This is a genomic window from Paenibacillus sp. GQ49 (assembly GCF_059759055.1).
Genome location: NZ_JCAXEL010000024.1, coordinates 57,672 through 111,553, shown reverse-complemented (window position 1 = coordinate 111,553; position 53,882 = coordinate 57,672). Strand labels below are relative to the sequence as shown.

General features: G+C 47.3%; 46 protein-coding genes and 1 riboswitch (1 of these 47 only partly in view). Of the genes, 14 read left to right on the top strand and 32 right to left on the bottom strand.

The genetic code is table 11. The features are described 5' to 3' along the window. Window positions 1-707 precede the first annotated feature (707 nt). Window positions 708-2,084, bottom strand: coding sequence for an NCS2 family permease (locus AC6CIF_RS28050; RefSeq protein ID WP_076320372.1), 1,377 nt, complete (start codon window positions 2,082-2,084; stop codon window positions 708-710). A gap of 171 nt (window positions 2,085-2,255) precedes the next feature. Beyond that, window positions 2,256-2,355, bottom strand: a riboswitch (purine riboswitch). Between the two features lie 403 nt (window positions 2,356-2,758). Further along, window positions 2,759-3,010 (bottom strand): hypothetical protein, encoded by a 252-nt coding sequence (locus AC6CIF_RS28045; RefSeq protein ID WP_101315082.1) that lies wholly within the window; start codon window positions 3,008-3,010, stop codon window positions 2,759-2,761. A gap of 238 nt (window positions 3,011-3,248) precedes the next feature. Here AC6CIF_RS28045 and AC6CIF_RS28040 point away from each other — a divergent pair, with 238 nt between their 5' ends. Beyond that, on the top strand, window positions 3,249-4,505 hold the full coding sequence (locus tag AC6CIF_RS28040; RefSeq protein ID WP_076217189.1) for a stalk domain-containing protein: 1,257 nt from the start codon (window positions 3,249-3,251) through the stop codon (window positions 4,503-4,505). Window positions 4,506-4,607: 102 nt separating this feature from the next. Here AC6CIF_RS28040 and guaA read toward each other — a convergent pair whose 3' ends face one another. The 5 genes from guaA to AC6CIF_RS28015 form a co-directional block, all read right to left on the bottom strand. Further along, on the bottom strand, window positions 4,608-6,146 hold the full coding sequence (gene guaA / locus AC6CIF_RS28035; RefSeq protein ID WP_091039079.1) for a glutamine-hydrolyzing GMP synthase: 1,539 nt from the start codon (window positions 6,144-6,146) through the stop codon (window positions 4,608-4,610). Between the two features lie 380 nt (window positions 6,147-6,526). After that, window positions 6,527-8,815: a transglutaminase-like domain-containing protein gene (locus tag AC6CIF_RS28030; protein ID WP_498202370.1), complete on the bottom strand. Its 2,289-nt coding sequence runs from the start codon at window positions 8,813-8,815 to the stop codon at window positions 6,527-6,529. Further along, window positions 8,802-10,067 carry a DUF58 domain-containing protein gene (locus tag AC6CIF_RS28025; protein WP_498202369.1) on the bottom strand — a complete coding sequence of 422 codons (1,266 nt, stop codon included), beginning with the start codon at window positions 10,065-10,067 and terminating at the stop codon, window positions 8,802-8,804. The genes AC6CIF_RS28030 and AC6CIF_RS28025 overlap by 14 nt, the downstream gene beginning before the upstream one ends. Further along, on the bottom strand, window positions 10,064-11,053 hold the full coding sequence (locus tag AC6CIF_RS28020; protein ID WP_498202368.1) for an AAA family ATPase: 990 nt from the start codon (window positions 11,051-11,053) through the stop codon (window positions 10,064-10,066). The genes AC6CIF_RS28025 and AC6CIF_RS28020 overlap by 4 nt, the downstream gene beginning before the upstream one ends. A 102-nt stretch (window positions 11,054-11,155) precedes the next feature. After that, entirely contained in the window at window positions 11,156-12,457 is a 1,302-nt protein-coding gene (locus tag AC6CIF_RS28015) for a polysaccharide deacetylase family protein (protein ID WP_498202366.1), read from the bottom strand. Between the two features lie 240 nt (window positions 12,458-12,697). Here AC6CIF_RS28015 and AC6CIF_RS28010 point away from each other — a divergent pair, with 240 nt between their 5' ends. The 6 genes from AC6CIF_RS28010 to AC6CIF_RS27985 all read left to right on the top strand — a co-directional run bounded on the left by AC6CIF_RS28010 (window position 12,698) and on the right by AC6CIF_RS27985 (window position 18,823). Further along, window positions 12,698-13,345 (top strand): DedA family protein, encoded by a 648-nt coding sequence (locus tag AC6CIF_RS28010; RefSeq protein WP_498202365.1) that lies wholly within the window; start codon window positions 12,698-12,700, stop codon window positions 13,343-13,345. 129 nt (window positions 13,346-13,474) lie between these two features. Beyond that, window positions 13,475-14,989 (top strand): spore germination protein, encoded by a 1,515-nt coding sequence (locus tag AC6CIF_RS28005; protein ID WP_498202364.1) that lies wholly within the window; start codon window positions 13,475-13,477, stop codon window positions 14,987-14,989. 20 nt (window positions 14,990-15,009) lie between these two features. Next, the gene (locus tag AC6CIF_RS28000; protein ID WP_498202363.1) at window positions 15,010-16,212 is read left to right on the top strand and encodes a Ger(x)C family spore germination protein; all 1,203 of its coding nucleotides are present in this window, start codon (window positions 15,010-15,012) and stop codon (window positions 16,210-16,212) included. Between the two features lie 6 nt (window positions 16,213-16,218). After that, on the top strand, window positions 16,219-16,455 hold the full coding sequence (locus AC6CIF_RS27995) for a hypothetical protein (protein WP_017690729.1): 237 nt from the start codon (window positions 16,219-16,221) through the stop codon (window positions 16,453-16,455). Window positions 16,456-16,473: 18 nt separating this feature from the next. After that, window positions 16,474-17,598 (top strand): GerAB/ArcD/ProY family transporter, encoded by a 1,125-nt coding sequence (locus AC6CIF_RS27990; RefSeq protein WP_498202362.1) that lies wholly within the window; start codon window positions 16,474-16,476, stop codon window positions 17,596-17,598. A 97-nt stretch (window positions 17,599-17,695) separates the two neighbouring features. Beyond that, window positions 17,696-18,823, top strand: coding sequence for a GerAB/ArcD/ProY family transporter (locus AC6CIF_RS27985; protein WP_498202360.1), 1,128 nt, complete (start codon window positions 17,696-17,698; stop codon window positions 18,821-18,823). Between the two features lie 91 nt (window positions 18,824-18,914). On the opposite strand, the gene bcp is transcribed toward AC6CIF_RS27985, so the two are convergent. From bcp to AC6CIF_RS27965, 4 genes are read right to left on the bottom strand one after another with little or no spacing between them, the layout of a single operon-like run. Continuing rightward, window positions 18,915-19,379: a thioredoxin-dependent thiol peroxidase gene (gene bcp / locus AC6CIF_RS27980; RefSeq protein ID WP_498202359.1), complete on the bottom strand. Its 465-nt coding sequence runs from the start codon at window positions 19,377-19,379 to the stop codon at window positions 18,915-18,917. A gap of 45 nt (window positions 19,380-19,424) precedes the next feature. Then, complete coding sequence (locus AC6CIF_RS27975; protein ID WP_036614076.1) at window positions 19,425-20,210, bottom strand: ABC transporter permease; 786 nt, start codon at window positions 20,208-20,210, stop codon at window positions 19,425-19,427. Window positions 20,211-20,215: 5 nt separating this feature from the next. Then, on the bottom strand, window positions 20,216-21,010 hold the full coding sequence (locus tag AC6CIF_RS27970) for an ABC transporter permease (protein ID WP_036614077.1): 795 nt from the start codon (window positions 21,008-21,010) through the stop codon (window positions 20,216-20,218). Between the two features lies 1 nt (window position 21,011). Further along, the gene (locus tag AC6CIF_RS27965; protein ID WP_498202358.1) at window positions 21,012-22,058 is read right to left on the bottom strand and encodes an ABC transporter ATP-binding protein; all 1,047 of its coding nucleotides are present in this window, start codon (window positions 22,056-22,058) and stop codon (window positions 21,012-21,014) included. 215 nt (window positions 22,059-22,273) lie between these two features. Between AC6CIF_RS27965 and AC6CIF_RS27960 the strand changes: the two genes are divergently transcribed. Further along, complete coding sequence (locus AC6CIF_RS27960) at window positions 22,274-23,317, top strand: LCP family protein (protein WP_076217174.1); 1,044 nt, start codon at window positions 22,274-22,276, stop codon at window positions 23,315-23,317. A 131-nt stretch (window positions 23,318-23,448) separates the two neighbouring features. Then, entirely contained in the window at window positions 23,449-24,768 is a 1,320-nt protein-coding gene (locus AC6CIF_RS27955) for a glutamate-1-semialdehyde 2,1-aminomutase (protein ID WP_498202357.1), read from the top strand. A gap of 134 nt (window positions 24,769-24,902) precedes the next feature. Here the strand turns inward: AC6CIF_RS27955 and AC6CIF_RS27950 are convergent, their stop codons facing one another. Then, a complete protein-coding gene (locus tag AC6CIF_RS27950) occupies window positions 24,903-26,297 on the bottom strand; it encodes an aminotransferase-like domain-containing protein (protein WP_498202356.1) in 1,395 nt (464 codons plus the stop codon). 156 nt (window positions 26,298-26,453) lie between these two features. Here AC6CIF_RS27950 and AC6CIF_RS27945 point away from each other — a divergent pair, with 156 nt between their 5' ends. The 4 genes from AC6CIF_RS27945 (at window position 26,454) to AC6CIF_RS27930 (ending at window position 31,267) form a co-directional block, all read left to right on the top strand. After that, a complete protein-coding gene (locus AC6CIF_RS27945; RefSeq protein ID WP_498202355.1) occupies window positions 26,454-27,389 on the top strand; it encodes a DMT family transporter in 936 nt (311 codons plus the stop codon). 167 nt (window positions 27,390-27,556) lie between these two features. Then, window positions 27,557-28,663, top strand: coding sequence for a GerAB/ArcD/ProY family transporter (locus AC6CIF_RS27940; RefSeq protein WP_498202354.1), 1,107 nt, complete (start codon window positions 27,557-27,559; stop codon window positions 28,661-28,663). Further along, complete coding sequence (locus AC6CIF_RS27935) at window positions 28,644-30,113, top strand: spore germination protein (RefSeq protein WP_498202353.1); 1,470 nt, start codon at window positions 28,644-28,646, stop codon at window positions 30,111-30,113. The genes AC6CIF_RS27940 and AC6CIF_RS27935 overlap by 20 nt, the downstream gene beginning before the upstream one ends. Then, window positions 30,110-31,267 (top strand): Ger(x)C family spore germination protein, encoded by a 1,158-nt coding sequence (locus AC6CIF_RS27930; protein WP_498202352.1) that lies wholly within the window; start codon window positions 30,110-30,112, stop codon window positions 31,265-31,267. Before AC6CIF_RS27935 ends, AC6CIF_RS27930 begins: the two co-directional genes overlap by 4 nt. 86 nt (window positions 31,268-31,353) lie before the next feature. Here AC6CIF_RS27930 and AC6CIF_RS27925 read toward each other — a convergent pair whose 3' ends face one another. The 14 genes from AC6CIF_RS27925 to AC6CIF_RS27860 all read right to left on the bottom strand — a co-directional run bounded on the left by AC6CIF_RS27925 (window position 31,354) and on the right by AC6CIF_RS27860 (window position 47,427). Then, window positions 31,354-31,770 carry a sensory rhodopsin transducer gene (locus tag AC6CIF_RS27925; protein ID WP_498202350.1) on the bottom strand — a complete coding sequence of 139 codons (417 nt, stop codon included), beginning with the start codon at window positions 31,768-31,770 and terminating at the stop codon, window positions 31,354-31,356. 482 nt (window positions 31,771-32,252) lie between these two features. Continuing rightward, on the bottom strand, window positions 32,253-33,461 hold the full coding sequence (locus AC6CIF_RS27920; RefSeq protein ID WP_498202374.1) for a rhamnogalacturonan acetylesterase: 1,209 nt from the start codon (window positions 33,459-33,461) through the stop codon (window positions 32,253-32,255). A 105-nt stretch (window positions 33,462-33,566) separates the two neighbouring features. Beyond that, window positions 33,567-34,406 (bottom strand): carbohydrate ABC transporter permease, encoded by an 840-nt coding sequence (locus tag AC6CIF_RS27915; RefSeq protein ID WP_076216735.1) that lies wholly within the window; start codon window positions 34,404-34,406, stop codon window positions 33,567-33,569. Window positions 34,407-34,408: 2 nt separating this feature from the next. After that, window positions 34,409-35,311 carry a carbohydrate ABC transporter permease gene (locus tag AC6CIF_RS27910; RefSeq protein WP_047841423.1) on the bottom strand — a complete coding sequence of 301 codons (903 nt, stop codon included), beginning with the start codon at window positions 35,309-35,311 and terminating at the stop codon, window positions 34,409-34,411. Window positions 35,312-35,450: 139 nt separating this feature from the next. Then, the gene (locus AC6CIF_RS27905; protein ID WP_498202349.1) at window positions 35,451-36,734 is read right to left on the bottom strand and encodes an ABC transporter substrate-binding protein; all 1,284 of its coding nucleotides are present in this window, start codon (window positions 36,732-36,734) and stop codon (window positions 35,451-35,453) included. Window positions 36,735-36,954: 220 nt separating this feature from the next. Further along, window positions 36,955-38,508, bottom strand: coding sequence for a response regulator transcription factor (locus AC6CIF_RS27900; RefSeq protein ID WP_076216733.1), 1,554 nt, complete (start codon window positions 38,506-38,508; stop codon window positions 36,955-36,957). Next, window positions 38,483-40,270 (bottom strand): sensor histidine kinase, encoded by a 1,788-nt coding sequence (locus AC6CIF_RS27895; RefSeq protein ID WP_498202348.1) that lies wholly within the window; start codon window positions 40,268-40,270, stop codon window positions 38,483-38,485. The genes AC6CIF_RS27900 and AC6CIF_RS27895 overlap by 26 nt, the downstream gene beginning before the upstream one ends. Before the next feature lie 250 nt (window positions 40,271-40,520). Beyond that, the gene (locus tag AC6CIF_RS27890; protein WP_498202347.1) at window positions 40,521-41,843 is read right to left on the bottom strand and encodes an SGNH/GDSL hydrolase family protein; all 1,323 of its coding nucleotides are present in this window, start codon (window positions 41,841-41,843) and stop codon (window positions 40,521-40,523) included. Window positions 41,844-42,230: 387 nt separating this feature from the next. Further along, window positions 42,231-42,521, bottom strand: a complete 291-nt coding sequence (locus tag AC6CIF_RS27885; protein WP_498202346.1) for a hypothetical protein — start codon at window positions 42,519-42,521, stop codon at window positions 42,231-42,233. Window positions 42,522-42,687: 166 nt separating this feature from the next. Beyond that, window positions 42,688-43,551: an inositol monophosphatase family protein gene (locus AC6CIF_RS27880; protein WP_197997992.1), complete on the bottom strand. Its 864-nt coding sequence runs from the start codon at window positions 43,549-43,551 to the stop codon at window positions 42,688-42,690. Window positions 43,552-43,658: 107 nt separating this feature from the next. After that, window positions 43,659-44,660 carry a UV DNA damage repair endonuclease UvsE gene (gene uvsE / locus AC6CIF_RS27875; RefSeq protein WP_074093415.1) on the bottom strand — a complete coding sequence of 334 codons (1,002 nt, stop codon included), beginning with the start codon at window positions 44,658-44,660 and terminating at the stop codon, window positions 43,659-43,661. A 155-nt stretch (window positions 44,661-44,815) separates the two neighbouring features. Beyond that, window positions 44,816-45,139 carry a hypothetical protein gene (locus AC6CIF_RS27870; protein ID WP_062837611.1) on the bottom strand — a complete coding sequence of 108 codons (324 nt, stop codon included), beginning with the start codon at window positions 45,137-45,139 and terminating at the stop codon, window positions 44,816-44,818. 30 nt (window positions 45,140-45,169) lie between these two features. Beyond that, a complete protein-coding gene (locus tag AC6CIF_RS27865; protein ID WP_498202345.1) occupies window positions 45,170-46,270 on the bottom strand; it encodes a D-alanine--D-alanine ligase in 1,101 nt (366 codons plus the stop codon). A gap of 137 nt (window positions 46,271-46,407) precedes the next feature. Beyond that, window positions 46,408-47,427: an amidase domain-containing protein gene (locus AC6CIF_RS27860; protein ID WP_498202344.1), complete on the bottom strand. Its 1,020-nt coding sequence runs from the start codon at window positions 47,425-47,427 to the stop codon at window positions 46,408-46,410. Window positions 47,428-47,789: 362 nt separating this feature from the next. Here AC6CIF_RS27860 and acnA point away from each other — a divergent pair, with 362 nt between their 5' ends. Further along, complete coding sequence (acnA, locus tag AC6CIF_RS27855; RefSeq protein ID WP_076216727.1) at window positions 47,790-50,504, top strand: aconitate hydratase AcnA; 2,715 nt, start codon at window positions 47,790-47,792, stop codon at window positions 50,502-50,504. Window positions 50,505-50,611: 107 nt separating this feature from the next. Here the strand turns inward: acnA and AC6CIF_RS27850 are convergent, their stop codons facing one another. The 6 genes from AC6CIF_RS27850 to AC6CIF_RS27825 all read right to left on the bottom strand — a co-directional run. Next, on the bottom strand, window positions 50,612-50,926 hold the full coding sequence (locus AC6CIF_RS27850) for a hypothetical protein (RefSeq protein WP_221818691.1): 315 nt from the start codon (window positions 50,924-50,926) through the stop codon (window positions 50,612-50,614). 35 nt (window positions 50,927-50,961) lie between these two features. Then, a complete protein-coding gene (locus AC6CIF_RS27845; RefSeq protein WP_221818690.1) occupies window positions 50,962-51,360 on the bottom strand; it encodes a hypothetical protein in 399 nt (132 codons plus the stop codon). Window positions 51,361-51,578: 218 nt separating this feature from the next. After that, window positions 51,579-51,788 (bottom strand): hypothetical protein, encoded by a 210-nt coding sequence (locus AC6CIF_RS27840; RefSeq protein ID WP_498202343.1) that lies wholly within the window; start codon window positions 51,786-51,788, stop codon window positions 51,579-51,581. Window positions 51,789-51,801: 13 nt separating this feature from the next. Next, window positions 51,802-52,362: a VanZ family protein gene (locus tag AC6CIF_RS27835; protein ID WP_498202342.1), complete on the bottom strand. Its 561-nt coding sequence runs from the start codon at window positions 52,360-52,362 to the stop codon at window positions 51,802-51,804. A 28-nt stretch (window positions 52,363-52,390) separates the two neighbouring features. After that, window positions 52,391-53,254, bottom strand: a complete 864-nt coding sequence (locus AC6CIF_RS27830) for a M15 family metallopeptidase (RefSeq protein WP_498202341.1) — start codon at window positions 53,252-53,254, stop codon at window positions 52,391-52,393. Window positions 53,255-53,353: 99 nt separating this feature from the next. Then, window positions 53,354-53,882, bottom strand: partial view of a HAMP domain-containing sensor histidine kinase gene (locus AC6CIF_RS27825; protein ID WP_307540032.1) — the final stretch only. It continues 560 nt past the right edge of the window; only the last 529 of its 1,089 coding nucleotides appear in the window; its start codon lies beyond the right edge, outside the window; its stop codon occupies window positions 53,354-53,356.

Below are 53,882 nucleotides of genomic sequence, written 5' to 3'. Positions count from 1 at the left end.
TTGATCCAAGCCAAGGCTTATCTCAAACTTTCGCGTTCATTCTGCAAGCAGAATGTTTACTCACTCGTTGTTCAGTTTTCAAAGATCAAACTTATTTCGTTACCGAATGCCGTTCTCTTCAGCAACTCTTATATGATATCATGTCCGAACCAACTTTGCAAGCTCTTTTTTTCAAGTTTCTTTCGAAGCTTATTTCATTCGCTTGCCGCACCGTGTATCTCGTGTTTTTTTGGCCGGAAATAGAATATACCATGTACAGTTATGGAACGCAAGTCTTTTTTCGATAAATATTAAATTCTTATAAAATGAGTACCCTGTAGACCTTTTAACAAGTATCTCCTTATAACCGACTAAATGATACATCTGCGCACTAACTTTAATGATCGGAGTAATTAACTCACATACGCAAAAAGGTTTTTCATATGATTCCTAATCCAATTTATAGAGAAATCAAGTTGTATACAGTACAGACTCATCGCGTTATAGAACTTATTAACCGATGATTTCATTGGATAAACAACCAACAGATCATAGATCATTATATTCATTCCTTCTATATAGAAGGAAAACATTTTTGAGATTCATTTTGCTCAAGAAAGGAAAACAAAAAAAGCGAAAGCTCCGGGTTTAAATCCCGTGGCTTCCGCTTCTTTCATATATAAGGTATCAAACTTATCTCCGTATTCTTCATTAAACCAAATGTACGCTTACTCCCCGCCAATAAATACGTATCGGCAAACTACAATGAGCGCCAAGATCCACATAAGCCAATGAATTTTCACTTTACGCTCTGTAACCAAGTTACTGAACACCGCCAGAATCACATAAGATACGATACCTGCGGAGATCCCGTTTGCGATTCCACCTGTGAAAGGCATCAATACAATGGTAAGGAATGCAGGGAAAGCTTGCAGGAAATCATCCCACTCAATGCTGCGCACTTGACTCATCATAAGCACACCCACGATGATCAATGCCGGAGCCGTCGCAGCGGATGGAACAACCAGCGCAAGCGGTGCGATAAACAGGGCCAAAATGAACAACAAACCTGTCGTTACCGAAGTCAGTCCTGTACGTCCACCTGCCTCAACACCTGAAGCACTTTCAACGTATGCCGTAATGGTACTTGTACCTAGTGCAGCACCTGCGCTGACACCAACTGCATCGACGAGCATCGCTTTACCGATCGTTTTCTCGCCTTTTTTCTTATCCTTCATAATCCCCATACGCGTTGCAGTACCTACCATCGTACCAAACGTGTCGAACAATTCAACGAAGGTAAAGATGAAGATGATCTCGAACAATCCGAGACTGATGGCACCTTTCAAATCCAGCTGTCCAACCGCCAGATCACTGAAATTAGGCAACCAGCTTGCGCCTGAAAGACCACTCAGATTCGTAACGCCCATCGGAATACCAATCAGCGTTGTTGCTACGATCCCGATCAGCAGAGCGCCTTTGACGCGCATAACCATCAGTATAGCAATAAGGAGCAAACCAATCAGGGCCAGCAATGCATCGTGATGTGTTATAAAGTTACCCAATGACAGATTAAAACTGCTACCTGGAATCGGCTGACTCAGATCTGCGTCTGGTGCAACATTAACTGTTACAGCCACGAGATTAGCAAGTTTGAAACCAATAATGGTAATAAAGAGACCGATACCCACCGTAATGGCCATTTTGATTGACTGCGGAACTGCAACAAGCAGCATTTGACGAATCTTCGTCACGGTCAAAATAATGAACACGATACCGGAAAGGAATACCGCTCCGAGAGCTGCTTGCCAAGTAATCGCTCCATTCGAACTTAGAACGACAGTCATGAAGTACGCATTCAGCCCCATACCTGGTGCAAGTGCGATCGGAATATTCACGAACAATCCCATAATAATAGTCATTAATCCGGCGCCGACGGCTGTTGCAAAAAATACTGCATTATCCGACATCCCCGCACCGGCTTGTCCCAAGAACAACGTATTTACAAAAAGAATGTAAGCCATTGTCATAAACGTAGTGAGACCCGCAACAATCTCCGTTCTAACGTTTGTTCCGTTTTCTTTTAATTTAAAGAAACGATCCATAATTACTAACTCCCCCTTAGAGATGTTGAAGCCATATTGAAAAACGACAAATGACCCTGATGAAGATTCTTCACCCAGGGTTCAGCTGACAAGGAGTGGCATGATGCCTTTACTAAGAACAAAAAAAATTCTAATGTGCGTGATGTCCCCGCAATCATGTAGAATTCATGTGCTTAGCCTTCTCCTCTTCGTAGCCAGATCATTAGGGTGATCTCGTAGAGACTCCCGGGCCAATCCCCAGGATTATACGAATAAGTATGCGCTATTTGTTTGTTTCCCATCACTATTTTAGGAGGGCAGTATGTTTTTGTCAATGAGAAAAACGAATATTAATATCACCCTTATATAATATCGTTCGTATTATTTAACAGATTGAACCAGTTCAGCGGTTTACAACCCAATTGAATACGCTTTTTTCAGTGAAATCGCAATGGAATATGTCCATTCTGTCAGACTGAAAGTTCCGCAGGATAACATAAAAAAGCTAGCCTGATCAAAGGGCGAGTAGCACTCTAATCAGGCTAGCTTATGTTTCTGATGCGTTTTAGCAATCAGATGAATGATGATCTAGGAATAACGATGTCTCGTATTCCGAAGGCATATACTCATTAGGTATATGGAGCAATTTGCGACATGTTCCGGAGCATTTTTTTGCCGTATCAGTCCTATGTTAATTATATCTCTGTCTGAGGAGCATCCTGTATCTCTTGTTGTTCCTGATTTGTGTTTGTTGTTGAGTCAGAGGATAACTCCTGGTTGCTGGTCTGATCGGAAGAAGCATCCGCTGCCTCTAAATTCACAAATGGAAAGTCCCCCGAACCGGAAGCCAGATCTTGCATACCTGAACCGCATCCTGCCAGCATCACCATCAGAAACGCACTTCCAATGCCCATCTTCCATTTGCTCATATAGTCGGTTTTACGCATACATTCAATTCTCCCTTCAGTAGCCATATAGCTCTTAGTATGTACTTATTGTACTGGCCCGACCTGAAAAGATCATGAAGTGAACTTTAAAATGGAATGAAATTCGAAATTCCAAGCAAGTATCAGGTAGAGACTCATTATTTGGATCTAATGAAACTGACTACCTCTACAAACTTAACTATTATTATAAAATTACCGATATAAAACATGAAAAATCACGTATTATGGAGGTTATGAGATGTATTTTGGAAAAAAATTAATTATGGGAATGTTGTCTTTCCTATTGATAGCGGGATGTCTGGCTGGCGCTGTCGTAGCAAAGGATTCAAAAGTCAATGGGTTTTCAATTGATGTAACAAGCGATTCAACCCTAATACCTGGTCAGGGTATATCGGTGAACGTCGGAATTCTCAACACTGGCGCCCCTCATGAAAATGGAGACGTCCAATCAGCGACTATCGTTTTAAGCTATGATGAGAATATCTTTACAACGGATGAAGATGAAGTACTACGGTTTGACGAAACACTTGGAAAATACATATGGAGAGACGATGCCTTTATCATTCCTACCGACTATTTTGAATCCAAGGATTACACGATCCAAAATCCAGAACCCGCAGATCTTGACCCTAATGACGGTAAACAAGAAATTATTATTTCGATTTCAGCCAAAAATGGTAAATCAATTAGTTCTTCCTCCGGCGAAGCATTTATATCTTTTCATCTAAAAACTAAAGAAGACAGTTTGAATAAACAAACGTCTATTGAAGTTTTACCGGCTATGACTCTCTTGGTAAATCACACTGGAGAATCAATTCAGAATTATAACACAACACCAGCAAATATTTTCGTTTCTATGCCAAAGAACATTTTCGTTGTTGCGGGGACAATGCGACCTGAATTTCTACCCTTCATTTTCAGTTTAAATGATGGCAACGAACTGAATGCACTTGCATACTTTGAAAATGGGGATGCTGTCTATGTAACGGATATGGTCACATGGCATTCAACAAACACAGAAGTATTAAAGCCCCATGGAAACGGTAATGTACAAGCTGTAGGCTTAGGAACTGCCTCAATAAAGGTCTCATTCGGTTCTATAACTGGTGAGAAAATGATTAAAGTTGTAACACCTGCCACTGCCGCCATATTGAATGCAGAGCCTGAGCCATATGCTACCGTAGTTAGATCAGACTCCAAGCCAATAGAAGTTCAAGTTATTATAAATGGCAAACTAATCTCAGATTCAGGCCGCATCGTTAATGGGTCCGTATACATTCCTTTACGTGCTATCAGCGAATCCTTCGGTGTTGTCGTAGGCTATGATTCCTCCAAGAAGTTACCAGTGCTCTATGGCAGTCCCCTGACACAGTCCAGAAATATCTCAGGAATTTCATATGTTAAAGCAAAGGATATCCCGTCTCTACTTGGCGCAAACATTAAATGGAGCAACGCAACTAAGAAATTATATATAGAGTATCCTTCCAAACCTTAATAATCAACAATAGCTTGAGCACAAAAAATACTCTTCTCTATTTGCTTAAATTCACAGATAGAGAAGAGTATTTTAATTATACATTCAAGTTTATACTGCGTTCTATTCCCACTCGATCGTTGCAGGTGGTTTGGATGTTACGTCATACACGATACGGTTTACGTTATCAACTTCGTTAACGATCCGTACGGAGATTTTCTCCAGCACATCCCAAGGGATACGTGCCCAGTCAGCTGTCATACCGTCGATGGACGTTACGGCACGAATACCTACAGTGTAGGAATACGTACGCGCATCACCCATAACACCAACACTCTTCATGTTCGGCAGGGCTGTGAAGTACTGCCAGATTTCGCGGTCGAGACCGGCTTTGGCAATCTCTTCACGCAGAATGTAGTCTGAATCACGAACAATTTTAAGTTTCTCTTCGGTAACCTCACCAAGAACACGGATCGCAAGACCTGGGCCAGGGAACGGTTGACGGTGTACAATTTCGTCCGGCAAGCCACACTCGGTACCTACTTTACGTACTTCATCCTTGAACAAAGTGCTCAGTGGCTCGATCAGTTTGAAGTTCATGTCTTCAGGCAGACCGCCCACGTTGTGGTGGGATTTGATGGTCTGTGCAGTCGCTGTACCACTTTCTACGATGTCCGTATACAGTGTACCTTGCGCCAGGAATGCAAAATCATCGAACTGCTTGGACTCTTCATCAAATACGTAAATAAACTCGTTACCGATGATTTTACGTTTTTGTTCTGGATCATCCACGCCAGCCAGCTTGGACATAAAGCGCTCCTGAGCATCAATTTTGACAACTTTCATGTCGAATTTGCCGACAAATGTCTCCATTACACTTTCTGCTTCGCCTTTACGCAACAGACCGTGGTCGATAAACATACATGTCAGTTGATCACCAATTGCTTTGTGAAGCAATGCAGCTACAACGGAAGAATCTACACCGCCGCTAAGTGCACACAGTACTTTACTGTCGCCCACTTTTTCACGAATGTCTTTGATGGTGTCATCAATGAATGTCTCCATCGTCCAGTTGCCTTCGCAACCACAGATTTCGAACAGGAAGTTACGAATCATGTCGTTACCGCGAACAGAGTGACGTACCTCAGGGTGGAACTGAACAGCATACAATTTGCGCTCATCGTTACTCATGGCAGCGATTGGCGCACTTTCCGTGCCTGCATCCAGTTTGAAACCTGGAGGAAGTGTAACCACGTGGTCACCGTGACTCATCCATACCGTATGTTCGCCTTCAATGCCTTTTGCCAGTGTAGATCCAGCGGCAAACTCAAGATCCGCTTTACCATACTCACGCTTCTCGGAACGTTCTACTTTACCTTCGAGCTGTTGGGCCATAAGCTGCATTCCGTAGCAGATACCGAAGATTGGCAAGCCCAGGTCATAGACACCCGGGTCCACGTGTGGAGCATTCTCAGCGTATACGCTGGAAGGCCCACCTGAAAATACGATTCCTTTTGGTGCCATTTCTGCGATCTTTTCCGCCGGTGTGTTATACGGCAAAAGCTCGCTGTATACGCCAAGATCCCGGATTCTTCTGGCGATTAACTGGTTGTATTGGCCCCCAAAGTCAAGGACAACCACAATCTCATTCTGCTTATTCATAACCGTGCCTCCCTCAATTCAATGAAACTAATTATACGCAACGACAAAACATACCGTCAAGGAAAGGCGAAACTCCTTTTTTCGACATATCAAAACAGGATTACCAATTGCCTCTAAATATGAATTTTCGAATAGAAAAGCTTGGCAGCAAGATGCTGGTTCAAGTGTATGATCGTGGAAAGACGCCTCGTTCGCAACGCAGCGCGAAAGGCGTCTTATGTATGGCATGCAGCGATGAACCAAACGCTGCATTTAAATAACAATGCGCCAGCCAATGGCGATCTTCATCTGCCCACAAGTGGCCAAGCTCTATTGGAAAGCGATAGCGATTGTATAGCAGCAGCTTCGCATCTTTGGTGTAACGTTGTAACATCCTTGTGTTACAACGCCTGCAACCGCCGGGCCAGACGAAGTGCCCGGCGCAGGAAGTCCAGACTGTCCGCGCGCAGCGGACGGTCTGGCCCGTACAGCAGCCGTTCCCAGTCGGCTGCAAACCGCGCGATGTCCGCGCCGTCCGCGCCTGCGGCCAAAGCCGGTGACGCTGCATATTCACGCAGCGTCATACCCGGCGGCCGCGGGCCGTACCGGCGCGCGAGCGCGGCCCAGACCGGAGCGGCGGCGCCCAGCAGCCGCTCGCGGTCCGGGAAGCTGCTGCGTGGCCACGCCAGCAGCAGCCTTATCCGCAGCGCGGGGCGTAGCCGCCGCATGCGGGCCAGAGCAGCGGCGCCCAGCAGGGCCGCTGCCACAAGGGCTGCCGCGAGCCATGGCTCCGCGGCAATGGCCCGTGCGCGGGCGAGCAACCATGCGCCCGCGTAACCCAATCCGCCGTTCGTATTCGGCGGAGTCTCCGCAACAGGCTGCGCCCCGGCGAGCGCTGCGACACCTTCGCCCACGCCTTGCGCCATGGTGAAGCCTGGTGTGGCCTCTATCGGCATCCAGCCTGCACCCGGAAAATACACCTCTACCCAGGAATGTGCATCTCCCTGTGAAATCACATACTGACTGGGCACATCCGGGTCAGCAACTCCGGGACCAAAGCCTTTAACCCAGCGTGCGGGGATACCTTCCGAACGAAGTAACACAATCATAGCTGTGGAGAAATGATTGCAATACCCCTGCCGGGTGACGAATAAAAAATCGTCCACAAAATCGGTTCCACGCGGTGGCATACGGGTATCCAACGTATACTCGGCATGAGCAGCCAGATAAGTCTTTACAGCTTGCACAGCGTCATACCGGGTCTCACTGCCTTGAATGATTTCCTTGGCAAGCGTCTGCACTCGATCAGGGAGTGGTGTAGGTAATTGCAGATAGTCCCTCCGAATGGATGCCGGATCTTTCCCTTTATTCGTTTCCTCAAGAAGACGTAACTGTTCAGGGGATGCGACAGGAACCATGACGTCTGCCGAATAATTTTTAACCATCTTATCGTCCCCTGAGCTCGCGAGCCACAATGTTGCCGAATCGCGATTAGACAGCAAAGAAAACATGTTTTCCTGATTATCCTTGTTCTTATCCTGGAACGATACGTTGACCGGTATGCCCCCGGTAAAGAGTGGATTTGGTCCTTTCCACTCTCGCTGCATCGTAACGGTTTGGCGAATGCGACTCCAATAGGTTGGATTCTCCCAACCATCAGCACGCAGCATTCCGGATGGACTTGCCGTTTCGAAGCTTTGACCCGGGTCACTCCAAGTACTACCGTTATAATATGAACGGGTCTCCCCTCGCCAATACGTTACTTTCGGACTCTTCGCTATAAAAAAGATGGAATTCCCCTGCACCAACGGTGCTCCCATAGGCGCATCCGCTGTGCTATATCCCGTGACTGCCGTTGCAGCAGGGATACTACTGTGCTGTGTATAACCTGCCCAGCGAGCTAGGCGTTCACCCATCTGCTCCAAAGATATGCGTTCCGGTTGAGGAATGGAAGCAAACTGGCCAGGTAACGCGGAGAGAAGCACCATACCTGCGGAAGCAACGATAGTTACGGCACTCCAACGGCCATAGGGGCTGCCACGATAACTTGGAGTAGTGACTCCTCCATTGAGACGTAGTAGCTGAAGCAGAGCCTGAATAAGAAAAGTCCATAGGACAGAACGTATTACGGAAGCATACACATCCAGCCCCGCAAAGGATTCAAGCAAAAGCAAATAGAGCAGCGTTGCACTGCCAAACAGCATAACGCTTCGACGTAACAATACAAGGGATTGCACAGAAGCCATGAGCATGCTCCAGCCGCACATCATGAACAACCCTCTCGTTTCTGTACTAATCGAGTGAAATCGCCAGTTATTTATAAAAGTGTCCATATCCGCTGAAAATATTCCCGGATAAGCGACTGCCCAACGGACAGGATCATCTCCTCCGTACATCAGACATAAAGCAGCGAGTGCAATGAATAATCGGATCAGTACTCCAGTGATCCATCCTGTACGAATCAATCCCACGAGCAGCAATGCTCCCGTTAATCCCGCCATTACGGACAAGAACCTTTCACTGCCCTGCTGATCTGATGATGTTACCGGATATATCCACTCCAGAGACAGTATAAGTAAAATGGCCGAAATAAAAATTTTATACAGGACAGGTACGATAACATATCCCTCATCCTTTATGTCTGTCACAGAATGCTGGTTCACAGCTTTATTACCATTACGCTCCCACATCCGTTACCTCCACCTTTCCCAATGAAGATAACGCAACGTCTGTAACCGCGTGGATCAGCACCCCGCTGTGACGAAGCCGCTCCAAACTTAAGCTGTCATATCCCACTCCATTCATCCATCTATCCGTTGATTCCAAATGGTTCTGGTTCGCTTCAGTTAATTGCACCTCTACACGATAACCCGACCCGATTGCAGTGGTGATCCATTCGGCCAGAACCGGATCCATCTTACCTGTGAGAACCACAATTCGCGACCCGCTTGCCAGTCCATTCAACATCTCCGTTCGGAGGGAAACAGACACTGATTGAGCTTTGGATATTCGTGCCCCCGCTAGCTTGTCCAGTCCATGATTCTCATCATCTGCATGGAAAGGCCCATGTTGCCATTGATACTGTGCATCATAGCTCTTATCGCCACCTTCCATCCACAGATGATAAGGAATGTCATCCCGCTCAGCGGTATGAATCCAGCGGGCAGCTGCAAGAACCACTCGTTCAAAAGCCGGTGCATCCAAGTTCTCCCGCTGTTTCACGTCATACCCCGACGCGCCTTCATACACAAGGATGCCGAGCGAAGCCAGATCCGCAGTATCGGGCAGAAAGGTCTGAAGTTTTCCCGTTTTGGCTGTACTTTTCCAATGGACACGTCCCAGTGGGTCACCCTGCTGATATTCACGGAACTCAGGACTACGGTTACCCTGGCTATTTCTTCGCTCTGACAGAGTCCCTTCGATCATCGCTGTGAATTCTGCCGAATCCCCCTTCCCCCAAGCCGTTGCTTGAGGAACAACAATCAGGGGTGTACCTCCTGCGGTCTCTGCGGAGAGGGTATTCCAGCCAAACATATCCCCCCAATACAATCTGCCCGTATCCCATCTGTAAACTCCTCTGCGTAACCCAGAACATTCATATTGATAGGAAAATTGTCGCCGTGTTCCCGGGAAAATCAATTTGCGATGAACACCTGCAGGTGTGTTCTCACACAGAACGATCCATAACAATGGAATACGGCAATTGAATTCCAGCTCCACCAGAGCCCGTACTTGCTCGCCTGCCTCAATCCGATTCGCGTGTATTTTCCGACGGATATGAATACGCCGGGGTCCGAACCAATGGAGAAGCAGACCTCCTGTGAACATCAAGAAAGCTATAACAGATAGAAACAACGCCGCTTTGCCCCCATGCCACTGATACAAGGAAGCAAAAGCCACCACCAAGACAGCACTCACAATCCGTTGTCCCAGCGCAGTCATTGCCTCCGTCCCCTTCCCTGTGATGCCATCTGTACAGGTACCGGGACCGATGACAATGCTTCTTCAATGACTTGTACTTGCCCCCAAACCTCCGCTCTGTTCTGTGCCTTCAATTGAATACGGTGGGAAAGGACAGGCACAGCTACCTCTTTCACATCATCCGGAATGACATAACTGCGTCCTTGAAGATAGGCATATGACTGCGCCGCAGCCATCCAGGCCAGTGTTCCACGCGGACTGATGCCCAATCTGACCGCCGGAAGGCTGCGAGAGGCTACAGCAACGGCCACCAGATACTGTTTGACGACCGGATCAACATGTACCTGTTTGACTTCACGCTGCATCGCTACGACCTCTTCAGCAAGCAGGACAGGGCGAAGTTCATCAATCGCTTCTCTACCTTGCATCCGGGTTAACAATTCCAATTCCTGTTCCGGATCGGGATACCCCAGTCCAATTCTCATGATAAATCGATCCAGCTGTGCTTCAGGCAGACGATACGTACCCTCGAACTGTAACGGATTCTGTGTCGCCAGCAGAAAGAACGGACGTGGCAAGGCATAGGTTGTGCCATCAACCGTAATACGCCGTTCCTCCATTGCCTCCAGCAGGGCAGACTGAGTGCGTGGTGAAGCGCGATTTATTTCATCAGCCAGGACAACGTTGGACATGACGGGTCCGGGCCGAAACTTGAATTCAGCTTTATGTGGATGATAGATTGACGTCCCCGTAACATCTGCCGGCATGACATCGGACGTGAATTGAATCCGGCCCATGGAGCAGTCCAGTGCAGAAGCAACGGCACGAACCAGCATCGTTTTCCCGGTACCCGGCACATCTTCCAGAAGTACATGACCTCCACTGAGCATTGCAGTGAGGACATAACGAATCTCTTGTTTTTTGCCAATAATCACACTCTCAACACGCTTCATGACCCTGTTTAACAATTCAACAGCATGTTCATGTTCCATTCTTATATAAGACATTTCTCTAATCTCCTTCCGTTCATCCACATTCCTGAACCATAGTAATCTATGATTCAGTGTTGCCCGGAAGTAGAGAGAATAGTCCTGCAGGAATGACTTTCTTTAGATCATTTTATACTTAAATATGCTGTTCATTGCCGAAATGGATCTGGAAGTGCCTGCCTTTACCGTCCACTCTGCTTCATTACTGGTTAAGGAATTCACCCTCAACCCCATCTGCTCCAGTAACTCACGTAACGGAACCCAGATGGTTCCACCCTGACTCTGTACTGCTCCCGTTTCAATTGTCCCTGTTGTTGTCAGTGTTCCGCTCACGCTGTCTGCATGAATCGTTCTTTCCTTCCATACTGCTATGGCTGTCCTTGTTTCAGAGTCCCAGCGAGTGCTGCCCCCGAATTTTTTCATGAACGTACGCAAAGGCACCATGATTCGCTGCCCCTCCATGCGGAACTCGCCCGGTTGCAAGGTGGCTGCGGCCAATCCCACCTCTACCTTCAGCTTCTTGCTTGCAAGCCATAATGTTGCGTTCGCTTCTACATGCTCTGCGATCCAGGCCTTTCCCGGCGCCTTGCGGGCCTTATACTTACCATCTGGATGAACACGGAATTGAACTGGTTGATCTGTACTCTTTATGGTGTCAAAACGATATCCATGATCACGATAATATTTGATAATACCCGGAAGTGCTTTTACCGTTTCAGCATGTGCACCACCGTCATGCATCAGGACAATGACCGAACGTGCTCCCGCAGGTACTTTGGTCGAATTGCGGAGGATCTCTTTGGCCGGAACACCTTTACGTTTGGAATCCCCACTATCGACGTTCCAGTCCATGACGGTGTATCCACCCAAATGCAGCAAATCAAAATAACTCTGGTCAAAATGCCCGTAGGTACCGCCTGGTGCTCGCACCAGATTCGGACGGAAACCGGTTATACGCTCCAGCACTTCCTCTGTCTGCTTGATCTGTTTCCAGAACACTTTAAAATCACTGTACAGCTGTTCGTATTGATGATTAAATGTATGATTGCCCAAAGCATGTCCATCCTCCACAAGCCCCCGGATTAACTCCGGATAACGCTCTGCCTGCTCACCCAGCACAAAAAATGTAGCCAAAACCTTCTCCTTGCGCAAAATATTCAACACTTCACGGGTATGGTTACCCGGTCCGTCGTCAAAACTCAGATAGACTACCTTGTCTTGGGTTTTCTTTTCTGCCGAGATCGGATCATCTGAGCCGGAAGCAGAAGACGCGTAAGCTACGCCTGCATAGGCAGCGAATGCACATAACAAGATCGCCACTCGTACGAGAATGACAGACCATTGTTTAGATAAAAACATATGTATGGATGTTACGGGGACTTCCCCTTTTTCCCTGATTCTGAATTCCGGTCTCTGTACCATTTACGAATCGACCTCCACCGTCTCTAGTAATTTGCTGATAGACTTCAGCAGATTTGTTAGAATTATATGGAGACTACATGAAAAAAAGACGTGATTTTGTTTAATATTTTTTCACAATTTGCTATCTAGCCTGATTGATTCTTCGCTTCAGATTAGGTAGCATAATGAACAGGCAGAACACATTAAAACACCTTGGAGAGTATTCATGCTCCCACCCCGTATTCAGGAGAGTGAAATCTATTGGAATTGCTTGAGAAGATCCAACATCTGTTTGGGTCCTACGGATACAGCGTATTGTTTTTTGGCTTGTTGCTTGAATTCATCGCACTTCCCTTTCCTGGTGAAACAACGATGGCTTACGCAGGGTTTCTCTCCTACAAGGGGCATCTCGACTTCGGAATCCTCACCATACTGGCTTTTCTGGGAACAACGATTGGCATGACAATCACTTATTTTATTGGAGCCAAAGCAGGACTGCCCTTTATAACACGATACGGAAAATGGTTTCTGCTGAAGCAGGACAAGCTCGATAAAACGCAAAAGTGGTTCGCCAAGTATGGTAATGCCTTAATCTTCATCGGTTATTTCATTCCGGGTGTAAGGCATTTCACCGGATATTTTGCGGGCATAGCCGCTGTTCCCTTTCGCAAATTCGCTCTCTACGCCTATTCAGGTGCACTGTTCTGGGTTGTACTGTTTCTGGGCATTGGCAAAATATTTGGCCCCCAGTGGAATGCCGTATTCCATCTGGCTCATCAATATGCAGCATATATTGTGGGAGGAATCGGCCTATTGCTCATCGCAGCCGTGCTCTATCGTTACCGCAAAGCATGGACAGCAAGATCCGCCGTATCCAAGCCAGCCCCTGTTCGACAAAGACAAAAGTAAATTCAGACAAACGTCCATCTAAAATAAGCAAGGAGTTGCGATTAATCGCGGCTCCTTTTTTTTGTGATAATCCGAATTCATCCAGGTCATACTAACTTGAAAATATAGGGTGTATAGGGAGGTGAAGGCATGCGTGAATCGTCGCTGGAAAGCCAAGATCAGAGGCAAATCTCTCCGGATCTAAGCGAAAATATGGAATACTGCAAGCAAGTGATGGGGAACAGCAACGACTTGATGATGCGCCCTCTCCAGTGTCTACATAAATGGCCTGCCGTCATGTTATACATCGATGGATTGGTGGATGTTCAGATTCTGAATCACTCCATCATGGAATCATTATTGCAAAAGCGTGATCTCCCTGAATTCTCTGCAGACGATGAACATCTCAGCTACCTCCAGAATGATATCTTGATCGCCAGTGATGTATTGATGGTCGATGATATGGATGAAGTAATGAATGCACTTCTTTCGGGATCAGCTATCTTACTGCTTGAAGGATCTGAACGAGGATTGAAGATTGGTGCAGCAGGCTGGGAAGATCGATCCGTTGGAGAACCTGTCTCCCAAACCGTCGTTCGGGGACCTATGGAAGGCTTCAACGAAAACCTGCGTACCAACACATCATTGATCCGCAAACGAATCCGTAATCCTCATCTTTGGATCGAAGAAAGAGAAATAGGTCGGGTTACCAAAACCCGAGTTGCTGTGCTCTATCTGGAACATATCGTGGATCAGGAGATTGTAAAAGAACTGCGCCGAAGACTCGATGAGATCGATATCGACAGTATCCTTGAGAGTGGATATATCGAGGAACTTGTACAAGACGAAACCAGAACGTTATTCCCCACGGTTTACAATAGTGAACGTCCAGATACGGTTTGTGCTGCTTTGCTGGAGGGTAGAGTAGCCATCATCGTGGACGGTACGCCTTTTGTACTGCTGGTTCCCGCCTTATTCGTGCATTTCTTCCAATCGCCGGAGGATTACTATCAACGGGCCGACATCAGCACATTGATTCGCTTGATTCGTTATCTGTCCTTTTTTATCGCTTTACTAGCTCCATCCTTCTATATTGCCATTACCACCTTTCACCAGGAAATGTTGCCCACCAATATGCTCATTAGTCTGGCGGCTCAACGTGAGGGCGTTCCCTTTCCCGCATTCATTGAAGCCATACTGATGGAACTGACCTATGAAATTTTGCGAGAAGCAGGTATACGTATTCCGAAAACGGTCGGTCAGGCCGTTTCCATTGTCGGAACACTGGTGATTGGCCAAGCAGCCGTAGATGCAGGAGTTGTCTCCGCCGCAATGGTTATTATCGTTTCCATAACCGCCATATCCAGTTATGTCATTCCAGAGAATGGACTTTCTATCTCTGTCCGAATTTTGCGATTTGTATTGATGATACTCGCGGCAGCTTTTGGTTTCTACGGTATTCTAATTGTTCTGCTCATTACGGTTACACACCTGTGCAGCTTGCGTTCTTTTGGCGTACCGTATATGTCCCCTTTTGCACCTCTAATTCAGAAAGATCTGAAAGACACGCTGTTTCGTGTACCCTGGTCCCATATGAAAACACGTCCATTCTCTACGGGTACCCCGAACAAAATCCGACAAACCAGCAAAAAAATGAAGCGTTAATTCGGTAAGGAGAAGAACGTATGAACAAGTGCTTCCGATTAATTGTATGCATTGTATTCCTGCTCCCTCTCCTTACCGGATGCTGGGATCGCCAGGAACTGAATGAACTTGGCATTATGCTGGGTCTTGGTGTAGACAAGGATGGCGATTTGATTAAAGTGAGTGCTCAGGTCGTCGTGCCGAATGAAGTATCCTCCAAATCAGGGGGAGGGAATGGCACTCCTGTCACGCTGTACGAAGCGTCCGCGCCCACACTGTTTGAAGCAATTCAAAAGCTGACCGAGACAAGCCCACGCCGCATATTCATGGCACATATCCGTGTACTGGTGTTTGGTGAAGAATATGCTCGTAAAGAGGGCATCTACGATGTCATGGAAGCGTTACTGCGAGAACCTACTGCTAGACCCGATTATTACGTCATGGTTGCACGAAATACCACAGCTTCCAAAGTACTGGACGTACTTACTCCATTGGAAAACATTCCTGCGGAGAAGTTATTTAATTCTTTGGACGTGTCTGCCAAGACCTGGTCTCCCACAACAACCGTTACCGGAGACCAATTAATTGAATATATGCTGACGCCTGGAATACAGCCTGTAATCACTGGTGTAGAGATCGTTGGCAATTTAGCGAGAAGCGGAAGCAAAGATAATATTGCGACAATCAAGTCTCCCGCCCGACTGAATTCTACGGGATTAAGCATCTTCAAAAAGGACAAACTGATCGGCTGGTTAACGGAAGATGAATCGAAAGGATACAACTACATCCGCGACAATGTGGTGTCTACCATCAGTCACATGCCTTGCCGAAAGGGAGGAAATGTGACGTTCAAAGCTCTCCGTACCAAAACCCAACGAAAAGCAAAGGTCATTAACGACCAGCCTGTGATCCACATCAAACTCAAAAATGTGTCTTCCATTGGTGCAGTAGAGTGCGGAATCAAAATTGGTTCAATGAAAACGCTCAAAGAGTTGGAAAAGGACAGTGAGGAGCGACTGATAGACCTGATGGAAAAATCCGTGAATTCCGTTCGACGAAAATTCCATACCGACATTTTCGGATTCGGTCAGGAAGTATATCATGCCGATCCTAAATTTTTCAAAAAGATTGAAAAGGATTGGGATCAATATTTTGAGAATCTGGATGTTACGTATGAAGCCAATGTACAGATCAAACGTGTAGGTACACTGGACGATTCATTCAAGGAGGATTTGAAGGAGTGAGACCGGATGTTGATTACAATTACTGTCATTGTCATAGGAGGCCTCGTAGGCTTGGTTGATCTTCCAGGTCTTATCCGCCGCAAGGAATGGAGGGAAACAGCTGTGTACAGCGGAATGCTCGTCATAGCCACAGGGTTCAGTGTGATTGCAGCCAACCTGTGGGATTTCCCCAGTCCGCTCTATATCATCATGTGGATCTATGAACCTGTTAATCAATTCCTGGCACATCTGACAGGAACCTAGAAAAAGGAGAGGACCATTATGCTGGAACAGGGGCGCCTTGGAACAAGACAATTGACCACTCTCATCTTTATGATGGTGGTCGGGGATATGATGCTGATCTACCCCTCGGTTATCACGTCCTATGCCAGACAAGACTCCTGGATTTGTGCTTTTATAGGCGTTCCTCTGGGGATGGCACTGATGGCCATGATCCTGAAGTTATGTAGTATGCATCCAGAAAAAAATCTGGTGCAGATGGCACGAAGCATTCTAGGGTTCTGGCCAGGTACTTTCTTTTCCTGCTTCTACCTGTTCTTTTTCATTATTGGTGCTTCCACGCATACGAGAGAAGTCGGCGATTTCATGACCACTCAAATCTTCCCGTACACTCCCATTCGCATCATCATTCTGATGTTTGTCATCGTGATCGCCTGGGGAGTGTCTCACGGATTAGAGGCGATGGGACGAAGTAGTGAATTACTGATGCCTGTCGTTATTGTATTTATTGTCGTCCTTGCAGTCTGCCTGCTTCCTCAGATTGATACCAGAAATTTGAAGCCAGTAAGTGATACGAGTGTTGTCTCTATCTCGCAGGGCATCCTGGTAAGCATTATATATCCCATCGGTGAAGTCGTTCCCATCATGATGATACTGCCCTATGTTGCCAAGCAGGCTCATCGAACACGGGACGTAATTATTGCAGCTGGCCTAGGCAGCTTGGTATTGGCAACGCTTGTTACCATATCGTTGCTGGTCTTGGGTGCCTTTCTTACGCAACATAACATATATGCTTCTTTTGTTTTGTCCCAGAAAATTAGTATAGGGGGGTTTTTTGAACGTATTGAAGCGATTATGGCTTCTTCCTGGCTGATCTCTACGTACTTCAAAGCGATGATATACTTATACGCCTTTATTGTTGGTTGTGCAGAACTGTTCAAGCTTAAGCAGTATCAGATGCTGGTACTCCCTGCGTCCATACTTGTGTTCGGATTAGCCAATCTGGTCTCACCCAGCATTACCTTTATCGTGATCACCATTGTTCCATATTGGGTAGACTGGGATACCACACTGGGGATCATTCTGCCGGGCTGTCTTCTGCTGATACAATTGCTCAAGTCTTACAGAAAATCATCGGTTACTCCAAACAATTCCTCACAGGAATGAGTGCTTTTTTGGAGGGAAGGAGCCTGGTGTGGATGGAAAGATGGATTTCATCCATGAATATCATCCATGCTGAATATAGAGAAGGAGAACGGTGTCTATGTTAATTAAGGAGAAAATCACCATTAGGCAATTTGCAGTCCTTACCTTTCTCGTCATGATTGGGGACATGATTCTACTCTATCCCTCCGTGGTTACTGCTTCCGGTAAACAGGATGCATGGATCTGTTCTCTTATCGGTCAACCGATTGGCATACTTATCATGTGGGTGCTATACAAACTTCATCAGACCCACCCTGATCTTTCCCTTATTGAAATCTGCCAAAAAATACTTGGCCGGTGGGCAGGGTCTGTTTTGGCAGCTGCATATCTATTTTATTTCGCCATAGGCGCTGTCATATGTATCCGTGAAGTCGGTGACTTTATGACCACACAGATCTACCTTCAGACCCCCATTCGAGTTATTCTAATTATCCTTATGTGCGCTCTGGTCTGGGGGCTTATGCATGGCTTGCATACAATAGGAGGAAGCAGTGAAATGTTGACTCCGATCGTTGTTGCATTTATGATTCTATTATTTCTGGGACTGATGCCCCAAGTAAACAGTTCAAATCTACAGCCTTATTTGAACACCTCGTGGCTCCATCTGATTCAGTCTATCATTAGAGGGGCATTCACTTCCTTTGGTGAACTAATCGTGATCACCATGGTTCTTCCTTATGTGATGTCAGGGCCTCACATCAAACGAGACATGTTACTCGCTACTTTATGTGGAGGACTGCTGCTAACCACACTGTTGGTCATTTCACTGATGATATTTGGCCCCTTTCTGACCCAACATGAGATCTACATCTCCTATACCCTGTCCCAGAAAATTAATATCGGCAACTTTTTCGAGCGAATTGAGGCGTTCATGGCAACCGCTTGGTTAATTGCTACCTATTTCAAGAGTCTGCTGTATATGTTCTCCTTTGTCGTTGGAACAGCTCAGCTATTTCGGTTAAAGACATATAAACCTCTCATCCTGCCATCAGCGATGTTATTATTCGCGTTAGCTGTACTGATTTCTCCCAATGTCATTTTCTACACCAATACGATTATGCCCGCTTGGGTGGATTGGGATATCACGGTAAGCTTTATTATTCCGCTATTCCTTCTACTCGTGCATCGGCTTCGTTCTGGCAAGAGCAAGAACAATTCAACCAATCAAAAACGATTGCCCACCTAAAAAGGCTGTGTTCACGGTAAATTCCGCGAAGCACAGCCTTTAATGATGAAACGGTTAAGATGTATTTATTCACACATGTCTAATTCATTAATTACAATGTCTTCAAAGCCTCAAGTGCTGCCTCGATATGTCCTTTGACCCGAACTTTGGACCAGTCCTTGATCAATTTCCCCTCTTCATCAATTAGAAAAGTGGAGCGAACCATACCCATGTACTCCTTGCCATACATTTTCTTCAGCTGCCATACACCGTATTGCTCGGCTACAACGTGCTCTTCATCCGATAACAAGGTAAACGGCAGTCCATATTTGGCAATAAACTTGTCATGTTGTTTCATCGGATCGGTGCTGATTCCGAGAATGACCGTGTTCAGCCCTTCAAATTCAGCATGTCGATCCCGGAAATCACAAGCCTGTTGTGTACAGGACGAGGTCATATCTTTGGGATAAAAATAAAGCAGCACCCGCTGTCCGCGGTAATCCGAAAGCTTTACCGATTCTCCCGTACTGGACGGAAGCTCAAAATCCGGTGCCAATTCGCCTACTTTTAACGTCATGTCAGTTCCTCCCTAATCTCCCCCATGAATTACTATAGGGCGTTATTATGAACCTGCTCCGCGATAACGCTTCACGCCAAAATTCCACAAAAGCAAGCCCATGGAGCCAAATACCAATCCCATCACAGGTGTAAGCAGCGCCATGCGATGCATCTCGGACCTTTCCAGGAACAAGGCAGCGGGATAGATCCCCACGAAGGCAAACGGAATGATCCAGGTTAACAGCACCTGAATGGCACGGTTATAGATCGTTACAGGGTAGCGTCCATATCCTTGAATGTTATACATCAACGGCAGGATACCTGTTGGCGCGTCCGAATAAAAGGATAGTGAAGTCAATGTGGTATAGATGCCGGCATAGATCATCACTGAGCTGAGTGCCAAAATAATCAGTGCCGGGATATGCCACCATTCCAGCATCAGACCCATCTCTGCTCCACTGAAGATCATGATGATCAGGCCGATAAACGAGCCCACGAGTGCGGGCGGATCTACATTTTCAAGCAAGATCTGGAACAGGTTATGTGCAGGACGTGTCAGGATCCGATCCATCTCACCTTTGACGATGTACCGCTCACTGAATCCCCACAGATTGATAAAACAACTGAAGATGCCATAGGGCACCATAAAATATCCATAAACAAAGAGCACTTCACTCTCACTCCAGCCCCCAAGGTTATCCGTATGACGGAAGACCACAAAGATAAAGATCAGGTTGGTTGCCTGGAACAGCAGATCCGATAGGATCTCCACCCAGAAATCAGCACGGTACGTGAGTCGTGTTTTCATGTAATTCTTCAAATATTCCCAGATCAGACCCATATAGTACATATCTGTTATCCCCCTTGCACGAACAGACGCTTGCGCGCCTTACGCCAGATCAATACCATCGGAAGCAGCAGTACGGCAAACCAGAACACCTGAATACCGAGCACACTCCAGATGGCGGTACCTTCCACTCTTCCCGTGAACACGGAACCGGGCAGATACGTAATGGCCTGAAAAGGCAATACTTTCATCACCGCGGACATCCAGCCTGGATACAGGCTGATCGGGATGATTAGACCAGAGAACAAATCAACCACGACGCGTTTCATACGCATCATGCCTTCATTGTTTTCCACAAAGAATGCCGCCAGTCCCGTTATCACATTAATCTGGGAATTAATGAGGAAACTGAAGAACAGCATGACGAGAAAGCCAATCCACGCCGATGGCGCCGTAGGCAATTCAACCGGGAACAGCAGAATGGCGATGAGCATCCCCGGAATCATGAGGAGCAGGAAGCGGAAAATACCTTCGCCAAGACCCTGCATCATTTTGACCATAACGTAATTGATCGGCCTGATGAATTGAATCGCAATGGAGCCATCCCGTATATCTGCGGCAATCTCCCGGTCCAGGTTGTTAAAGTAAAAGGCACGTGCCATCCAGGATACAGCGATGTAAGTGGTCATCTGCGCTGCCGTGAAGCCGCCGAGTTCACCACTGCTACCGTAAATGGCTTGCCAGGTAAAGTAATACACGCCGATATTCAGCGTATATATCAAAATGCCGGAGTAATAATTCACCCGATAAGCCAGCATCGTTAGAAAACGGATGCGCATAAAATCAATAAATGCACTATTCATCTCAGGATACACCCACCACTTCTTTCCCTGCTCCCACAATCTCGGGACGCTCGGCGGAACCCGATTGGTAAATACTGCGCACAATCTCATCCGTGTTAATCTCGATAATCTGAATATCGGTAATATCAGCCTGACCAACGACACGTCCGAGTACATCTGAGACATTCAGTTCCAGCGGAATCCATACAGATGCGGACAATTCATTCTCTACCGTCCAACGGACAGGCAACTCAGCAGTCCATTCCTGCATCTGACTGATGTTGTGAGCTGAACCAAACTTGAAGCGGATCTCGCGCTCCTTACCCCACTGGGACTTGAGATGATCCAGACCTCCATCATAGATGATGTTGCCTGCATCAAGCATGATCACCCGGGAACACAGGGCCTCAATGTCCTGCAAATCGTGGGTTGTGAGCAGAATGGTCGTTCCATGCTCCTTGTTCATGTCTTTCAAGAAATCCCGAATTTCAGACTTCACCACAATATCCAAACCAATAGTTGGCTCGTCCAGGAAAACAATACTCGGATTATGCAACAAGGCTGCCACTAATTCGCAGCGCATACGCTGACCAAGACTGAGCTTCCGCACCGGACGACTTAGCAGGTCCTGAAGTTGTAATCGCTCAACCAGTTCATCCAGCCGTTTACGAAAATCGACCTCTCCGACACGATATACTTTGCGCAATAAATGGAAGGATTCGATAACGCCAATATCCCACCACAATTGACTGCGCTGACCAAAAACAACACCAATATTCTGTACAAACTTCTCCCGTTCCTGATACGGAACATATCCACCAACCGATATTTGCCCTGAAGTAGGCACCAAAATGCCGGTCAACATCTTGATCGTTGTTGATTTACCGGCACCGTTCTCCCCAATATATCCGCATATTTCGCCCTGCGGAATCTGAAATGAAATATCATTTACAGCCAATACCTCTTGGTATTGACGTGCAAACAGGTCCTGGAACGCGCCCTTCAGCCCACCTCGGCTTTTCTGGACGCTAAACGACTTGCGCAAATCTTTGACATCAATCGCCAGCATGATTATACCTCACTTGGATTTTGTTGAAATTGCTTGTAGCCCAAAAAGAAATTATAATGGTATCAGTCAAAATTCAGCAAGCTTTAAAAATAGTCTGGAGCCGCGTCTTGTGCCTGATGACGATGGAGACGTGAGCGGAAGGCTTCGGCTAGATTATAACAGAAACAACTTTGGACTTATTTTATATTTTATCTCAATTACAAAGGAGAGCTAGCATGACCAGAAAGACGAAGAGAACCATCTGGATTTCTCTTGCCGCCTTCGTGTTAATTATTGGAGGAGCAGCGACATATTATTTCGGTTCTATTCTCAATCAGTTGGACGGTTTGGCAAAGGACGGTGACGATTCACCATTCGCAGGTATCGAGAATGTGGAGAAAGTAAATACTCCTGACCCACCCAAATGGGAAGGCACAGAAACGGTAAATATTCTCGTTATGGGTGTCGATGCACGTGGATTGAAAAAAGGTGAAGTTCCTCGCTCCGACAGCATGATGGTTGTATCGCTCGACCCTCTTACCAAAAAAATTAATCTGTTCTCCATTCTGCGCGACACTTACGTCAATATTGACGGGTACGGTAAGGAGCGGATCAACACCGCGATCACGCATGGCCCTAACGTAGCGATGCAAGCTGCGGGCGACCTGCTCGGCATTCCTGTACAGTATTATGTGTATACGGATTTCCAGGGATTCATCAAATTGGTGGATGCCGTTGGCGGCGTGGATTTTGATGTGGAGAAGGACATGCACTATACAAGTAAAGCAGACAATAACGAATACGATATTGATCTCAAAAAAGGGTATCAGCATCTGGATGGCGAGACAGCGCTCATGTACGTTCGTTTCCGTCATGATGCGATGTCGGATTTCGCTCGTTCCGAGCGTCAGCGTGAGTTGCTGAAAGCTGTAACAGCGAAAATGCAGTCAACAACTACCATTGCCAAACTGCCTGCCATTCTGGAACAGGTTAATCCTTATGTGGATACAAATCTGACACTCTCCGATATGTGGAAGCTGGGTGGACTCGGATACCAGAGCAGCATGAACGGCAGTGAGCAGATTCCACCAATGAACCTGCTGAAAGAAGAACGTACAGCAGGCGGTGCGCAAGTATTGACGGTTACCAATGAAGAGAAATTGAAGCAGCATATTCAGGATATTATTCACCCGCCTGCTACAACGGATGATAGTACAACCAGCACCGAAGATAAAACAGCCAGTGGTGACGATCAGAAGTCAGAGCAACCGGCTCAGTAATCTAAACATGCAGAGGGCAGCCATTACGCTGCCCTCTCGTTGTGCCCGGCTATACTATTATGAGAAAATCATCATATCTTTCTGTGGTTTGTTTCTTTATCATATTTTGAATGACGAAAGGAAGTTATCTTATGAATACATCACGTTCCCGTTCCGAACTTCTATACGCAGAAGCACTTGAACATATTGTAGGAGGTGTTAACAGCCCTTCACGCTCGTTCAAAGCCGTTGGTGGCGGTGCACCTGTATTTATGAAAAAAGCCAAAGGTGCCCACTTCTGGGATGTCGATGACAACCGTTATATTGATTATCTGGCCGCTTACGGTCCGATTGTTACAGGACATGCCCACCCGCATATTACGCAGGCCATTACGGAAGCAGCAGCAAATGGCGTGCTGTACGGTACCCCAACAGAGCTGGAGATCAAGCTCGCCAAAATGCTGAAGGAAGCCATTCCTTCCATGGATAAAGTGCGTTTTGTAAACTCCGGTACAGAGGCGGTCATGACTACGATTCGGGTAGCTCGTGCCTACACTAAACGCAACAAGATCGTAAAATTCGCCGGATGTTACCACGGTCACTCGGATCTGGTGCTTGTCGCTGCCGGTTCTGGCCCATCTACGCTGGGTATCCCGGATAGTGCAGGCATTCCAACCAGTATTGCGCAAGAGGTCATCACCGTGCCTTACAATGATCTGGACAGCCTCAAAGCTGCACTGGAGCGTTGGGGTGACGATGTTGCTGCGGTTATGGTTGAACCCATCGTAGGTAACTTCGGTATGGTTATGCCGGAACCTGGCTTCCTGGAGGGTCTCTGTGCCATGACACGGGCCAACGGCTCACTGGTTATCTATGACGAGGTTATTACGGCTTTCCGTTTCCATTACGGTTCTACACAGACATATGCCGGACTCGATAATCATGCGGAGATTGAACCCGATCTGACAGCTCTTGGCAAAATTATTGGCGGCGGCCTGCCAATCGGTGCTTACGGCGGCCGCAAACATGTTATGGAGCAGGTTGCCCCACTCGGCCCTGCTTATCAGGCGGGAACGATGGCTGGTAACCCTGCATCCATCTCGGCTGGTATCGCATGTCTGGAGGTCCTGCAAGGTGCGGGTGTGTATGAAGAGATGGAACGTCTTGCTATCGACCTGACAGCAGGTCTGCAAGCTTCTGCTGACCGTCATGGGATTGCACTGACGATCAACCGGATTCGTGGTGCGTTCTCCACCCATTTCTGTAATCATCCGGTGACGAACTACGATCATGCTCAAGACACGGATGGAGAGCTGTTTGCTTCCTTCTTCCGTCATATGCTGGACCGTGGCATTAACCTCGCTCCATCCAAATATGAGGCCTGGTTCCTGACCACGGCTCATACAGACGAGGATGTTCAGGCTACATTGGAAGCTGCAGAAGCTTCCTTCAAGGCGATGGCTCAGGAATAAATCGAATTATTTCTACACTATAGCGTACAAGCTGTATTGTAGATGGTTAAGAACTCATGGAAAAGGCGTCCAACAAGTGATCAACTTGTGTGGACGCCTTTTGTTATTTACCGACAATATTCCGATTCTTTAAATTATTTCTGCCTGATCTGAAGTTTTAAAATTTCTTCCCGGATCTTCTGCATCCCTTCCTCAATTCGCTGCTTCGGCACGTTGGAGATGTTCAAGCGCAGCATCTGATCCTGATGCACCTGATATGTTCCCTCCGGATAATACCGTACTGTCGTATCAACGATGACTCCGTGCTTTTGAAGCCGGGACAGCAGAACACGAAGCGGCATATCACCCGCCAAAGGCAATACGGTATGCTCCCCTCCTGTTCGAGGAGCGTCCATAAATGGAGCAAAGTCTGGATATGTGTCCAGTTGCTCATGCACCGTGTTCATCCGGGCAGCATAGCGGTTACGAATCACTTTCCTGTGATGAGCAAACATTCCGCTGTGGACATAGATCTCAAGAGCAGCTTGAGACAGAACGGAAGTGTCGATATCGAGCATTTTTTTGTAAGCCCCAAAAGATTGAATTAGGGGTGAGGGCAGAACCGCTACACCAATGCGCAGACCTGGAAACAAAATTTTGGAATAACTCTTCAGATAGATGACCCGGCCTTCGGTATCATAGGACCATAACGGGTCCTGTTTCGTATTGTCCTCCAGATCAGCCAGATAATCGTCCTCCACCAAATAGACATCGTACCGCTGTGCAAGCCGGATTAGTCTCTTCTTGTCAGCAACAGTCAACGATGTGCCAATCGGATTGTGAAAGCGCGGCATGACATAGAAAAACTTGATATCTCCTTCAGCAAACTGACGTTCAAGCGATGCCCAGTCCAGCCCATCCAGGGCACGTCTCACACCGGCAATCGGCACATTCAATCCACTCAGTAGCGAGGGCATATTGTGATAGGTCGGTAGTTCAAGCAGTACTTTTCTCTTTCCGTTGGGAAAAGGCATCAATGCCAGTACAGCCAGTGCCTGTTGCACACCTGATGTGATGAAGAACTGCTCCGATCTGGCAAATACCTGATAATCCGCAAACTGCTTCTGCAACAGCATGATAAGCGAAGGTAATCCCTGATCTGTTCCATACATAAATAACTCTGCTTGCTTCTTCTCCATCGCCTGATCCACACAATGACGAAAGTCTGCATAAGGGAACACCCTTGGATCGGGAGCCGCTGAAGCAAAGTCCAACGCTCCCTGCCAGTCCATATCCTGAGCACCTGTCCCGTTCTGTACGGCATAATAACCGGATTGAGGTATGGCATACACCAAATGCCGCTGCTCCAGCCACTCATATGCACGAATTGCTGTGCTTACACTGCATTGATATTGTTCTGCTACAACTCGAACTGCTGGAAGACGGATGCCCTTATCTGCCCACTGGCGACGATCCTGCTGCAGCATCTGTTCCTGGATCCACTGCTTTAATGCTTCGGCAATCAATTCGTATTTTCTCACTGCACCCATCCCCCCACAACTGTACCGTTACAGTTTACCCTTTTATCTATTGTAGCACGATGCACCTGGCAGTATATTGAATAAGGCCAGCACGTGCCTCGGACCTGACATAATTCAGGATAATGGAAGATAAAGCGCTAGGACTACTGTATTGGAGGAGCATTCATGAACACAACACACACTCGGGGATACGCTTATATCGCAGCTGTATTGTACGCAGCTATAATCGGTCTATCTTTTTTATTTGTTAAAATGACCGTCACGGTTGCACATCCCATTGATGTGCTTGCCCACCGATTCGCGCTGTCGCTGATCGTTGTCAGCATTCCTGTCATTTTTGGCTGGATCAAAATCCGACTGAGCCTTCGTGATCTGTGGCGAATCATTCCACTGGGGCTTTTATCTCCCGTCTTATTTTTTGCCTTTCAAGCCTTTGGACTTGTCTCTTCCAACTCATCGGAAGCGGGTATTATTCAGGCCATGGCCCCTGTATTCACACTTGTTCTCGCTTCAGTCTTCCTGAAAGAACGCACATCCACGATGCAGAAGCTGTTCCTGCTTCTATCTGTTGCTGGAGTGGTCTTTATTTTCATGATGCAAGGAAGCGGCATGTCTATAGGTAATCTGAAGGGCATTGCATTATTGCTGCTATCCACAGTCTGTTTTGCAGGGTATGGTGTGCTTGCAAGACCATTAACCCAGAAGTACAAACCAATGGAATTAACCTGGGTCACACTGATGGTTGGCTGTATCGTATTTAACGCCGCTTCCCTGATCCGGCATGCGTCCAGCGGTTCCATGATGGACTACATCAAACCACTTGGAGATACATCCTATCTGGGTGCACTCGCCTATCTAGCGATCCTCTCCACCATGATCTCTACCCTGCTTGCGAGCTATGCCCTGACCCATCTGGAGGCTTCGCAAATGAGTGTATTCAGCAATCTGTCCACGCTCATCTCCATCGTAGGAGGTGCGTGGATATTGCATGAACCAGTGGGAAGCTACCACTATATTGGTGCATTGTTGATTATCGCCGGTGTGCTTGGCACCAATATGAGCGGTCGCAAACAGAGGCTGGTCAGTGAGATCAAAGCGTGAAAGAGATTCTTATCGAAGGGACCCGTGAGGCCAGGAAAGCGGCCCGGGAAACGATGTTAAAGGTAAGAGAAGCCATGAGTATTCGTTATTTCGACTGACGGTATGAAGCGCTCCAATCACGTTAACACTGCTGAGGACAGTCTATTGGGAAAAGGAGACCCCTCAGCATGAAACGAACACAGCCTTCTTTTTTGCAAGCTATGATGTTGATCATGTTGTCCGTTGGCTTGATCAGCCATGTTCTGATTATTCCTGCCCTTTTGGCTGCGGCCAAAAGGGATTCTTGGATTTCCGTCCTGTTATCAGCCGGGCCATTTCTGATATTTGCGCTAATGCTCGCCTATGTCTCTCGGTTCCTCCAGCATCAAACTCTGCATGAATGGTTAACATCTCGTCTCGGCAAGCCTATCGGCCTGTTCTTTCGAGTTGGGAACAGTCTCTTTTTTCTGAGCGTAATCTATTTCACCCTGCACGATACCACGACTTGGGCCAAAACAAACTACCTGACAGAGACACCAGTTTTGGTAACCAGTATTGCCTTAATGTCTCTCTGTGCCTATGGGGCATATAAAGGCATCCGCTCACTCGCATTTACGGCAGGATTGATCCTTCCACTAGTGGTACTGCTGGGCTTCTATGTTGCAATTGTGAACACTCAATACAAGGATTACAGTCGTCTCCTGCCTGTGTTAGAACATGGCTGGCATCCAGTGCTGAATGGCATGATTTACAGTCTTGCAGGCATGTTTGAACTGCTGTTCATCTGGTATATCCAGCCTCATCTCACCAAACGTATACGTGTATGGCAGTATCTGATGCTCGCACTCATTCTTGTGGGACTGACAGTCGGCCCACTCATCGGGGCGATTGTGGAATTTGATCCTTTTGAGGCTGCCAAAATGCGATATCCCGCCTTTGAAGAATGGCGAATTGCCTCTTTGGGAAAGTACATCGCCCAGACCGACTTCTTTTCCATCTACCAGTGGCTCGCAGGCTCGTTCACCCGGATTAGTCTCGCCATGTATATTGTAGTAGAAATATGGAATATTAAGAGCTCTACCAGAAGGCTTATCAGTTGTATCTCGTTAGGTGTCTTCTTTATTCTAACCATGTTGTATCCTCTGGATGATATGACCTTCGAAAAGCTTCTGGTCGAATACATATTCCCGTTCAATCTCGTGTATCTGAGCGGACTTGCGATTATCGCAACGACGGTTGCCTTTATCCATTCACGCCATCAGAGGAGGAAACATCATGGAGCATCAAGCGATTGACACCATGTCCCATGAAACACTGCTTGCCTCTTTGAAAGAGCAGTTCAATCCATGTGCAGATGTCGTTATTCAGACCTTTCCTGTCAAAGATGAATCTGATCAGCCCGTAATTCTGCTTTATTGCGACGGTCTCGTCGACGGTAAACAAATTAACCAATTTATTATCCCCCGTCTGGAACAGCACTCCCTGATCATTGAGGAATCACACCCTAAAGAACTGGGATTAACGTTGAATCCGTTGGATGACCTCACAGATACTAACAAGCTCAATATGTTGATATTTAGTGGACAACTAGTGATCATTTTCGGTAATGGTGTGCAGTCCTGCAGTGTGGATATTGCTGATATCCCTGGACGCAGTCCAGAAGAATCAGCCATTGAAACATCAGTTAAAGGCCCGCGCGACGGATTCACCGAAGAACTCACTACCAACGTGGCCCTTATACGCAAACGAATGAAAACATCTTCGATGTGTTATGAGAAATATGTCAAAGGCGGTCGTACCCAGACAGCCATTGGACTTCTATATGTAAAAGATATTATCAATCCAGATATTCTAAAAGAAGCTCGGCACAATCTGGATCAGATTGAGATTGACGGCATTCTGGGCACCTCAATCATGGAGCGAGCTGTCATGGGAGGGATTCGGAGTATCTTTCCACTTACAGATAATACCGAGCGTCCTGATTTTGTCGTCGATTCCCTGTTAAACGGTCGTTTTGCCGTTTTGATCGAAGGTTCTCCTGTAGCAGTCATTGCGCCAACTACACTTTTCAATCAATTGAAGTCTCCGGAGGACGAAAGTACACCCTTTTTTATCGTTACTTTTGAACGGATATTACGTATTTCAGGGCTGCTGATCGCCTGTTTCTTCCCAGGTTTTTATATTGGCCTGACCAGCTTCAATGTGGAACAGATTCCCCTGCCTCTTCTGGCAACGATTGCTGGCACTCGAATGGGCCTGCCAATGCCTGTTACGCTGGAAGCGTTCCTGATGATTTTTATGTTCGAGCTATTCAACGAAGCAGGGCGTAGGTTACCACGTGCGTTGGGGCAAACGGTAAGCGTTGTCGGCGGGCTTATTATTGGGGATGCTGCCATTAGAGCCGGGATTACGTCCCCTACGATTATTGTCACGGTTGCGATCTCGGTCATCTCCAGCTATATTCTCGTGAATACTGTACTAAGCGGGGCTACTGCACACATTCGGATCGGGATGTTACTCGTCTCTTCCATTCTTGGATTATTTGGGTTTATGATCGGACTATTCGCCCTGTTGGTGCATCTCGTATCGTTGGAGTGTTATGGCGTATCCTATCTGTCACCTGTATCTCCCTACATTCCCGGAGACTTCACTCAGGCCGTATCCATGCCACCTTCCATGAAAAGAACCAAGCGCCCAGAAGCACTTCATACACAGGATTCTACCCGCCGGAGGAAACGTCCGTGAAACGATGGGTATCCATAAGCGGCCTTCTTATAAGCTGCTTGATCCTGCTAACGGGGTGCTGGGATTCCAAAGAGGTGCAAAGTATAAACTTCATTACAGCGATAGGAATCGACTATGTAGACAACCAGTATATTGCTTATGCCCAACTGATTGACTTCTCCAGTATTGCAAAACAGGAAACGCCAACTTCCCGGGAGACTAGGGATATCTGGACTGGACGGGGCGAGGGTAAAACACTGAGTATGGCTATTAACGATTTGTATGAAACGTCACAGCAGCAAACGCTCTGGACTCATGTGAAAGCTATTGTTTTATCCAAAAGAGTCTTGGATGGGCGACTGGAGGATATCTTTAATACACTTCTTCATTCAGGCCAATTGAGATATACACCCTGGATCTACGCTACAGAGCATAACATTCCGGATGTACTCTCTCCCTCTGCATTGTTGAACCAATCCGCCCAGACCATTGAATTATTTGAGCCCATGAGACTATACAAACAGCATTCTGGTTACGAACCTATCCGGCTCCATCAGCTTCTCGATGGATTACGGGAACCAGCTTCCGTCGTTCTTTTACCCTCCGTTTCAACGAGGAACGAGACTTGGTTCAACGGCGATAAAACGCCTCCCCTTGTTAAAATGGATGGATTTTATGTGATATCCAAAGGTACAAGTCAGGGTAGAGTTGCAGGAGCAGACGCAGATGGTACACGATACGTAAATTATGAGCGGGTACATCAGTACCCACTATATGTATATGGGAATGGTGGAAAAACTCCTGATTTAACCTTGTTGCTTCATCATCCCAAGACAAAAATCAAGGCGAGGAAGCAGGGTGATGGCGTCACATTTGATCTGGTTACCTCGGTCAAAAGCACCATCACCGAAGATCATGGGGCTCCTCGGTCTCCAGATGCCATGGAACAAGAAGCCGAGAAACAGATCGAATCCCAAATCCGAGATACGTTTGAAAAAACCAAGTCACGCATGATTGATTCCTATGGTCTTGTGGAACACTTATATCGCCACAACCTTCCCTTATGGAAACAGGAAGTCAACAACCGGGCGGATCCACTCAAACGTTTTAAGCTTGGAAAAGTGGAGGTTCACGTGGATATCCTGAATGCGAGCACGTATAAATACAGCGAATAAATGAAGAAATAAAAGCCCCGTACCTGCATTGAATGCAAGGTTACGGGGCTTCTTACCATCTCCAGCTATGCTGTCGATTGGGGAAGTTATCCTAATGGATACGCCATGACACTCATCAAAGCCAATTCAGGCTGGGTCGTGTCCAAACGACTGTACTGGACGATAACCGGGATATTGCTCGAAACCGTAATCGCATAAGGCACGCCCGGCGGAATAGACTGTTCTCCGGAGCGAAGCGATGCAGTCCGAATATGCTTCGTCCTTCTTGCTGGCACTTCAGCGACCATACCTTCGAGTGGTTCTCTGTCTTCAAAGTAAATCGTGATGTGCAGCTCCGCATCCGTGGCACTGGTGTTCAGTACACAGACGCTCTCATGACTCTCCAATGTGCCCCGGCTCTCCGGGGGAATGTAACCATCCGGAATAACCCAGTAGGTATGACCTGTGGCTGCTGAAACATTCTTACCGGCAGATGTGCCTGATTCTGTCTGGTCAGGTGTCATTGAAATATATCCTCCTTTTTTTGCGATTTGTAATATTAGGTTAAAAATCCGTGGGCTCGCGGGGCAGTCGCTTCGGCGGACGGATCGGGCTGTGGGCCGCTGTTGGCTCGGGATTTCTTCGGCTCATTCGGGGGGGCAACTCTTAAAACCCGTGGGCTCGCGGGGCAGCCGCTTTGGCGGACGGATCGGGCTGTGGGCCGCTGTTGGCTCGGGATTTCTATTCAATTCCCCCTCAGCAGGGGAAATCCCGCTCCAAAGGCGGACGCTTCGCTCCCTCTACCCGATTCCGCCCTCCTCCGCTGCTACGCTCGCCTGTTTTTAAAAGATTATTGCCTTCGCTATTCGCTGGGCAACTTTTGCTGGCTCGTTACTTCGTTTAACTCGCTACGCTTAAATACAGACGCACAGGACTTAAAATCCTGCGGTAAGTTATCTACTAGAACAGTAAAAACAAGTCCTCTACAACTGCTACGATTACTCACCTACCGCAGATACATCTGCAACGGTTGCAATTGCAACTCGCGGATGGCTTCTGCCACCTGCTGGGCAAGGCGGCGGGCGCCTCGTTCCTGAAAATGCGTGTTATCCTCCACGCCTGATGGGAAGTTCACATACTCGCCTGGCAGCACCCACATAAAGTCATCCTTGGTGCCTTCAACGCCCGCCTGCTCGAACAGAAGACGGCTGCGCTCCGCCAGATCGATCAGCGGAACATCTTCCTCTTCCGCCAGCTCACGCACGGCGATGATATAATCGCCGTGGGTATCGGTCAATGTGCCATCATCCGCAAAATAGCGCCGATGCACCGGGGTGATGAGCACCGGACGAGCCTTGGCTTCGCGTGCAGCGTCGATATACTTTTTCAAATATTCCTTATATGTTGTGAATGGGTCCGTCCCACGTTCAGGGTCCGGCTTCTCATCGTTATGTCCAAATTGAATAAACAGAAAATCTTCGGGCTTGATTCGCTCCAGAATGGCGCTGAGTCTGCCCTCATTAATAAAACTGCGGGAACTGCGACCTGACTGGGCATGATTATCCACTGCCACATCATGTTTGAACTGTGCTGGCAATAACTGGCCCCAACCGCAATACGGATATCCGCTTTCCGGCTGATCCGTTACGGTTGAATCCCCGGCAAGGAATACGGTCATGGTCTGATTCGCAAGGGTAATCTCCAACACATTAATTCTTGGTGCAGGACCGGAGAATGACAGACGAAGTCTGCCGCCACGAACAACAACCGAGAATCTAACCTCTGCGCATTGTCCGGGAAGTGTGCGAATCGTTGGCAGTACAAGCCTGCCTTCACCAGCTTTCACGCGGGTCACTGTCTCAGCCAATTCATCCCCTGCAACAAGTAATACTTGGTAGGTTCCGTCGGGAACATCCACGATAAACGATGCTTTGAGCGGAATACAGAAGCCTGAACGCAATCGGGCAGACATGGTTGTCTGCCCCGGATTGTTATGATGTTGTTTCGTAGGATCCGACACATCGTCATCACGAATGCGTTGTTTCTCATACACCAGAGATCCTGCCTCGAATCCGTACCCTCCGCGTTCCTCATATGCGGTTGTTGCAGTTACTTTCAGATAATCCCCTGTCTCATCTGCTCTTCCCGAGTCCGGTCCAAAGTTAAACTTCCAGCTGGTCACGGACACTGCCTGGCCCTCTGCCGCTGCCTCCATGGCAACGGCCTGACTACCCTGAGCTTTATTCAAAAGCGATAACCTCCTTGGTTAACTTTCGTAAACGTTCATTCGGGCGAAGATACGAAGATACAGTAATCTGGCTTATCCTTTCAATCCGCTGGTGCTCATCCCTTGAACAATTTGTTTCTGGAAGATGAAGAACACAGCTACAACCGGAACCAGACTGACGATGGACATCGCGAACATTGCGCCCCAGTTGGAAGCAGATTCGCTATCGAGGAACATTTTCAGCGCCATTGACACGGTGTATTTATCAGGTGAGTTCAGGTACAGTACCGGACCAAGCAGATCCTCCCATCTCCAGTAGAAGGAGAAGATGGCTGCAGTCGCCAGAGAAGACTTGATCAGCGGCATAATAATCTGGATATACAGTCTGAATTTATTACATCCATCGATGGTTGCAGCCTCATCCAGCTCTTTCGGAATCGTTCGAATGAACTGTACCATCAGGAAGATGAAAAACGGCATTCCGAAGAATGTAGGTACAACGATTGGAAGAATTGTATTCAGCCAGCCGAGTTTCGTGAAAATGATGTACTGAGGAACCAATACCACGTCATGTGGCAACATCAGTGTTAACATCATCAAGGAGAACCAGAATGTACGTCCCTTGAAGTTAAGTCTGGCAAAACCAAAAGCGATCAGCGATGACGATATTACGGCACCGATAGTGGAAATAACCACGATTACAAGTGAGTTGGTGATGTAATCCATAAACGGTCTTCCAGCTGTGCCTTTCCAGCCATCCACATAGTTGCTCCAGATCCACTCCGTAGGGAACAGGGTATCCGCAGTGACAAAGATCGTACGGCTTTCCTTGAATGAACTGAAGAGCATCCATAGGACGGGATAGAGCATCAGGAGGGCAAGAGCTGCAACGAACAGGTGATAAACGGGCCACTTTACATTTCTCCAAACCATCGTTACTTCCCTCCTTCAGATTCGTAGAACACCCAGTACTTGGATGTCAGGAAGACAGCTACCGTGAGTATACCGATCATGATGAGCATGATCCAGGCCATTGCCGAAGCATAACCCATGTTGTTAAACATAAACGCCTGACGGAACAGATACAGGGAGTACAGCATCGTACCGTCCATTGGACCGCCTTCGCCTTTGGAGATAATATAGGCAGGTACAAACGTCATGAATGCTCCAATCGTCTGCATAATCATATTGAACAGGACGATCGGGCTAAGCAGTGGCAAGGTGATGCTGAAAAATTTCCGTATAGGATTCGCGCCATCCACACCTGCTGCCTCGTACATCTCAGTAGGGATATTTTTGAGACCAGCCAGGAAGATCAGCATGGACGAACCAAACTGCCACACAGACAGTGAGATGAGCATAACCAGGGACGCATTCGGGTCACCAAACCAGCTTATAGGCCCGATCCCGATTGCCGTAAGAGCACTGTTGATAACACCCTCATTACTGAAGAGGTTACGCCACATAATGGATACGGCCACACTACCACCGATAATGGATGGCAGGTAATACAGGGTCCGGTACGTTCCAATCATACGAGAGCCAGTGTTTAGGACCATCGCTACGAAGAGGGCAAAGATCAACCTTAACGGTACCCCAATGAATACATACAGAAACGTCACTTTGACCGAGTTCCAATATTTCGGGTCATCAAAAAACATTTTGGTGTAGTTATCAAGCCCAATCCACCGCGGAGAAGTGAACAAGTTATAACTCGTGAACGACATATATAAGGACACAAACATGGGGATGAGTGTGAAGCCCAGGAATCCAATAATAAACGGGCTTATGAACGCATATCCAGTTAAGTTTCTACGTAACGACGAATACTGCCTCAATGGAACGAACCTCCTTCATGGATCAGCTTGCTCCCTCATCCTGGCTTCGGTCATCTGGACGGGGAAAGGCCCTCGCATTCGCGAGTAGCCCCATTCCCGACCATCCCTGAAGTGGGACGAGCAAGCCATCATTCAACTGTTATTTATTGTTCGCAAGTACAGATTCGGCGTTCTTGCGGAATGTTTCTGCTGCTTGTTCAGGTGTAATTTTGCCAAAGTTCAACTCTTCAACCACATCTGCCAGAGCAGAGATTACTTCAGGTGAACCAACTGGTGGCGGAGAACTCATTGGTGAAGCCTTAGGCTCCATGGCTGCTACGAATTCAAAGACTTGTTTCGTTGCGTCACTCAGCTCAGGTGCGATAGCTTCTTTGATTGCTCCTGAAATTGGCACACCGCGCTCACCTTTGATCAGTTTGTTGGCTTCCACGTCATTCACCCAGAAATCAATGAATTTGGCCGCTTCTTCCTTCACTTTGGAGTTGGACGTTACCCCCCAGTACATACTTGGTTGCATATATAGTCCTTTTTCCATATCCGGTCCTGGCATTGGAGCGATTTCGAGTGGACGGTTCGCTACCTGCTGCAAGGCTACGAACTGGTTGGACCATTGCCATACGCCAATTCCTTTTTCCTTCACCAGATCCGATTCCTCAATAATGCCTTTGGTTTGGTTGGCTACATCCGGCGTTGGTGCTGCACCTTGCTCGATCATGCGGCGCATAAGTCCAAAGAACTCCACAAACATTTGATCATCATCATAACCAAGACCTGTTCCTTCCGCATTGTAAAGCGACAATCCTTTGGTACGCAGGAAGTAGTGGAAGAAAATATCCGGAGCTATCCCTCCATCCAAATACAGACCTTTCTCTGCGGTTTGTTTACCCAGTGCTTCGTACGATTCCCAAGTCATATTGTCAGGGATTGCATCCACGCCTGCTTTTTTAAGCAATGCCGGATCATATTGGAAGCCCAGAACGTTAACACCGGCAGGTACACCATATTGTTTACCGTTAATTACACCTGTGCTGATAACATTCTCGGACACATCGTCCACTTTGATCTGGTTGCCCAGATAAGGCGCTAGATCCTCAAGCTGACCATTCTGTGCATATTGGCTGATGTAGGAAATATCCATCTGAACGATGTCAGGCAACTGATTTGCCGCTGCTTGTGGTGCGAGCTTTTTCCAGTAGTCATCAAATGAAGCATATTCCACGTCGATTTTGACATTCGGGTTTTTCGATTTGTACAGGTCGATGACCTTCTGTGTATATTCATGCCTTGCATCCGAGCCCCACCAAGCGATCCGCAGGGTAACTGAGTCATCTCCAGATGCTCCTTCAGTTCCTCCACCTGAGCTACATGCCGCTGTAAACACGAGCAAAGCAGCCATCATCAGGAATATTGCCTTTTTCACCATGCCAATCTCCCCTTTTATGTTGATATGGTTGTGTGAACGAGTTATCCTTTTATTTCTGATAACGCTTTCACAAACTTGTTAATGTCATTTTCGCAAATGTACGACCAGAGTTGAATACACAAAACCGTCTTGTTGGTTCAAAAAACAGAGGAGGACAACAGTCCCCTCTCGGCGCTGTTCGTCCTCCCCAGACATGAATCACATGATTGGTAGTCCATTGTTATATGCCGATCCTGCGGAATTCCGTAGGTGTCATCCCGGTCCACTTTTTGAACACCTGACTGAAATATTGTGAATTCCCGCCGAATCCGAACAATTCAGCAAGCTCGAATACTTTCACATCCCCGCCTCTGCGAATATGGTCACATGCGCGTTCAATGCGCAGGCGATTCACGTAGTTGGAGAAATTCTCGCCTGTGACTTTTTTGAAAATCTTGCCCAAATAATCGGGATTCATATACAACATCTGATGGGCGACTCCATTGAGAGAGAGATCCGCCTCTCCATAATGACGATCCACGATATCCATCATCTTCTCCACGGCAGAAGACTGACGACTGATATGGTTTTTGTAATAACCGGAAGTTAATCGGGCCGCACTGCTTGCAACAAAAGACTTCAAGCCAGATAACGTATCGATATGCGGCAGTTCTGCCATACGCTGGGTGAATTCCGTTGCCTCCTCAGGTGGACAGACATGAACCATCGCCGAGTACAGCTGCACTACGTAAGAGCGAGTCACCTCGATTTCCAGCTGCTGACGTGATAATAGATCAAACAGACGCTCCACCTCTACCGCTGTTTCCTCGGTATTGCCCGATTTGATCAACTGACACAGTTGCTCCGCATCCTGTTCTACATGCAATCCGTCGCATTCTCCGGCCAGTACCAGATCATTCTTCGTAATCAGCTTGCCTTCACCGATAAAAAAGCGATGGTTCAGATACTGCAACGCCTCACGAAACAACCGCCGGGACTGAATCATTCGATCTGCTTCACTCAGCGCAGCGGTCACTTCCAATTTATATAGTCTGGTGAATGCAGCCCGAACCTCTTCAATACTTTCTTTCAGTCCGGCCGGATCAGCTGAATCCGCGAGCAGAATGAGGAGTTTGCCTTCAATGGTCGTGCTTAACAGGACATGTGGGAGCAGGTCACTGGCAATGTTTTTGATCGCAAATAAGTGACTGTAATCATGTTCATCTACAATTCGGAACAACAGTAACCGAACTGCGTTCTCTTCAAGCTCCAGATCAAACAGCTCCTGATAATACTCCAGATCAACCGGCCCATAGGTGCGGTTGGTCATGAACTCCAGCAGAAATTGCTCCTTCACATGCGGAAGGACACGCTGCAATCGCTGTTTCATCTCACCTGCAACATGCTCCTTCACCTGGGCATCCTGATGTTCCTGCAACAGTTCAGTTAATGCATCATGGATCTGATTCTCGTTGCAGGGTTTGAGCAAATAATGCTTCACACCGTATTGCATCGCTCTGCGAGCATATTCGAACTCTTTGTAGCCGGATAACATTATGAAACGTACACCCGGATATGCTTCGGATGCCTTCTCTATGAGTCCGAGACCATCCAGACCTGGCATGGAAATATCCGTAATAATAATATCGGGTCTCGACTGCCCAATTTTGTCCAATGCTTCAATCCCGTTCCTCGCCGTACCCACCAATTCCGTTCCTGCCGCGGCCCAATCGACCACTTGGGAAATCCCCTCCAGAATGACACGTTCATCATCTACGAGCATCACTTTGTACATCGTCATCGTCCTCTCTGATCCAAGGTATGCTGATCGATACTACAGTTCCTGATCCGGGCTTGCTGCTCATCACCATTCCACCTTCATCGCCGAAGGTCAGTCTGATTCGTTCCTGGATGTTAGATAACCCAATGCCCTGTCCTCTTGTCTGAATACGTCCTTCGTGTAGTTGTTCCAGGAATTCCGGTGTCATCCCCGGACCGTCGTCCTCAACTTCAATAATCACCTTATCTCCCTCTGCTCTCGCCCGGATTCGAATCCGGCAAGGGTCAATACTTGGTTCGAGTGCATAATGTATCGCGTTCTCCACCAAAGGCTGTAATGTTAACTTTGGTATCCGCGCCGTTCCTACCTCTGGGGCAATCTCCATATCGAAGTCCAGTCTTTCCTCAAAACGTGTGCGCTGAATCGTCACGTAACTGCGGACAATGTCCAGCTCTCTTTCCAGCGTGATCCACTTCTCGGACATGTTCACAGAGCTACGCAGCAGAAATCCGAGAGCCTCAACCATTTCCGAGATCTGTCGTTGCTTCTGTACTTTAGCCAGCCAGTTAATGGATTCCAACGTGTTGTATAGAAAATGTGGATTAATCTGCGCCTGAAGCGCTTTCAACTCCGTCTCACGAATCACCAGTTGCTTGGCATAATTCTCATCAATCAATTCACGTATTCGTTGAAGCATCATCTTGAATGTGCGATGCAGCAGCCCAACCTCATTCTGTGGAGATATCGGAACATTGCCGAGAGCAGCCTCCTCCAGCTTATCCAGATCACCTTTTTCGATATTACGCATCTTTTTGATCAACTGTGCAATCGGATGAGTAATACTGCGAGAGAATCTCGCTCCAATGATAAGCGCCGCCAGAAAAATCATAATGAAGATCACCGTGACCAACTGTTTGACAAACTGGATCTTTTTAAACATCTGGTCAAACGGGGTTGTGTACAAATAGGTCCAATCCGTATAGGAAGAATGGGCACGAGCTACAAAGTGTCTCCCCTGCTCCAACATGGCAATTCCGTAGGGTTGGGTGCGCTTCAGTTCAGACTCAATCTCGGCTTCACTGACGGCTGATTCTGTTGGATAGATCACTTCTCTTCCATCGGTAATCAGTAGTTGGGAGTCCTCTGCTGGTTCTTGCATCTGATCCTGTACAATTCGGTCCAACCGGACGCGGATGATCAGTGTGCCGAGTTCCTCCAATGTAAATGCTCCGCCAATAAAGGATTTCACCTGTCGGACCGACAAGAGTCGGGACTGCTTATCCCCACTGGTATGCCATGCATTGGAGCCCGAGTATTGCTGTCCCAGTGCAACCAGTTCCTTTTGCTTCGACTCCGAAATTCCCTCTCGATTGCCTGCAGCCATAACGTTATTATCATTATCGATAAATAACATGGAATAGACGTATTTTTCGGAACCGGCATAAGCGACTAACCTGTTGGTAATTTTTTTACGTAATCCATTTTTCTCGTAACCCGTTTCGGCCTTTTTCAGTTGGAGCAGATATTGCTGAAGCGGCTCGTCCGACATCACCTTGAAGGAGAGATTAGAAATTTCACGAAGTTGATTCTCAATACCTACCGAAGACATATTGAGGACCTGCGAGGATTTCTCATAAATCTGACGGTCATAGATACTGAACACATATCGGAGTACGGACGCATAAAACGTAAAGCTGATCAACATCAAAAGTCCGATGAGAAGAATCGTTTTGTGATGAATCGGCAGTGTTGTGAAAGCGTTCTTAATTCTGTTCATCCTAAGCGCTCCTTTGGCTTGCGAGGGGTGCCTGTCATTCTATAGGTTAGTGGTTTTATTGTAAGTTATTTTCATATTTACACATCCATTGGTCATCTGACAAGATATATTTATGCAACATTTTAGGTCATTAGAGAAGGTATACATCTGTGTCAGCAACGCAAAAAGAACACAAAACAGCCAGAATACCTTGAACAGATCAAGGTATTCTGGCTGTTGAATAACATCATGCTAAAGCATGAACTACAATTTACGGGTTAACAAAAACAGTTTTCAGCTTTGCTACATATTGCACATCAAAGCCAAGACCTTCAGCCACCATGGCAAGTGGTACATATGTTTTGGACTCTTTGCCTACCTTATTCAGGAATGCAGGTGTATCCACAGTAACCGATGCTCCATTTACCTTCACAGCATTGGCACCAATCTTCACAGCAACCTTTCGGTCTCCATATGTAATGGTTGCGGTTGAAGTTTTGTTATCCCACACCGTAGTAGCCCCGACAGCGTTTACGATGTCTTGAATCGCCACAAAGTTTTTGCCGTTACGGATAATCGGTTTGTACGGTGTATTTAATGTTTTGCCACTCACAATAATGTTCATCGGCTCACCTGTCGCAGGTGCAGTCAGCTTGGTGTAGTCGCCCCAGATCGTTTTGGCAAATACTTCGGCAATGGCCGCATATCCAAATTGGTTCGGGTGGAAATCACGATCTTTAATCATATGTGTCATCGTGCCTTCACCACCAACAAACTCCTTGGCGACGTGTGCAACTTTGACATCGGTACCCTGAGCAGAGAATTGTGCTGCAATGCCATCAATGGTCTGTGTGAAGCCTTGGGATGCCTCCATCAGTTTGGCATACAGTGCCTTGCCTGCTACTTCTGGCATCGGTTGATACTGGTCGGCGATGACAATTGTAGCTGTCGGATTAATTTCATGGATATCATTAATCGTTGCACTAACATTGGCTGTATAGGTTGCGAGTAATTCTTTTACCTTCGCTTGCAGTTCCTGATCACTCAGTTTGTCTGCTGTACCGAGAAGCTCCGATACGTCATTTCCCCCAATGGTAATTGCAACCAGATTGGCCTGGGCTACACTCTCACGGATTGCAGCAGTATTGGCTCCGATCTGTCCCGCTCTTGGATCAGGAAGACTTGGTTGAATGGCTTCAGAAGTCAGCGTTTTGCCATCCTTAATTGCAGTAGTAAAGTTCTTCAGGCCACTGGTTTTCAATCCGGCAATCCCGTAGTTGTCCACCTGTGTACGTCCATGCAGCAAACCCTGCTCGTGCAAACGTTCTACATAACCATAAGGCAATTCTTTTGTGTTGGGCTCATAACCTACCGTTATGGAATCTCCCAATGTGACGATGCGGAACTCCTTGGTTACGGCTACTGCATCTTTCTTCGCAGTCAGTGATGCTTTGTTAGTACCTGCTGGCAATACACCGGTTTTGGTGTCAGCCGCGTGTGCAGGCAATGCAGATGATGTAAAGAGCAGCATTCCTGCCAACATACTTACCGTTAAACCGGCAGCTGTATTTTCCCATATACGTTTACGCTTCATTCAGGTAACACTCCTTCTCGTGAATCTATAATTACACTAAATGTACGTGTTCAAAAAGGTCGGTTTTCAGTACCGAGAAGATGGGATGAAGCTAGAAATGGAGTAGCGGAGCGTAGGAAAACTACGTGAGCAACGGACATTTCGGCTGAATTCCATATTCGATGCTGATGATGCCGTTAGGCATCCTTCGTAATCAAAAGCGGACTTTTTGAACAACCTCACTAATATATAGTACATTGGTCATTCCAATGACATTGGTTTGTGTTACTCTATTCTATCATTTTAAAGTAGGCGTTGTCCTCTCTACTGAGAGCACACATGAAATAACAGACTCCCTGAAGGGGAGCCTGTTACTGGTTAAGCTCAGCTATGACGTTCAGTGATTCGTTAAGATTGCAGCTTATTCGAATCTTCAGCGATCGAATGACCCTTGTCGCTCTCCGGTTTGTTCCCGGTAGCTCGCTCCAGATACCGATCATAACGATCATCCACTTCGCGTGCCATCTTCCGGTACTTTAACGTTTCCTCGACAATTGGATCACGTTCCGTCTGGATTCGCACTTCATATTTGGGAGGAATCAGCTGGCGTTCACGCTGATCGGTGTCGCCGGACTCTTCCATGTCCCCTTCCGTCAGCATATCACTGAGCCGTCGTTCCAGTTCTTTGGATTCATCCATTGTTCTCGCTCCTTTAATTAAAGTCATACCTGTGTTAATTATTACTATTGTACTTTCACTTCGTGTACAGAACCATCTTCCGATCGCTGTTATCCCCAGATTTCTTTGATTCCCTTTTCCAAGGGAGAAATCCGGTGATAAAGGCGAGCAGATGAGTTAAATAAACTCACTCCAGACCGGTTGCTTTCGCTTCCTTCAGTACATCCGTCAGTGCATCATGGATTTTGCCATTGCTGGCAACGACATGATTTACAGACAGTTGGTAAGGCGTTCCGATGGTATCCGTCACCTTGCCTCCTGATTCTTCAACCAGCAGCGCACCTGCGGCAATATCCCACGGTTTCAATCCAACTTCGGTGTAAGCGCTGAGACGTCCGGCGGCAACGTAAGCCAGATGCAGGGCGGCTGATCCACCAGCACGCAAGTTACGAACTTGCGGAGCAAGCGCCTGCACAGCAGCCATATTCAGAGGCAACGCAAAGGTTGTGTCTGCCGGGAATCCAACCGCAATCAGGCTCTGAGCAAGTTCCTGTTCACCAGATACAAGCATCCGGTTTCCGTGAACATATGCTCCTTTCCCTTTTTCCGCAACAAACATCTCATCACGGGAAGGGTCGTAGATCACACCGACAATGACTTCACCATTATGAGCCAATGCGATGGACACCGAATAAAACGGGAATCCGTGTACAAAGTTTGTCGTTCCATCCACAGGATCAACAATCCACAGAAACTCTTCTTCCTCAGCCTCTTTCAGTGCTTTTGCCGAAGCTTCCGGTCCCGGTTCTACGCCTTCTTCACCCAGAATGGCATGGTGGGGAAAATGCGTAAGAATCAGGCGGCGGATCATCTGCTCCGCTCCTTTATCCACTTCGGTCACCAGGTCTTGGGGTGAATATTTGGTGCCAAGTTCAGCTACCGTCCCAAGACGGCTTTTGATCCATTCGCCAGCTTTGGAAGCTGCATTAATGGCAACGGCAGTATAGCTTTTGCTTGTCACGACATAAGGTGTCTTTTCCTTCTCATTCAAAGCGTTCACTCTACTTTCTATATCAATCTACGAAAAGTTGAAATACTTGTTAAAAGTATACGCCCCACAGGTCATAAAGTTTCTCGTTGCCCAGGCCCCTTTTGGCACTACGGATGAATGATGACGGTAGACTCGTCCACCCACTCCACACCCTCTTCGTGATAGAATGCCAGCTTCTGCATCAGTTGCACAAGAGCCTCATCCTTGCGTTTGGCCTCAATCATCACGTCAAGCCTTGGGGTGTCTGCTGCGATATGACGCAAGAAGTCGAGCACAGGCTCTACCTCTACACCATCGGCATGACCTCGCAGATCCTTCTCACTCTTTGGACTGGAGACATGGATTTTGGGTGGCAATGGCTGATCAGCCGGTGAATCTGCCTGGGCAAGCGGCGACTGCCAGGTCTTTAGAATATCAGGCCACAGATCCCATGCCTGTTCTCCTTCGTTGTTCACCCAATGGTGATGGATATCCAGTACCATGGGCAATCCCAAGCGCTGGCACACGGCAAGTGTCTCAGGCGCATTGAACGTTTTGTCATCATTTTCGAGTGTGAGCCGCTCCTGAATGTCCCGATCCAGCTTCAAAAAGTTTTCTTCAAAACGAAGCGCCGCCGAAGGCTTGTCCCCGTATGCACCACCAATATGTATATTGTTCTTGGCAGTGGCATTCAGCCCCATGGCATCCAGCATCCGAACATGATGACGAAGGTCACGAATCGAGTTGTGCAGAACTTGCTCGCGGGGGGTACTAAGTACGGTAAAATGATCCGGATGAAAGGACACACGCATATGATTTTCCTTCACAAAATCACCAATGGCCGCAAAGTCCTGCTTCAGTGCCGGGAACGGGTCCCAGTCATTCAGGTCCTCGTGTGTTGCCAGTGGAATCAATTTGGAAGAGAAGCGATATACATGAATATGGCTACCCTTGTTGTGCCTGAGCAAACGTAATGTATTGTGCAGGTTCTCGGCTGCAATCCGTTCGAGCTTGCGGATCGCTGCTTCCCTGTCATCGATTTTGTTAAAACTCGACATGGTCATGGTCCGGGAAGGCGAGGCATTCTCTATAAGCACGGACATTGCCACGTAACCAAAGCGTACGAGCATGAATCTCTTCCTCTCTATTAGGGCGGAGAACCCGCACGGCATATTCAGCCGTCAGGATGTACCGTCACTGTATATAACCAAGTTTTACCCTAAAAGAGTGACCATAATCGTATTCTGGCAAATCAGTCCTTCCGACCAGCACTCACAGTCAACAACTATTCCTGTGCTTGCTCTCCAAAGAACATCTCATCTGCAAGGGCAGTCTGGATGCGTGATTCTTCCTCAGTCAATTTGCGGATGAGTTGCATCTCCACCTCAGTTACCTCTTGCCCCTGGAAATTGATCTCTGCAATGGAAACCACGATCTTGACAATGGCTACAGCCACGTTATCCGGTGTGTATGCAATCACTTTCTGGCCGGTAGGAAATACCCGGAAGCCCTGTTTGACCATTTTGCCGCGTCCGTATTCAAGCAGTTCGAACAGTTCCTGCTCACTCTTGAACTTACATACGGAATTGAATTCAGTCTGAAATCCCATGCATATCCCTCCTGATCTTGTGGTCGCAGGCTACGCCTGTACGCCGTTCTCGTAATTCAGTGCCTGCTTGCGGTTGTAACGCTCCAGTGCCAGCTCAATCATGCGATCCAGCAGTTCGGCATACGATACACCTGTCTCACGCCAAAGAAGTGGATACATGCTGTATGGTGTGAAACCAGGCATGGTGTTGACTTCATTAATAAGCAAGGCGCCGTCATTTTTCCGAATGAAGAAGTCGGCACGTGAAATACCGTTACCTTCAATCGCACGGAACGCCTGCAAAGCTGCCTCGCGAATGCGATCTGCGGCCTCTGGGTCCAGTGGAGCTGGAATCAGCATCTGTGATTGACCATCAATATACTTAGCTGCATAGTCATAATACTCACCGGAGGATACGATCTCACCTGGAACGGAAGCCATGGGCTCGTCATTGCCGAGGACGCTGACTTCAACCTCGCGTGCTTCAACGAACTCCTCAATGACAACCTTCGTGTCATACCGAAGTGCAAACTCGACAGCTGTCTTCAACTCATCGCGGTTACGCGCTTTGGAGATGCCTACACTGGAGCCCAGATTCGCCGGTTTGATAAAACAAGGATACCCCAGCTGATCTTCGACCTGTACGATCATTTCGTGCTCTGTCTGCTTCCATTGTGTCCCGTTAAAATACGTAAAGGCACATTGGTCAATGCCAGCCTGTGCAAACAGCTTTTTCATGACCACTTTGTCCATGCCGCCAGCCGAAGCGAGTACACCTGCACCCACATATGGCATATCCGCCATCTCAAACATGCCCTGAATGGTGCCATCCTCTCCAAACGTACCATGCAGCAGAGGGAACATCACGTCCAGCGCTTCTGCTCCGCCATACAAACGGCCAAACAGGGCGTTCAGCGCATCCTGCGTCCCACCCGCCGATTGCTCCAGCTTCAGATCTTCAATCTGCGCGAACGGCGCATGCATGACAGGTCCTTTTTTCCACGTCCCCTGCTTGGAGATATAAAAAGGAACCAGTTCATACTTTTCATAATCAAATGCGTTTGTTACAGCAAACGCCGTTTGCAGCGACACCTCATGCTCGCCCGATTTTCCGCCGTACACGACGCCTACTTTTAATTTATCCATACTCATGTGTACCCTCCGATTATCTGTGCCTGATGCTGTCATGTTTGCATGCTCAGCACCCTTGTTATTCTGCTTGTGTTATCTGGTCTTATTTTACACGGAACTGGATGTCTGCGTCACCGCATCCCGAAAATCTTTCGTCATCAAAACTCATCTGCAATATTAAAAAGCCGGTATACCGTCCGCTCCGTCCAAGCGTAAGAATCCCGGTAATCCCAAAAGCGGTGACGGCTGCTAACCGTATGTGCGTTAACAAGCGGCATGCCGCCCGCATCAAACGCGGTCACAACGGTGCTGTGCTGAAATCGTCCATCTCCATCCCAATCGTAGAGAATAACATCGCCGAGCATCAGCTGCTCAGGACGCTCCACTTCTGTCGCGGTCAGACCCCAGCTGCTGCCTGATAAATAACGCTCCAGACTGTTGGAAACTGCCCAACTGTAACTCCACATTTCGGAGCCGTTCACATACCCTTTATACCACCAGCCGGCTTCTCTTCTACCAGTATAGTGGATGGGTGCGCCCCCTGCAAAGAGACATTGGGACACGTAATTGGTACAATCCACATCAAATTCCTCAAATGCCGGATTCCCCGCATTCCACCACCGATCTGCATAGGCAACCGCCAGATCTCTGCGATATGACTGTTGCCGTGAGCTTCTTCCTTGACCCAACACTTCCCGATTCAGCAGCGGCCGATTCATCGCCTGTACAAAATCAGCTTGTTGAAACGGACGTCCTTCCCCAGCAGGGCGACGCTCCGGCACTTCTCGCTCGACCCGTCCAATGATCCATCCACCACTCTGCCGCAGAAAGGTTAACCGCTCCCGCTCAATCCGGTCCTCCCGGTGGGTGATCCCGCTCTTCTCGTAGAACAGCCTGCTGTACAATTGTACATCCACCACCGCTTCTTCCTGTCCATCCATAAGTGTGCGCACAAGCTTGGCGCTGGTCTCGCTGCGAAGAGGCACGGCGCGGCGCTTACGATACCATTCGTCCAGCCTTGCCATACGCTCTCCCCGTTCCACCACGAAGTCAGGATCGGTAACGATCCGTTCGCTGGTCTGTGGACGGTAGTCGATCTCACAGCGATTGTACTGGTTCACGTAAGTATATAAGGCACTCTTCCATTCCCGTTCCAAGCCTATGTCCCCCTTTGGCATGAGTTCTGTCTGGAATATTTCATTGCGTATATAAACTCCTACTATTCATATGAAAGGGTCTTCGGTTGTATGTACACGGCTCAACAAGGAGATTCGAAATTCGGCAAATACAGGTACACAAGATATCTTATTCCTGCTCGCTTCACGAAAACGCCTTCATCTGTCCAAAAGCTTGCTTGATCAGGCAAAAAGACCTTTACGTACGGAGGTGAAAACGGTATACTTAAAACTAAAGTTATGATTATGAAATTACGTTTCATCTGATGAAACCAACACACAAGAACACGGAACGATGAAGGCCTGTTCTTCACCTAAATGAACGTTTTCTTCATCTCACCGACACATCCCAAGGAGGTACATGTATGTCAGCAAAGAATCATTTCTCCGCCGCTCGCAGTCTTGAGGTTGGAGGCAAGTCTTACCGCTACTACAGTCTCGATGCTCTTCAGGAAAACGGCCACGGCGATCTTTCCAGGCTTCCTTTCTCCATTAAAGTGTTGCTTGAAGCAGCAATTCGTCAATTCGACGGACGTGCCATCACCGAAGAACACGTAAAACAACTGACCGGCTGGGCAGATGGCCGTGACAATAACAAGGAAATTCCATTCATCCCTGCACGTATCGTTCTGCAGGATTTCACCGGTGTACCGGTTGTCGTTGACCTCGCTGCAATGCGTGATACTGTGAAAAAAGCAGGCGGCGATCCAAAACAGATCAACCCGCTCGTACCCGTCGATCTCGTTATCGACCACTCCGTTATGGTTGATGCTTTTGGTACCAACGATGCACTTGATTACAATATCAAAGTTGAGTTTGAGCGTAATGAAGAGCGTTACCGTTTCTTGCGTTGGGCGCAAACGGCATTCAACAACTTCCGTGCAGTTCCACCATCCACAGGGATCGTTCACCAGGTTAACCTGGAGTATCTGGCTTCCGTGGCAGCAACCAAAACCGTTGACGGCGAGACCGTTGTATTCCCGGATTCCCTCGTAGGTACAGACTCCCACACCACCATGATCAACGGACTTGGTGTTGTTGGTTGGGGTGTTGGTGGAATCGAGGCCGAAGCAGGTATGCTGGGCCAACCGCTTTATTTTGTAACACCAGACGTTATCGGTTTCAAACTGACAGGCAGCCTGAGCGAAGGCGCAACAGCAACGGATCTGGCACTCACCGTTACCCAATTGCTTCGTAAAAAAGGCGTTGTTGGTAAATTCGTAGAATTCTACGGACCAGGTCTTGCCAACATCGGTCTCGCTGACCGTGCAACAGTAGCCAACATGGCACCAGAATATGGCGCTACCATCGGTTTCTTCCCTGTTGATAGTGAAACGTTGAACTATCTGCGTAACACTGGCCGTCCTGACGAACAGGTTGAATTGGTTGAAGCTTATTACAAAGCTCAAGGCATGTTCCGTACTTCCAGCACCGTTGATCCTGAATTCACAGATGTGATTGAACTGGATCTCGGCTCTGTTGTACCAAGTCTTGCCGGACCAAAACGTCCACAGGATCGCATCGAACTGACACAAATGAAAGAAAGCTTCAACAGCATCATCCGCACACCTGTAGATAAAGGCGGCTACGGTCTGAGCGATGAGAAAATCGAACAATCCGTACCTGTGAAGCATCCGGACGGTTCCAACAGTGAACTGAAGGCAGGCGCTGTTGTGATCGCGGCGATCACAAGTTGCACGAACACTTCGAATCCAAGTGTTATGGTTGGAGCGGGACTACTGGCGAAAAAAGCAGTTGAACGCGGCCTGACCAAACCAGGATATGTGAAAAGCAGTCTGACACCAGGCTCCCTTGTTGTTACCGAGTATCTGGAAAAAGCAGGTCTGATCACGTATCTCGACAAACTCGGATTCAACGTTGCGGGCTACGGTTGTGCAACATGCATCGGTAACTCCGGTCCACTGCCGGACGAAGTGAGCGAAGCTATTGCTGAGAACGATATGACCGTAGCGGCTGTATTGTCTGGTAACCGTAACTTCGAAGGCCGTGTGCATGCACAGGTTAAAGCCAACTACCTGGCATCACCACCACTCGTTGTGGCATATGCACTTGCGGGTACAGTGAATATTGACTTTGAAACCGATCCAATCGGTTATGATACGAACAATGAGCCTGTATTCCTGAAAGACCTCTGGCCTACATCCGAGGAAATCAAGGATACCATCGCAAGTTCCCTGAACGCTCAGATGTTCCGCAACAAGTACGAGAATGTATTTACAGCCAATGAGCGTTGGAATTCAATCTCTGTACCGGAAGGTGAATTGTACGAGTGGGACCCGAACTCCACGTACATTCAGAACCCTCCGTTCTTCCAAGAGCTTGGCGACAAGTTGAACGATATCGCAGATATCCGTTCTGCACGCGTTATGGCATTGCTTGCGGATTCCGTAACAACGGATCACATCTCGCCAGCAGGTAATATTGCACCATCCAGCCCGGCTGGACTGTACCTGAAAGAGCATGGCGTAGAGCGCAAAGACTTCAACTCCTACGGTTCACGCCGTGGTAACCATGAAGTGATGATGCGTGGTACGTTTGCCAACATTCGTATTCGTAACCAGGTGGCTCCAGGCACCGAGGGTGGTATTACGAAGTACCTGCCAACGGACGAAGAAATGTCCATCTACGATGCTTCCATGAAGTATCAGGATGAAGGACAGAACCTGATCGTTATCGCAGGTAAAGAGTATGGTACAGGAAGCTCCCGTGACTGGGCGGCAAAAGGAACATTCTTGCTCGGCGTCAAAGCCGTTATCGCAGAAAGCTTCGAGCGGATTCACCGTAGTAACCTGGTCGGCATGGGCGTAATGCCATTGCAATTCCAGGAAGGTCACGGCTGGTCCAGCCTCGGCCTGAACGGACGTGAAACGTATGACATTACTGGCCTCAGCAATGATGTGAAGCCAGGACAAGAGTTGAAAGTTACCGTAACTCGTGAAGACGGTACACAGTTCGACTTCCCTGTTATCGCTCGTCTGGACAGCATGGTTGACGTGGATTACTACCATAACGGCGGTATCCTGCAAACTGTATTGCGTCAAATGATGAAAAAAGCTTAATGATATAAATCATTAATATGATGAAGTTATACAAAAAACTCCGCATTACGTGCAATAGCACGTGGTGGGGAGCTTTTTTGGCTTTGCTTTTTATAATCGGGATATGTTTAAAAATCAATCTTCAAGCCAACTTCCGAATCATCAGGTGGCTCAGCTATACGATATATACCTCTGCAGTTTAATTTCTCTACGTTAATCCAGTCTACAAACTCATCTCCTCCGTAGCATCTTACAAAAACGGCATATTCCAGCTCACCCTCATAATTAATGGACTCTATGTATTCTGTGAATGGATGTTTCCCCTCTATACTCTGCAAAAAATCTGAAAATTCAATTCTCCACTCTTCCATCTTCTCTGCATATTGATCGGGGACATAATAGTAGAATCCATCTGGCGTATAATACGAAATTTTCATTATCATCTTGCAGACCTCCTATCAGTATGTCGGGTAACGGTCTAGAGTTTCAAAATCTCTATACCTTCTTTTAGAAATGATGAGACCAGCGTATGATATTCAATTCCATATGCTAATTCCTCTTTGGTTTTATGTATCAGATAGTAGGAATATTTCTGCATCAACTCATGCTCGTCTAACTCAATGGGAAGGTTAATAATCTCAACGTCTTCCGAATTAAAATGATAACGATACCCTCTTTCTGATCTTCCTACGTTCATCACTGTTTGGATGACCATTAATTCATCACGTGTGACACTATTTATTAAAGCTGATCTTCTCTTTTCCATACCAAGTATGATCTCTTCAGCCTGTTGATCAATCTTAGCTTCAGCAATTTCAGTTTCAATTTGCATAATGGCTTTCATTGTTCCTGCTAGTTGTATAGCTAATGAATACAATGTATGTCCTCCTTTTTTTTGTAAGAAATAGGTACTAACGCATCATCTCTACTCTACCTCATTTACGATGTTACTCGCAAAGTTCACTGATCCTATGCTAAATTTGAGACCTTATGAAACAATAAAAAAAGCTCCCCGTAACGTGCAATCTGCACGTTACGGGGAGCTATGGTTTCAGTATGTGTGTATTCTCCGTTGCTTCAAGGCCAAACTGCCTTTTAATGCCCAATGTGATGTGAGGCTTGATCTAACAGTTGAATTGTGCCCATGATCAGAAACAGACACGACAGAGCAATTAACGAGCCTCCAACCCATCTCGATAGGATCACTCGCTCCGTAATCTGTTTTTCAGAAGCATCCGTTACCTTGTGTGGATACACGAGAAACATTAGCCCTGCGCTAATGAACAGTACAGCCATTATAATCAAGTTGTTCTCCTCCTTACACGTGACTTTCCTTAGAATTTAACTTTTTCGTCGTCACGCGGGATTCTCCTCCCGACAACACCTTTTTCAGACCCATAGCCATAGTGAAAACAATATATCCAATCAAGCCGCCGAGTGTATTAAGCATCAGATCATCCACATCGAATATCCCCATGCCAGTCAATAATTGTGTCACTTCATAACCCAGACTGAGCAGCAGAGACAGCAAGAGTACCTTTACTCCAGAGAATAACTTGTTGCCCGTCAACAGAGGAATGAAGATGCCCAGCGGGATAAAAGCCAGTATATTGCCTACCAGATGGATTGCGGTGCCCGGACGATGTAACGACAGGCTGTTCCAGTCTCGTGAGATTTCCTGAAATGGTATCAGGTTGACGGTTCGCGTATGGATCAGATCCGGTTGTTGCAAGAACGCCATCAGTCGATCCTTCACGATGCCAAAATCGACTGGGTTTCCTTTGAACAGGATCAGCTTAGTCAGCAGATATAAATAGATAGTGAAAACGGCAATCCAAAGGATGTAATGTTTGCTTCTATTCTGGTTGTTGTGCTTCATGTTGTTTCGCCTCCCTTGTGTTGCCCTGTTATTTCTTTACGGTGACGATGACGCCATCCATGTTATCACCCGATATTTCAGTTTGGCCTTGCTCAGGTATGTAAACGGTTGTGTCTCGGGTGGCCCGATAATAACGGATATGATACTCCTCTTCCTCTACTTCCACAGTAATGTTCTCTTTCTCTTTAAGCATATCGAGATACTCTTCCAGCACCAGATTATTCTTATACATGACAGCACTGTGCGGCAGCCCTACATATCGAAAGTGCCATGGTTCATACTGAATACCCGTGATGCGCACTTTATCCTTTGGGTAACGTAAAATAAATCCGTATTTCCATGCATTCTTCTCCAGCCATGCACCCTCTGGTGCTTCATTCATGGCACCCAAGCTGGAGCCGATATCCAGGGATAACCCAAGATTGTGCTCACTGTGTCCCGCAGGAAGTGCATAGTCTGAACCCTTTTCCCGATATAACTCGTCCTGCTTTTCAAAATCCCTGTACCCGCTGCTGACGAGAAAATATCTGACTCCCTCTTCTCCTGCTGCTTCAACCATCCTCTGAAACTCCTGCGCCACCTGCCGTGATAACATGATTTTCTGATCCAGTATTCCATATCCACGAAGCAGATCATCCTCATGTGCCACATATACAATATCGGATTTAACTCCTTCCGGGTGAACGGGGTATTGCTTATCCACCAGTAACAAATTGCCCTTATGTACCTGATCCTGAATGTTTCCGGTGACGGATACGGTATAACCTGCGGGATTTTCACGCGTATTCTGAATCTCGATGGGCAACTCATCCTTCTGCTGAATCCATCCCGGTGATTGCGTAACGATATATCCGATCAAAATGATACATATCAAAAAGCCCCACTTTTTCATGCTTGTTCCTCCTTTTACCTCATACATCAAGGATAGACAACACAAGTTAAAGAAAAAGCAGGGCAATTTTAAAGTTTTTCTTAAATTTGATATCAGACCTCATTGAAATACGGGCAAACGAACTTCGAACTGCGTCCGTACCACGTCGCTCTGAGCCGAGATCGTACCGTCATGCTGCTCCACAATATTACGAGCGATAAACAGGCCAAGGCCTGTCCCACCCTCCTGAGGGGTCCGGGCACGATCTCCGGTATAATACATATCGAAGATATGCGGCAATTCCTCCGGACGAATATGTCCACCATAGTTAATTACCTGAATGATGACCTGTTCTGCATCCCGATATCCATTAATATCTACGTACATACCATCCTTGCCATGCCGTGCAGCGTTAATTAGCAGATTCTCGAACACACGAGCCAGCAGCTCGCCATCACCGGAGACCGTAAGGTCAGTGTCTATTTTTAGTCGGGCGACTAGTTGGTTCTTTTCAAATACAGGATAGAGTTCTTCGTTCATCTGCTTCAGCAGTTCGCTAAGATCCAGCTGTGTCTTGTTTATAGGCAGCATGCCATAGTTCATACGAGTAATTTCGAACAAATCATCAATCAGCTTCTCCAGACGCTGT

What these genes read in the sequence shown, in the direction of transcription:
- AC6CIF_RS28050 (WP_076320372.1), bottom strand. Translation starts at nt 2,084, where the DNA reads ATGGATCGTTTCTTTAAATTAAAAGAAAACGGAACAAACGTTAGAACG.
- AC6CIF_RS28045 (WP_101315082.1), bottom strand. Translation starts at nt 3,010, where the DNA reads ATGCGTAAAACCGACTATATGAGCAAATGGAAGATGGGCATTGGAAGT.
- AC6CIF_RS28040 (WP_076217189.1), top strand. Translation starts at nt 3,249, where the DNA reads ATGTATTTTGGAAAAAAATTAATTATGGGAATGTTGTCTTTCCTATTG.
- guaA (WP_091039079.1), bottom strand. Translation starts at nt 6,146, where the DNA reads ATGAATAAGCAGAATGAGATTGTGGTTGTCCTTGACTTTGGGGGCCAA.
- AC6CIF_RS28030 (WP_498202370.1), bottom strand. Translation starts at nt 8,815, where the DNA reads ATGTGGGAGCGTAATGGTAATAAAGCTGTGAACCAGCATTCTGTGACA.
- AC6CIF_RS28025 (WP_498202369.1), bottom strand. Translation starts at nt 10,067, where the DNA reads ATGACTGCGCTGGGACAACGGATTGTGAGTGCTGTCTTGGTGGTGGCT.
- AC6CIF_RS28020 (WP_498202368.1), bottom strand. Translation starts at nt 11,053, where the DNA reads ATGTCTTATATAAGAATGGAACATGAACATGCTGTTGAATTGTTAAAC.
- AC6CIF_RS28015 (WP_498202366.1), bottom strand. Translation starts at nt 12,457, where the DNA reads ATGGTACAGAGACCGGAATTCAGAATCAGGGAAAAAGGGGAAGTCCCC.
- AC6CIF_RS28005 (WP_498202364.1), top strand. Translation starts at nt 13,475, where the DNA reads ATGCGTGAATCGTCGCTGGAAAGCCAAGATCAGAGGCAAATCTCTCCG.
- AC6CIF_RS28000 (WP_498202363.1), top strand. Translation starts at nt 15,010, where the DNA reads ATGAACAAGTGCTTCCGATTAATTGTATGCATTGTATTCCTGCTCCCT.
- AC6CIF_RS27995 (WP_017690729.1), top strand. Translation starts at nt 16,219, where the DNA reads ATGTTGATTACAATTACTGTCATTGTCATAGGAGGCCTCGTAGGCTTG.
- AC6CIF_RS27990 (WP_498202362.1), top strand. Translation starts at nt 16,474, where the DNA reads ATGCTGGAACAGGGGCGCCTTGGAACAAGACAATTGACCACTCTCATC.
- AC6CIF_RS27985 (WP_498202360.1), top strand. Translation starts at nt 17,696, where the DNA reads ATGTTAATTAAGGAGAAAATCACCATTAGGCAATTTGCAGTCCTTACC.
- bcp (WP_498202359.1), bottom strand. Translation starts at nt 19,379, where the DNA reads ATGACGTTAAAAGTAGGCGAATTGGCACCGGATTTTGAGCTTCCGTCC.
- AC6CIF_RS27975 (WP_036614076.1), bottom strand. Translation starts at nt 20,210, where the DNA reads ATGTACTATATGGGTCTGATCTGGGAATATTTGAAGAATTACATGAAA.
- AC6CIF_RS27970 (WP_036614077.1), bottom strand. Translation starts at nt 21,010, where the DNA reads ATGAATAGTGCATTTATTGATTTTATGCGCATCCGTTTTCTAACGATG.
- AC6CIF_RS27965 (WP_498202358.1), bottom strand. Translation starts at nt 22,058, where the DNA reads ATGCTGGCGATTGATGTCAAAGATTTGCGCAAGTCGTTTAGCGTCCAG.
- AC6CIF_RS27960 (WP_076217174.1), top strand. Translation starts at nt 22,274, where the DNA reads ATGACCAGAAAGACGAAGAGAACCATCTGGATTTCTCTTGCCGCCTTC.
- AC6CIF_RS27955 (WP_498202357.1), top strand. Translation starts at nt 23,449, where the DNA reads ATGAATACATCACGTTCCCGTTCCGAACTTCTATACGCAGAAGCACTT.
- AC6CIF_RS27950 (WP_498202356.1), bottom strand. Translation starts at nt 26,297, where the DNA reads ATGGGTGCAGTGAGAAAATACGAATTGATTGCCGAAGCATTAAAGCAG.
- AC6CIF_RS27945 (WP_498202355.1), top strand. Translation starts at nt 26,454, where the DNA reads ATGAACACAACACACACTCGGGGATACGCTTATATCGCAGCTGTATTG.
- AC6CIF_RS27940 (WP_498202354.1), top strand. Translation starts at nt 27,557, where the DNA reads ATGAAACGAACACAGCCTTCTTTTTTGCAAGCTATGATGTTGATCATG.
- AC6CIF_RS27935 (WP_498202353.1), top strand. Translation starts at nt 28,644, where the DNA reads ATGGAGCATCAAGCGATTGACACCATGTCCCATGAAACACTGCTTGCC.
- AC6CIF_RS27925 (WP_498202350.1), bottom strand. Translation starts at nt 31,770, where the DNA reads ATGACACCTGACCAGACAGAATCAGGCACATCTGCCGGTAAGAATGTT.
- AC6CIF_RS27920 (WP_498202374.1), bottom strand. Translation starts at nt 33,461, where the DNA reads ATGGAGGCAGCGGCAGAGGGCCAGGCAGTGTCCGTGACCAGCTGGAAG.
- AC6CIF_RS27915 (WP_076216735.1), bottom strand. Translation starts at nt 34,406, where the DNA reads ATGGTTTGGAGAAATGTAAAGTGGCCCGTTTATCACCTGTTCGTTGCA.
- AC6CIF_RS27905 (WP_498202349.1), bottom strand. Translation starts at nt 36,734, where the DNA reads ATGGTGAAAAAGGCAATATTCCTGATGATGGCTGCTTTGCTCGTGTTT.
- AC6CIF_RS27900 (WP_076216733.1), bottom strand. Translation starts at nt 38,508, where the DNA reads ATGTACAAAGTGATGCTCGTAGATGATGAACGTGTCATTCTGGAGGGG.
- AC6CIF_RS27895 (WP_498202348.1), bottom strand. Translation starts at nt 40,270, where the DNA reads ATGAACAGAATTAAGAACGCTTTCACAACACTGCCGATTCATCACAAA.
- AC6CIF_RS27890 (WP_498202347.1), bottom strand. Translation starts at nt 41,843, where the DNA reads ATGAAGCGTAAACGTATATGGGAAAATACAGCTGCCGGTTTAACGGTA.
- AC6CIF_RS27885 (WP_498202346.1), bottom strand. Translation starts at nt 42,521, where the DNA reads ATGGATGAATCCAAAGAACTGGAACGACGGCTCAGTGATATGCTGACG.
- uvsE (WP_074093415.1), bottom strand. Translation starts at nt 44,660, where the DNA reads ATGCTCGTACGCTTTGGTTACGTGGCAATGTCCGTGCTTATAGAGAAT.
- AC6CIF_RS27870 (WP_062837611.1), bottom strand. Translation starts at nt 45,139, where the DNA reads ATGGGATTTCAGACTGAATTCAATTCCGTATGTAAGTTCAAGAGTGAG.
- AC6CIF_RS27865 (WP_498202345.1), bottom strand. Translation starts at nt 46,270, where the DNA reads ATGAGTATGGATAAATTAAAAGTAGGCGTCGTGTACGGCGGAAAATCG.
- AC6CIF_RS27860 (WP_498202344.1), bottom strand. Translation starts at nt 47,427, where the DNA reads ATGCCAAAGGGGGACATAGGCTTGGAACGGGAATGGAAGAGTGCCTTA.
- acnA (WP_076216727.1), top strand. Translation starts at nt 47,790, where the DNA reads ATGTCAGCAAAGAATCATTTCTCCGCCGCTCGCAGTCTTGAGGTTGGA.
- AC6CIF_RS27850 (WP_221818691.1), bottom strand. Translation starts at nt 50,926, where the DNA reads ATGATAATGAAAATTTCGTATTATACGCCAGATGGATTCTACTATTAT.
- AC6CIF_RS27835 (WP_498202342.1), bottom strand. Translation starts at nt 52,362, where the DNA reads ATGAAGCACAACAACCAGAATAGAAGCAAACATTACATCCTTTGGATT.
- AC6CIF_RS27830 (WP_498202341.1), bottom strand. Translation starts at nt 53,254, where the DNA reads ATGAAAAAGTGGGGCTTTTTGATATGTATCATTTTGATCGGATATATC.